This is a genomic window from Methylosinus sp. sav-2 (assembly GCF_004366495.1).
Classification (GTDB): Bacteria; Pseudomonadota; Alphaproteobacteria; order Rhizobiales; family Beijerinckiaceae; genus Methylosinus.
Genome location: NZ_SOEJ01000010.1, coordinates 57672 through 115342 on the forward strand (window position 1 = coordinate 57672; position 57671 = coordinate 115342).

The window sequence follows — 57671 nt, forward strand, 5'->3', positions numbered from 1 at the left end:
TCGGATCTGAAGCCGGAGTCGAAGCCGACGCTGGTCGAAATCGCCAAGCTGCTCGCGGCCCAGCCCGGCTTGAAGCTGATCGTCGCCGGTCACACCGACAATCAGGGGGAATTTGGCTATAATCTCGGCTTGTCCGATCGCCGCGCCAAGGCCGTCGTCGTCGCGTTGACACGCGATCACGGCGTCGATCCCTCGCGGCTCACCCCTTTCGGCGCCGGCATGTCGTCGCCGATTGCCCTCAACAATGATGACGCCGGACGCGCCAAGAACCGTCGCGTCGAACTGGTCGAGCGATAAGGACATGAGAAGCATGAAGAGAATGACATTCGTCACATTGGCGCTGTGCGCCGTCGTTCCGGCGATAGCGCAGGAACGTCTGGAGCCCGGCTTGTGGTCGGTGACGCCATTACTACAGGGGCAGCCGGTCGGCGCCGCCACAGAACGTTGCATCACCGCGGAAGAAGCCAAGAGCGCCAATGGCGATGAAAAAGGAATCGCCGCCGCCCTGAGCGCGGAAAATCGGAAAGGCAAATGCACGATCAAGGATCTGAAACTCGACGGCCCGAGAATCCGCTTCTCCACCGTCTGTCAGGGCATGACCATGGCGTCCGACCTCACTTACGCCAAGACGAGCTATGAAGGGACGATGACGATGTCGGGGCCGGGCGGCGATCAGCAGGTCATCGGGACCAGGGGCCGGCGCATCGGCGCATGTCCTTGACGGGAGGCCTCGGGTTGCGCGCGACGCTTTTCGCTCCACTGGCGATCTGCGTAGGCCTGGTGTCTTTCGGGGCCATCGCCAGCGAGGATGTTCCCTATGAAGCGGGCGTTGACCTGGCGTTCTTTGCCACGCCCGATCTTGTCGATCGCGGTGCGCATGTTGTCATAGACACCTCACCGGGGCGCGCCGCCCAGCACGCGGAAGGCGTGGTTGTGGGCGTCGAACAGCATCTCATGCGTCTGCTGCGGGTAGGCGCGGAGGAAGAATGCGCGGCTGTAGGAGAGCTTGAACTGGGCGACCTGCAACTTGGTCCGCTCGCCCGCGATGATCGCCCAATCCTCCGACCAGTCGAACTGGAACGCCTCGCCGGGCAGAAACGTCAGCGGCACGAACGCGCCGCGCACGCAGGTCTGCTGCTCCCGATGCCGCGCCGCCTTCCACTCGCGCGCGAAGGCCGCCACGCGATTGTAGGAACCGTCGTAGCCGAGGGCGACCAGATCCGCATGCAACTGCTTGACCGTCCGCTTCTGCTTGCGCGATTTTGCGGCCTCCTGACGCAGCATGTGCGCCAGCTTATCGGCGAACGGGTCGAGCCGGCTCGGTCGATCGGGCGTGGCGAACCGCGGCTCGACGCTGTCCGAACGCAGGTATTTGCGCATGGTATTGCGTGACAGCCCCGTGCGTCGCGCAATCTCCCGGATCGAGAACTCCTGCCGATATCGCCAGCGTCGGATGACGCTCAATAACTCCATGTCGATCACTCCCAGGTCCCCCGCGACGGTCGAGGGGGAAAGGTTCGAACATGGGTCAGTTCTCGGTGGAAAAACTCGTGCTGCCTGGGTCAGCTCTCAATGGAAATCAACAGATATTTATGATTACGCGCTCGAGGACCTCAGTTGGACGCCTCCTTATCTCGTGATGGCGGTATTGATGAGCGCCGCAGCGGCATGGATCGCGGTCCGCTGGAGTCTGCATCTATTGCGCGTCATCGCCGCCCAGGCGGCTCGCATCGACATGGACTCTTTGCATCGGTGATTGTCGCTCGCTGGCGTGTCCACGGAGATTGGGCCGCTGGTCGAGGCCGTGAATGGCGCGCTTTCGCGTCTCGACGCCGGTGTCGAGCGGCATCGCCGATTCACCGCCAATGCGGCGCATGAACTTCGCACGCCGGTGACCATCCTCGGCGCGCGTCTCGATGCGCCCGAGGAGCCGAGCTTCAAGACCGATCTGAGGCGCGATCATCGTCGCATTCGTAATATCGTCGAGCAGTTGCTCGTGACTGCGCGGCTCGGCGGGCGAAGGGCGCGCCTCGATGAGACGGTCGATCTCGCCGCTCTGGCGCGTGCGACAATCGCCGACTCGGCCTTGCTCGCGGTGCGATCGAAGCGCCAGACCGTGCTGGAGGCGCCGGATGCGCGCGTTGTCGTGCGGGGCAGTCGCACCGCGCTCGAATCCGTGATCGTCAATCTCACCGATAATGCGCTGCGGGCCGAGCCCGAAGGAGGAACGGTGATATTCCGAATTTTTGACGATGCGTCGATCTGGATTGTGGACCACGGCGATGGCGTGGAAGAGGAGGATCGACGCGCGATTTTCGAGCCATTCTGGAGTAAATCCGACTCCACGCCGGGGGCAGGCCTCGGCTTCGCGATCGCTGAAGAGCTGATTCAGGCGCATTGCTGCCGCATTTGGATGGAGCCCACGGAGGGGGGCGGAGCGACCTTCAAAATATCGTTCGATTCATGCGGCGCTCAGGATGACGAGGCCCGGAACAAAGACGGCGCTCTGAAGATCGTTGGATAGATCAACTACCGGTTTCGACGTTCGGTCGCTCGACGCCGAGAGGATGTCGTGCGTCGTCGTGATCGCCTCTGCCGCTTCCGGCTTTGTGGGCTATCAGGAGGCGCGATGAGCGCCTCGAGGATCGATGCAGCCGGTGGGGCTTGCTCGATCGGGATCTCGCCGACCTCCTGACTGCTAAGTCGGTCGCGGCGGGGATTTTCCGGGCCGCCACGAGAGACGCTGGCGAGTCGCGTCGCAGACGCCTGCCGAGCTCGAGGATTGCGATTGTTTGGAAGCATAACAATTCCATATTTGGCGGCCGATTCGGCATATATTGTTGTTTAATATATGTAAATCGCTATTTATAACTGTTTCAATATAGGCGCCGACGCGATTGACCTTCTATGTAGCAGTTAATACTATAAATATAGTAGCGATATATGAGCAACAAAGGTATATGTCGAAATGCGCAGCCCTCGCTTGCCCCGGACATCAAGTCGGTCTCAAGTAAAAGCACGGCCTGACGGCCGCATGGATGGGGGCAGATTGCTGGGCGCCGCCGCGCTTCTGCTTCTCGGCGCCGATGGCTCCGCACATGCGGAGCCGGGCGTCACGTCTTTGCCTGCTGTTGCAGTCGATGCGCCCAAAGAGAAGCCGCGGCCGGTCGTTCGCCAGAGCGCGGCCGCCGCGCATGTCGGGCGAGCGCGAGCACGTGCTGCGACAACGCCCGCGCAGAGGCGCGCGCCTTCGCCTTCCGTCGGCGCGACGCCATCTGCGGCGCCAGTGCTGTTTCCGGCTCCATCGCAAGCCGAGCTCGGCAATCTGCCGAAGGAATATGCCGGCGGTCAGGCGGCGCGCGGCGCGCGTCTCGGCATGCTCGGCAATCGCGATTTTCTCGACGCGCCCTTCAATGTGACGAGCTACACGTCGAAGCTCATCGAGAATCAGCAGGCGCGCACGCTCTCCGACGTGCTCGAGAATGATCCTTCCGTGCGCTTCACCGTCTCCTCCGGTCAGGTCCGCGAGAATTTCCGTATCCGCGGCTTTTCCGTTCTCGTCAGCGAGACGGCGCTCAACGGACTCTATGGCGTCGCGCCGGACGGCCGCGTGCCGACGGAGTTTCTGGAGCGCGTCGAAGTGCTGAAGGGGCCGGCTGCGCTGTTGAGCGGCATGGCTCCTTATGGCGCCGTCGGCGGATCGATCAATCTCGTCACCAAGCAGGCCGGCGACACGCCTGTGACGAGCGTCACCGCCGATTATACGTCGAACTCGCAATTCGGAACGCATATCGATGTCGGCAGGCGCTTCGGCCAGGACAACGCCTTCGGCGTTCGCTTCAATGGCGCCTATCGCGGCGGTGACACGACGCTCGATTATCAATCGCGCGAACGTGGGCTCGAGGCGCTCGCGCTCGACTATCGCGGCGAGAAGCTGCGCATCGCGCTCGACGCCTATTTCAACCAGGAGATCGCGCGCGGCGGCGTGCCGATGATGGCGAGCTTCACCGGAACCGGCGTCGCCGCCGCGCCGGATTCCAGCAACAATATTTTCCGCGGTCTCTCTGGTCGAATGAACAATTCCGGCGCCATGGGGCGCGTGGAATATGATCTCGCCGACAATGTCACTCTGTTCGCGAGCGCCGGCGCGATCGACGCGCGCTTCAACGGGCTGACGAACTCGACCGTCGCGACCAATGTCAATGTCCTCGGCCGCTACAGCGGAACCTCGATCGATCTGCGCGGCTATACCGACACGATTTCGTTTCAAGGCGGCCTGCGCGCCGACTTCCACACTTTCGAAATCGGCCATCGATTGTCCTTGAGCGCGGCCAATCTCGAATCGAAGATCGGCTCGGCCTTTCAGCGCAGCTCGACTTATGTGTCGAGCATCTACTTCCCCGTCACGCCGCTCATCGCGCGCGATCCGGGAGAAGCGCCGAAGTCGACCGATACGACGCTCTCGAGCATCGCCCTCGCCGACACGCTCTCCGCCTTCGACGATCGGGCGCAGCTCATTCTCGGCCTCCGCGCGCAGCGTGTTCAGACGAAGAGCTATAATACGACGACGGGCGCCGAGACGACCTATTACGACGAGAGCGCGGTGACGCCCGCTTTCGGCCTCATCATCAAACCTCTGCCGATATCCATGTCGCTCTACGCCAATTACATCGAGGGCCTGACCCAGGGCGACCGCGTCACCGACACGGCGGCGGCGAATTATAATCAGATGTTTCCGCCCTATAAATCGCGGCAGATCGAGACGGGCGTCAAATGGGACGCCGGAACGATCGCCAACACGCTGAGCTTCTACGAGATCGAGAAGCCGAGCCTCATCAAGAGCGGCAATGTCTACAATTCGGACGGACGTCAGCGAAACCAAGGCATAGAGTGGAACGTGTTCGGCGAGGTCGTCGAAGGCGTGCGCATTCTCGGCGGCGCGGCCTATACGATCGGCGTGCTCACCAAGACGGCGAATGGCCAGCTCGATGGCAAGACCGCCTATGGCACGCCGAAATGGCAGGTCAATCTCGGCGGCGAATGGGATACGCCCTTCATTCCGGGGCTGACGCTCGAGGGGCGTGTCGTCTATACGAGCGCGCAATTCGTCAACTCCGCCAACACGCAGAAAATTCCCGAATGGGCGCGCCTCGACGCGGGCCTGCGCTATTCGACGCAGCTCTTCGACAAGAAGGTCACCTTCCGCGCCAATGCGAATAATCTGCTCGATCACAATTATTGGGCGGGATCCTATTTCGCGGACGGCATCGTCATATTGAGCTCGCCGCGAACGGTTCTCGTGTCCGCGACCGTCGACTTTTGAGGAGAGAGAAATGCCGGCGGCGATAATCCCTTCATCGGCTCTCGCCCTCGTCGTCGCCGGCGCAGCCTGTCTCTATCTCGCCTCGCCGCGCCAAGCGCTCTTGCGCGCCCGTTGGCGGAAGGCGGGCCTCTTCGCCGCGGCCTTTCTCCTCGCTGCTTGGATGGTCTGGCGGATTCGTCTCGAATCCTCGACCGCCTTCTTCGCGACGCTCGCCGCGCTGATGCCGCTGCTGATCGCGCTGCCGAGCCTCGTCGCGCTGAAAGGAAGGAAATAGGCATGGTCGAGTTTCGCCGCGATTGGCTGAGCAAAAGCATCGCCGGCTCTGTGCTGGGCTTCACATTGGCGGTCGCTCTCGCCGGCCTCTTCGCCGTCGCCGACCCCGGCGGCCTCGAGGCGCGCAACAAATATCAATTCGTCATGTGGCTCGTCGCGCCGATCTGGCTCGGCGTCGCCAGCCTCGTCTTTCTGTTTCGCAGCGGACGCGCTGCGTTTCTGTGGCTCGGCGGCGCCAATCTTCTCGCCTTCGGCGGACTCTATCTCTGTCGGCGGCTTTTGTACTGAGGACGAGACATGCGCGGCGAGATCTTGCGGCTCTACAAGAGCGTTCACACATGGACCGGCATCGTGACCGGCATGCTGCTCTTCGTCTGCTTCTACGCCGGCGCGCTCACCGTCTTCGCGGCGCCGCTCGCTCATTGGGCTTCGCCGCCGACCGGCGGCTCCATTTCGATCGAGGACGCCGATCGCCTCATCGAGAAGACATTGGCGGCGCGGCCCGAGGCGGCCAAAGACTTCACGCTTCGTCTCGCGACGCCGGACCAGCCGGCACGTTTGACTTGGCGCAAGAGCCGCAGCGACGATGTCGTCTGGTCCGCGACGCTCGGCGCGGATGGCGTATTGCGCGTCGAGCGCTCGAACGCTTTTGGCGTCGGCGCCTTTGTGGACACGATTCATCGCACCGCCGGTCTGCCTCTCGATCGCGAGACGGGAACGACAGTGATGGGCGTCGTGAGCGCCGTCTACGCCGTCGCGCTCGTCTCGGGTCTCATCCTGGTTCTCCCCTCGCTAGCCAAGGATTTTCTGGCGCTGCGACTCACCGCGAATCTGAAGCGAATGTGGCTCGATGCGCATAATCTCGTCGGCGTCGCGAGCTTCCCCTTCCATCTCGTCATCGCGCTGACAGCGGTCGTGTTCGGCCTTCACGAGCCGATCTATGACGCTTTGGATCATGTCGTCTATGATGGCAGGCTGCCGACGATCATGCGCTCGACCGGCCCTTTCGGAGGCGCAAAGCGCGACGAGCAGACGGCGCGGATGAAGAAGGTCGCGGAATTGGCCGCGGCCGTCGAATCCGTCTCGCCGCAGTTCTCGCCGATCAGCCTGCATTATCGCGATGCGGATACGCGCGGCGCGCTCGTGCGCGTCGTCGGAGAGGATCCGCGCTTTCTGTCGCGCGGCGGCGGCTTCGCCGTCGTGCGTGGCGCGACAGGAGAGGTCGTCAATGTCGACTATCTTCCCGAGAAGCAGAGCGGCTGGACCGCCGCCGTGTCGCCATTCTTCGCGCTGCATTTCGGCAGCTATGGCGGCGAGCCCGTGCGCTGGGCCTATTTCTTTCTCGGTCTCGCCGGCGCCTTCCTATTCTATTCCGGCAATCTCTTGTGGATCGAATCGCGTCGGCGGACCGCGCGCCGCCATGGGGAGCAGGTCGTGCAGACGACGGCCTCGCGCCTCATGGCGGCGGCGTCGATCGGCGTGTGTTTGGGATGCGTCTGCGCGCTCTCTTTCGCCATCGTCTCCACCAAATGGCTCTATGGCCTTGTCGAGGACGTCGAGGCGTGGCGACATGGGATCTATCACGCCGTCTTCTTCGGCGCTCTCGCCTTCGCGTTTCTGCGCGGCGCGGCGCGCGCTGGAGTCGAGCTGGCCTATGTCGCGGCGGTCGGCGCTCTCTCGCTTCCCCTCACCAGCGCGGTCGCTCTGGCGGCGCCCGGCCTCGGGCCGTGGGCGGCGGCCGATCCGATCAGCGTCGGCGTCGATATCGTCGCTTTGTGCGCAGCGCTCTGCTTTGCGGCTCTGGCGCGCGTGACGGCGCGCCGCGCCGAGCTGGGGCCGATAGACAGCGTCTGGTCGGCGCGACGGCAGGAGCCGGCCCCAGGCGCCGCAATTCCAGTTTCTTCGAGCAGATGCGCCGCTGCGGTCGGCGCTGGTGAAGGAGACGACATCCATGGATGACGCGCAGATCAATCCTTTCGACGATGAGCGGCTGAGCTTCGTCGTTCTCGTCAACGCACGCGCGCAATTCAGCCTGTGGCCCGATTTCTCCGCCGATCCGAAAGGATGGCGCCGTGTCTTCGGTCCGGGAACGCGCCTCCAATGCATGCAATATGTCGACGATCATTGGATCGACATGCGCCCGCGCGCAGAGGCCGGCTGACGCGCCTTTTCGCGCCTGTTTTGCTTCGTGACGTTTCGATTTTCAAAGGACTGATCGTGCTTGCAGACATCGCTCCAGAGCGGCCGCTCGCGGCTGCGCAGACGCTTCCGCTCGTCGCGGCGCAGCCCGGCATATGGATGGCGGAGCAGCTCGCCGCCGCCTCCAACGCTTATGTCGTCGCGCAATATGTCGAGCTGAACGGCAGGCTGGACGTCGCCTGCTTCAGCGCCGCGGTCCGTCTCGGGCTCGCGGAGGCCGATCTCGTCCATGCGCGCTTCGTCGAGACGGAGGAGGGGCCTGCGCAGCTCGTGCCGAACGATGTGCAGGCGGTCGATCTGCCGGAGCCGGAGCTCGTCGATCTGACGGACGAAGCCGATCCGGCCGGCGCCGCGCGGCGGCTGATGCGCGACGATCTGGAGACGCCTCGGACGCTCGCGGGCGAAGCGCCGCTCTACCGGCACATGTTGTTTCGTCTCAGCGCGGAGGGGTCGGCGCCCGGCGGCGCCGAACGCTGGTTCTGGTTTCAGCGCTATCACCATCTTTCGGTGGACGGATATGGCTTCACGGCGATCGCGCGACGCGTGAGCGAAATCTACACCGCGCTGCGTCGCGGGCTGGCTCCTTCGCCTTCGCCTTTCGTTTCCTTCGCCGAGGTGGTGAAGGAATATGCGGCCTATGACGGCTCGCCGGCGCAAGCCGCCGATCGGCGATTTTGGGCGGAGCATGCGCGCGATCTGCCGCAGGCTGTCACTCTGTCGTCGCGGCGCGCGCCGGCGGACGGAAAATTCACGCTCCCATTGCGCGAGCGGATCGTACTCGACGCGCAAACGACCGCGCTTTTGTCCGCGCATGCGACGGCCGGGCGCGTTTCTGTCGGCGTGATGGCGATGGCTGCGGTCGCCCTCTATCTGCGCCGCATGACCGGCGCGGCGCGTCTCTCGGTGGGCGCGCATTTCATGCGGCGCATGGGCTCTGTCGCATTGCATGCTGTGGGGCCGGTGGTGAATGTCCTGCCGCTGCAGATCGCGATAGACGCGGATATGTGCTTCCTCGACGTCGCGGCCGCGCTCGGGCGCGAATTGGACATGGTGCGTCGCCGTCAGCGATATGAGGCCGAGCTGCTGCGGCGGGATCTCGGCTTCCTGGCCTCTGGACGCGCGCTCCATGGGCCGCTGCTGAATTTCAAAATGTTCGACTATCGCCTCGACTTCGCGGGTGTCGAAGGGATCACGCATCAGCTCGCTTCCGGCCCGGTCGAGGATATCGAATTCGACCTCTATCTCGCCGAGCGCGAGCTCATCGTCGATCTCGTCGCCAATGGCGCGCGTTACGGGGAGCGCGAGCTGGAGCTGCATGCGCTGCGACTCGCGCGCTTCGCACGTCGGCTCGCCGAAAGCCCGCAGACTCCGATCGGCGAAATCGCGCTCATGACGGAGAGCGAAACGGCGCTGATCGCGGAGGCCAATGACACGCGGCGCGCCATACCGCCGGCCTCTGTGTGCGACCTCTTGGAAGCGCAGGCCGAACGCACGCCGGACGCGCCCGCATTGATCGATCGCCGACATAGGCTGGCCTATCGCGAGATGCGCGGCCAGGTCGCGCGGCTGGCTCTCGCGCTGGCTGCGGCAGGAGTGGTTCGCGGTGATCGCGTCGCGGTGGCGCTTCCGCGCTCGGTCCATCTGAGTCTGGCGCTGATGGCGGCGCTTGAGGCCGGCGCCGCCTATCTGCCGCTCGACACGAGCTATCCCGACGAGCGCCTCGCTTACATGGTCGAGGATGCGGCGCCGCGGCTCATCGTCACCAATAGCGCGCTGCGAGGGCGCTTCGAGACGATGGCTCCCGTGCTGATCTTCGACGTGCTGGCCGTTATCGAAGCGGATGCCTCGCCTGCGCGCGTCGCGTCGCCGTCGCCAGAAGATGCGGCCTATGTCATCTACACATCCGGCTCGACGGGACGGCCGAAGGGCGTCGTCGTGCCGCATGGGGCGGTGGTCAATCTCCTGCTCTGGCTGCAGCACGAATATCGCCTCACCAGCGACGATGTGGTGCTGCAGAAGACGCCTTGCAGCTTCGACGTCTCGGTCGGCGAATTCTTCTGGCCGCTGACAGCGGGCGCGCGCCTCGTGATGGCGCCGCCGGACGTCGATCGCGATCCGGCGGAACTGCTGCGCGTCATTCGCGAGCATCGCGTCACCACGCTGAATTTCGTGCCCTCGCTGCTCTCCGCCTTTGTGGCGGCCGCGCGCGCGACGCCGGGCGCGGAGGCGGAAAAGACCTCGCTGCGACGCGTCTTCTGCATCGGCGAGCCGCTGTCGCGCGACCTCGCGGAAGCTTTCGAGCGCACCTTCCATGCGCCGCTGCACAATGTCTACGGCCCGACCGAGGCGACAGTGGAGGTCACTTATCAGCCGGCTTTCGGCGCGGCGCTGGCGACGGCGGAAGGCGTTGGCGTGCCGGTCGGACGGCCGCTCTGGAATTGCGGCTTGCGCGTGCTGGACGCGCGGCTGCGTCCGGTCCCGATCGGCGTCGCTGGCGATCTCTATCTGACCGGCGCGCAGCTCGCCCAATATTATTGGCGGCGGCCGTCACTCACCGCGAGCCGTTTCGTCGCCGATCCAGAAGGCGACGGCGAACGAATGTATCGCACCGGCGACATCGCCCGTTGGCTGCCGAGCGGCGTTCTCGATTTTCTCGGCCGCAATGACGATCAGCTCAAAATCCGCGGCCAGCGTATCGAATTGGGCGAGATCGAGAGCGCGCTCCTCGAGCAGCCCGGCGTCGGCAGGGCCGCTGCGGTCGCTCGCCTGTTCGGCTCCGCGGCCGGGGAGGGCGACGCGCGCCAGATCGTCGCCTATGTGACGCCGGATGCGCCGGAAGGCGCGCTCGATCCGGAGGCGCTGCGCGCCGCTCTGGCGCGTCGCCTGCCGGCCTATATGACGCCGGTCGCCATCGTTGTGCTCGAGGCCTTCCCGCTCGGCGCGAGCGGCAAGCTCGATCGCAAGGCGCTGCCCGACCCGTCCGTGGACGCGCCGACGGCTCGCCCGCCGGCGCCCGGACTGGAGACGCTGCTCGCGGAAATATTCGTCGAGGTCCTGCGCCTCGAGACGGTGGGCGCGCAGGATGATTTCTTCTTTCTCGGCGGCGACAGCATTTCCGCCATCGGCCTATGCGCTGCGCTGCGCAAGCGCGGATATATGCTGCGGCCGAGAGACGTCTTCGAGCGGCGGAGCGTCGCCGGAATGGCGGCCGTGCTGCGCCGCGTCGACCAGGACGCGCGGACTCTTCTCGACGACGGCGTCTCTGCAGCGACGGTCGAGGCGCTGCGGGCTCGCCATGGCGCGATAGCGGCCGTGCTGCCGGCGCTGCCGTTGCAAGAGGGGCTGCTGTTCCACGCCCGGCTCGGGGACAGCGCGAGCCGTTACAACGCCGTCTCGCGCTTCGATCTCGACGGGCCGCTCGACGTCGGGCGGTTGCGCGACGCGCTCGAGGCGCTGTTGCGCCGCCATCCGCAGCTCGCAGCGATTTTCGACGTCGAGCAGCAGGGCAGGGCGTTCCAGATTCTGCCGCTCGTCGAGGGGCCGCAGGCGCTGCGCCGCTGGCCTTGGAGCGAGCATCGGCTGGAGGGCTTCAGCGCCCAGGAGCGCACGGCCTCGCTCGATCGGATCGAGCGCGAGGAGCTCGCCCGCGACGTGCTGGCCGAGAGCGGCGGCCGCCGCATGCTGGCGCGCGCTGTGCTGGTTCGGCTGTCGGAAGAGAGCCATGCGCTTCTCGTCGTCTGCCATCATCTCATCGGCGACGGCTGGTCTTCGGGCGTGATGCTGCGCGATCTTCTCGACGCCTACGCCGGCGCCGCGCTCGCGCCGATCCTTCCCGATTATTCGAGCGTCGTCCGCCGCCTCGCCGCCCGCGACCCCGAGCCCGCCCGCGCCGCATGGCGGGAGGCGCTCGCCGGCGCCGCGCCGACCTTGCTGTTCGATCCCGCCGCCGCCTTCGGCGAGACGCGCGAATTGCCGCTCGCTCTGCGGCCCGGCCTGGCGAAGCAGCTGGAGGCGTTCGGACGCCGGCGCGGATCGACCCTCGCCACTCTCCTGCAGGGCGTTTTTGCAGCCTTTCTCGGCGCGATGACGGGGCGCTACGACATCGTTTTCGGCGCGCCGGTCTCCGGCCGCTCGGAGGCGGAGGCCGGGCTCGACGCGCATATCGGGCTCTTCACCAACACGCTGCCCGTGCGCGTGCGTCTGCGGCCCGATCAGCCGCTCGCCCTGCAGCTCACCGAGCTTCAGAGCCGGCAGATCGCCCTCATGGAGCATGACGGGCTCGGCCTCGGCGAGATCCAGCGCCTCGCCGGCGCCTCGACGCTGTTCGACACTCTGCTCGTCGTCGAGAATTATCCGGATGACGCGCGGTTCTACGCCGAGGAATTCGCGGGCCTGCGCCTCGTCGGCGCGCGCAATCGCAGCTATTCGCATTATCCGCTGACGCTGATGGCGCTGCCCGGCCGCGAATTGGAGCTGCGGCTCGAATATCGTGAGGGCGTCGCCGAGCCGGAGCGTCTCGGCCGCCGCATAGTTCGGCTGCTCGAGCAGCTCGTCGATGCGCCGGAGACGCCTCTCGCGTCGCTCGATCTGCTCACGCCGGACGAGCGCGCGACGATCGTCGCCGTCAATGACACGCGCGTCGAGACGCTGGCGGCGACGCTCTGCGGCTTGCTCGAAGAGCAGGCGTGGCGCACGCCCCATGCGCCCGCGCTGATCGACGCCGATCACGAGCTGAGCTATGCGCAGCTCCGTGGGCAGATCGCGCAATTGGCGCGCGGTCTCGCCGCGGCCGGGGTCGGGCGCGGCGATCTCGTCGCGGTCGCTTTGCCGCGCTCGGCGCGGCTCTCCATCGCGCTGATGGCGGCGCAGCAGGCCGGCGCCGCCTATCTGCCGCTCGACACGAGCTATCCGGACGAGCGCCTGCGCTACATGGTAGAGGATGGAGCGCCGCGCCTCATCGTCACGGACGAGGCGTCGCGAAGCCGGTTCGAGGGGCTGGCGCCGCTGCTCGCCTTCGACCGCTTGCCGCAGATCGACGAAGCGGAGGAGGCGGATTTCGTCTCTCCCGCCAAGCCCGATGATCCGGCCTATGTGATCTACACCTCTGGTTCGACAGGCCGACCGAAGGGCGTCGTCGTCTCGCATCGCGCCATCGTCAACCGCCTGCTGTGGATGCAGCACGAATATGGCCTCGGCGCGGGCGACGTCGTGCTGCAGAAGACGCCGTCGAGCTTCGACGTCTCGGTCTGGGAATTCTTCTGGCCGCTGATGGCCGGGGCCGCTCTGGTCATGGCGCCGCCGGAGGCGCATCGCGATCCGGCGGAGATTTTGCGGCTCATCCGCGCGCATCGCGTCACCACGCTGCATTTCGTCCCCTCCATGCTGGCGGCCTTCGTGTCGGCGACCGACGCCGCGCGCGCCGCCGAGGCGGAGAGTCTGCGCCGCGTGTTCTGCAGCGGCGAGGCGCTGTCGCGCGAGCTGGCGGAGGACTTCGAGGCGCTGTTCGGCGCGCCGCTGCACAATCTCTACGGGCCGACCGAGGCCGCCGTGGATGTGACCTATCAGCCGGCCTTCGGCGCGGCCCTCGCGGGCCTCGAGACGACGGGCGTTCCGATCGGCCGACCCGTTTGGAACACGGGCGTGCGCGTGCTCGACTCCTGGCTGCGGGAGACGCCGATCGGCGTCGCCGGCGATCTCTATCTGACCGGCGTCCAGCTCGCCGATGGCTATCTGCGACGGCCGTCGCTGACGGCGAGCCGCTTCGTCGCCGATCCGCAGGCCGTGGGCGAGCGAATGTATCGCACCGGGGATATCGTCCGCCGGCGGCCGGACGGCGCGCTCGATTATCTCGGTCGCGGCGACGATCAGATCAAGATTCGCGGTCAGCGCATCGAGCTCGGCGAGATCGAGAGCGTCCTCGCCGAGCAGCCCGGCGTGGAACAGGCGGCGGTCGTCGCGCGAGCCTCCGCGGCGGGCGGCCTCGCCGGCGCCGATGAGCGGCGGCTCGTCGGCTATGTGGTCGCGGGCGTCGAGATCGACGTCGAGGCGCTGCGCCGCGCTGTGGCGCAGAGGCTTCCGGCGCATATGACGCCGACGGCTATTGTGCGCTTGCCGGAATTTCCGCTCTCCGCCAGCGGCAAGCTCGATCGCAAGGCGCTGCCGGAGCCGGAGGCCGCGCCGCGCCGCGACGGCCGCAAGCCGACGCCCGGCGTCGAGATCGCGCTCGCCGATCTCTTCGCCCGCGCGCTCGGCGTCGACCAGCTCGACGCGGACGATGATTTCTTCGCGCTCGGCGGCCATTCGCTGCTGGCGATGCGCCTCGCCGCGGATATTCAGCGCGAGATGAAGGTCTCTGTTTCCGTCGGCCAGCTGATGGCCGCGCCGAGCGTCGAGAGCCTGGCGCGCGAATTATTCGCGGAGCGGCGCGAGGAGGATCGCCGCGCCGGCTTCGCCGAGACGCTGTGTCTGCGCGCGGGCGAGGGGCCACCGCTCGTCTGCATCCATCCGGCCTCGGGCTTCTCCTGGCAGTTCGGCGTGCTGACGCGCTATCTGCGCAGCGATTGGCCGGTGATCGCGCTGCAATCGCCGCGGCCTTCGGGACCGATCGCCTCCTGCCGTAATATGGAGGAGGTCTGCGACCGGCATCTCGCGACGCTGCGCGAGATTCAGCCGCATGGTCCCTATCGGCTGCTCGGCTATTCGCTCGGCGGCGTCGTGGCGCAGGCCATTGCGGCGCGTCTTTCGGCCGAAGGGGAGGAGATCGCCTTTCTCGGCCTGCTCGACACCTATCCTTCGGAAATCCAGGATTGGAGCAAGCCGCTCGACGCGGCTGGCGAAGAGGAGATCGAGCGCGAGAAGGCGCTGTTCATGGACGCTTCGCAAGAGGCGCTCGATTCGACGCTCGCGCGTGAGAAGGCCGAGATGTTCGGCCATATCATGGCCAATTACGAGGACTCGGTCCGGCTGCTCGCCTCCGCGAGGACCCCTCGCTACGAGGGCGAAGCGACGCTCTTCGTCGCGCTGCGCACTCTGCCGGAGGGCATGGACGTCGAGGAGACCTGGCGGCCCTATGTCGGCGCGCTGAAATTCGTCGCCTTCGATTGTCCGCATACCGAAATCATCTCGCCGCGCATGCTGCGGGAGCTCGGCCCCGCGCTGAACGAGATTCTCGTCGCGATCGACGCGAAGCGAGGTCTCAAATGAGCGCTCTCGCACGCTTCTTCTGCCGATTCTCCAGCGATCGGACCAACATGACCCAACCTCGCATTTTGACCGATTTCAGCCTGCTGCGAGACAATCGCGATTTCCGCGCGGTGTTCGTGGCGCGGACGCTGTCGCTGTTCGCGCTCGGCCTGCTCACCGTCGCGGTTCCCGTGCAGGCGCTGCAGCTGACCGGCTCACCCGCCGCCGCCGGATTCGTCGTCGCTTTCGGCGGCGGTGCGGCCTTCGTCGGCCTCCTCACCGGCGGGGTGCTGGCGGATCGCCACGACCGCCGCAAGCTCATCCTCTTCGCGCGCGGAACCTGCGGCCTCGGCTTTGTCGCGCTCGCCCTCAACGGGCTTGCGGCCGCGCCCTCGCTCGCCGTCATCTATGCGCTCGCGGCCTGGGACGGCTTCTTCAGCGCATTGGGGGTGACGGCGCTGCTCGCCGCGACGCCGGCCATCGTCGGGCGCGAAAATCTCGCGGCCGCCGGCGCGCTCAACATGATCGCCATGCGGCTCGGCGGCGTCGCCTCGCCGGCGCTCGGCGGGCTGCTCATCATATCGGCGGGTGTCGGCTGGACCTACGCCTGCGCCGCGGCCGGCGTGCTGGCGACGCTGGCGCCGCTGCTGCGCCTGCCGCCGCTGCCGCCCAAGTCGCTGCCGTTGATGGGCGCGAGCCCGGAGACGCCGGCGCGCGCGCTGCTGTCGGGCGTGCGCTATCTTTTCGAAAATCGCATCGTCGGCGCCGTGGTCGCGGTGGGAACGCTGGCGAGCCTCGCCGGCGGCGTGCGCGTGCTGTTTCCGGCGCTCGCGAGCGCCTATGGGAACGGCCCGGCCGATGCGGGGCTCATGTATTCCGCCGTTCCGCTCGGCGCGATGCTCGGCGCGACGACGAGCGGCTTCGTCGCGCGCCTCGCGCGTCCAGGCCTCGCTCTGCTCGCCTGCGCCGCGGCCGCATTCGCGGCGCTGGCCGCGCTCGGCGCCGCCGGCGGACTGGTCCCGGCGCTGCTCGTCCTCGTCGTCTACGGCTATCTCGGCTCCATCGTCTCGCTGCTGCAATTCACGCTGGTGCAGAAGAACACGCCGGACCAGCTGCGTGGGCGCGTCAATGGACTCTGGACCGCGCAATTCATCGTCGGCGACGCGCTCGGCGCCCTCCTTCTCGGCCTGCTCGGGGGAATTCTTCCGCCCGCGCCGGCGGTGGGCGCCTTTGGCCTCGCCGCTCTTTTCTCCTTCTTGCCGATGGCGGCGGCCTTTGGCGCGTTGCGCCGATCGCCGGCCGAACCCGCCGCCGAAGGCGTGGCGATCGAAAAGGAAAAGCAGAGCCTCGCGCCCTCCGGCTGAGGCGCGACGCCCAGAACAAAAGAGGGACCGCTTTCTTCCCAAACGCGACGGCGTGCGCCGCCGCGGCCGGGACCGCGCGTCCCGCTCGACCGATTTTCATTCGTCCACAAAGGAGCGTTCCGATGGACGCGATTGTCGCAGAAAGGCCTTCCAGAGAGATTTCGGCGCAGGCTGAAAAGCCGTCGTTTCTGTTCAGCTCGCCCCATTTCGCCATAGAGGCCTATGGCGTTTTCGAGCGAATACGCACGCCCGCGGTCGGCGGCGGGGGCGCAGACAGCGTTCTGCAGGCGGCGGTCGACGCTGCGCTGGCGAGAGCGCGTCGCGCGGGACAGGATCATCCGATCGTCGTCGGCGCGATCCCCTTCGACTCGCGTCAGCCCTCCTTCCTCTTCGCGCCGAAGACGCATCGCATCAGCGCGCCGCGCATGGCGACGAGCGCGCCAGAGGCGAAGGCCAGTGTTCCCGCGCTCTGGTATCGCAGCGTGCCGGGCCAGAGCGGATTCGAGGAGGCCGTCGCCCAGGCCGTCGCCAATTTTCGCGACGGCCATGCGCGCAAGGCGGTGCTGTCGCGCATTCTCGAGATCGAATTCGCCGAGCGCGTCGACGCCGTCGCGATTCTCGAAATTCTGCGGCGCCAGAATCCCGCCGGCTATCATTTCCACGCGCCGCTGCCCGATGGCGGCGTTCTGCTCGGCGCGAGCCCCGAGCTGCTCATCCGCAAGATCGGCGGCTCCATCCGCTCCAATCCATTGGCGGGCTCGGCGAAGCGCGTCGCAGAGCCGGACGAGGACGCGCGCATCGGGCGCCGTCTCCTGCAATCGAGCAAGGACAATTTCGAGCACAGGCTCGTGATCGACGAAATCCGCCGTCTGCTCGAGCCCTTATGCGCCGAGCTGCGCATCCCGGACGAGCCGGCGCTGATGAACACGCCGACCATGTGGCACCTCTCGACCTCCATCTCCGGCGAGCTCGCCGACGGACGTCTCTCCGCGCTGCAGCTCGCGAGCCTGCTGCATCCGACGCCGGCCATATGTGGGTCGCCGACCGCGCAGGCGCGCATGCTGATCGAGCGGCTGGAGCCTTTCGATCGCGGATTCTTCGCCGGAATCGTCGGCTGGTGCGATGAGAGCGGCGACGGCGAATGGGCGATCGCCATTCGTTGCGGCACGGTGAACGAGATGGTCGTGCGCCTGTTCGCCGGAGCGGGGATCGTCGAGGCCTCCGACCCGCGCGCCGAATGGGCGGAGACCGAAGCCAAGCTCACCACCATGCTGCGCGCTTTCGGCGTCGAGCGGGGGATCGCGCAATGAGCGTCGACTTCACTCCCTGGCCCGAAGATCTCGCGCGCCGCTATCGCGAGAAGGGCTATTGGCGCGGCGAGCCTCTGACCGCTCTCCTCGCGAAGCGGCTGGAGATCGCCCCCGACGCCACGGCGATCATCTGCGGCGAGCGCCGCTTCAACTACGCAGAGCTCGACGCCTGGTCGACGAGCCTCGCCATAGGCTTCTCGCGCCAGGGCCTGCGCGCGGGCGACACGGCGCTCGTGCAGCTTCCCAATGTCGCGGAATTCTATGCGGTGCTCTTCGCTCTGCTGAAAATCGGCGTCGCGCCCGTCAATGCGCTGTTCAGTCATAATCGCCTCGAGCTGTCGGCCTATGCGGATCAGATACGCCCCGCGCTGCTCATCGCTTCCGCGCGGCATCCGCTATTCGCCAATGGCGCTTATGTCGAAGCCTTGCAGATCGCCATTCCGGCGCTGCGCGTCGTGCAGATTCTCGGCGAGACGTCTTATGCGGAAAGCCTCGCGCCTTTCGCTGAGCGTCGCTACGCCGTCTCGGCGCGAGAGCTGCGCGGCTCCGCGCCGGGAGAGGTCGCCTTTCTGCAATTGTCGGGCGGCAGCACGGGAGCGCCAAAGCTCATCCCGCGCACGCATGACGATTATTATTACAGCCTGCGCCGCAGCGCGGAGATTTGCGGGCTGACCGAGAAGAGCCGCTATCTCTGCGCGCTGCCGGCGCCGCATAATTTTCCGCTCAGCTCGCCGGGCGCGCTCGGCGTGTTTCACATGGGCGGAACGGTCGTGCTGGCGACGGACCCGAGCCCATCCGTCTGCTTCGATCTCATCCGCCGCCATGGCGTCGACATCGCCGCCGTCGCGCCGCCGATCGCCATGCTCTGGCTGGAGGCCGCGGCCGACGAGGCGCCGCTTTCGAGCCTGCGCCTATTGCAGGTCGGCGGCGCGCGGCTCGGCGAAACGGTCGCACGGCGCATTCCCGCGACGCTCGGCTGCCGCTTGCAGCAAGTGTTCGGCATGGCCGAAGGGCTGGTGAACTATACGCGCCTCGATGATGACGAGGAGACGATCTTCACGACGCAGGGACGGCCTATGTGCGAGGACGATGAGGTGAAGATCGTCGATGCGCAGGGGGCGCCGGTCGGCGTCGGCGAGATCGGCGAATTGCTCACGCGCGGACCCTATACATTCCGCGGCTATCATCGCGCCGCCGAGGAGAACGCGCGCGCCTTCGACGCCGAGGGCTTCTATCGCTCCGGCGATCTCGTGCGCCTGACGGAGACGGGACATATTCAAGTCGTCGGGCGCAAGAAGGATCAGATCAACCGCGGCGGCGAGAAATTCGCGGCGGAGGAGCTCGAGAATCTGCTGCTGACGCACGCCCAAATCGCCGACGCCGCGCTGGTCGCGACGCCCGACGCGCTGATGGGCGAGAAGAGCTGCGCCTGCGTCGTGGCGCGCGGCGACGTGCGGCCGCTCGCATTGCGCAAGCATTTGCGCGCGCTCGGCGTTGCGGAATTCAAGCTGCCGGACCGATTCGAATTTCTCGAGCGGCTGCCGGTCACGGCCGCCGGCAAGATCGACAAGCGCGCCTTGCGCGATCTCGTCTCGAGCAGACCCGCTTCCTGATGCGTGGAGAGGAAACGACAATGGCCATTCCCCGGCTTCCGACCTATTCGCTGCCGCGGCCCGAGGATTTTCCGAAGAACAAGGTCGGCTGGACTTTCGCGCCCGAGCGCGCCGTGCTGCTCATTCACGACATGCAGGATTATTTCCTGCATTTCTTCGGCGAGGAGAGCCCGCTTGTCACGCAGCTCGTCGCCAATGTCGCGGCGCTGCGCGCCTTCTGCAAGTCGCGCAGCGTTCCAATCGTCTACACGGCCCAGCCGATCGATCAGAGCCCGAAGGATCGCGGCCTGCTGAACGATATGTGGGGGCCGGGGCTGAACGCGCATCCGCAGCTGAAGGACATAGCCGCCGCGCTGGCGCCTGAAAGCGACGACACTGTGCTCGTTAAATGGCGTTACAGCGCGTTTCAGCGTTCGCCGCTCGAAGCGATGATGAGAGAGTGGGGGCGCGATCAGCTCGTGATCTGCGGCGTCTACGGGCATATCGGATGCCTGACGACGGCGCTCGATTCCTTCATGCGCGATTTCGAGACCTTCGTCGTCGGCGACGCCATCGCCGATTTCTCGGCGGCAGATCACGACATGACGTTGCGACATGTCGCCGGCCGCTGCGGCGTCGTCGTCTCCGTGGATGCGCTGGTCGATGCGCCCGCGCCGCGCCTCACGCGCGCGCAAGTCGAGGCGCGCGTGCGAACGCTCATCTCGCTCGATGGGGAGGCTTTCGATCCAAACGAGAATCTCATGAATTACGGGCTCGATTCCATTCGCGTCATGACGCTGGTGACAGAGTGGCGCAAGCTCGGCGTCGAGATCGGTTTCGTCGATCTCGCCGATAATCCGACGCTCGACGGCTGGTGGGCGCTGATCGAGCGCAAGCTCGCAGCGGCGTGATCATGCTCGTCACGAAAGGAGGGTCGAGATGAATTCTGCGCGGAGCCCGCAGATGGCTTTCGCCGGCAAGAACGTCTGGGTGACGGGCGCGGGGCGGGGGATCGGCCTTTGCGCTGCGACGACATTCGTCGCGCTCGGCGCGAATGTCGTCGGGCTGGACAAAGCGTTCGCGGAGGCGCGCTATCCCTTTCGCACGCTCGTCGTCGATATCGCCGATCACGCGCAGGCGGAGCGCGCCTGCGCGCATCTGCTGGACGAATCGGGACAGCTGGATGTGCTCGTCAATGCGGCGGGAATTCTGCGCCTCGGCGCCACGGAGGAGGTGAGCCTCGAGGATTGGCGCGCCTCTTTCGACGTCAATGTCTCGGGCGCTTTTCATCTGCTCCGCAATACGATCGCTCAGTTCAAGCGCCAGCGCTCCGGCGCCGTGGTGACGGTCGGCTCCAATGCGGCGCATGTTCCGCGCCTGTCGATGGCGGCCTATTGCGCCTCCAAGGCTGCGCTCGCCAGCCTGACGCATTGCGTCGCGCTGGAGCTGGCGCCCTATGGGGTGCGATGCAATCTCGTCTCTCCCGGCTCGACCGACACGCCCATGCAGCGCGCCATGTGGCGCGCGCCGGACGCCGAGCAACGCGTCATCGCCGGCTCTCCAGAGGCGTTCAAGCTCGGCGTTCCGCTCGGCAAGATCGCGACGCCGCAGGAGATCGCCAATGTCATCGCCTTTCTGGCGTCGGATCTCGCGAGCCATATCGTCATGCAGGACATTGTCGTCGACGGCGGCGCCATACTGACGGCCTAGAGTGTTTTCGAACGAAGTGGGGCGGTTCGCGTGAAGAAAACACGACTGAACAAGGAGATATAGAGTCGCTTCCTCTATCGAGGCGGCCTCGATTCCGCGAAGGCAATTTATGTCTATCGCGTGTCTCGCATGGCCCGACGCTCGCGTCTGTGCGGCCGTCTACTGGTCTGCGCGACGAAATTGCAGGCGACGCCCGCGCCAAAAAGCTCGCGAAACATTTGCGGTCCCTTCTTCCGCGCCGCGCGCCGAATTGGCGTCGAGCGCGGCTGGCGTCAGAAAGCTCGGCGCCTTGCCCTGCTGCAGCCAGCGCCCAGGCTCTTCGCCACCGAAAAGGCCCCTTCGCCTCCCGAACCAGCCGAACAGCCTCTTGCTCGACCCCGAGCGCGCATCGGCGCTGTCATGCCGAGCGGCCGCGTCCGGGCGCAGCTGATGGACGCGGCGCTGGCCCAGCGGCTGTTCGCGGAACCCGGCGCCGAGCCTCGGAGCGGGGCGGTCTATCGAACCGGCGCGAAGCCAGTCCAATCGACAAGCGCAAATTGCGACGCCCGAACTCGATTTTTGCGGGCTGTCCAGCCATGAGACGGGATCGAAACGCCTGGAATCCCGGGGCGCTCGAATCATGTCCGCGCAAGACGGAGGGAAAGCGCGAAACCGGTCTGTGGATAAATTAAGTAATTTTAACTCGACCGTCCCTGTGGTCCTGTCTAGCTTCTGGCGGCGTGTTCAGGGGACGAAGGGCGGGTCGTCGGTGATCGAGTCGAGGATGAATTGGCGATCGACGCGATCGGTCGAGAGCGGCGTCAATGCGCTCTCCCCTCCGAAATGTCGAACGGCGCAGCGCCTGCGACGTCTCGCGGGCGCGGGCGCCGCCGGAGCGTTGATCGCCTCGCTCGCGGGATGCATGGCGGGGCCGGATTATGCGCCGCCGACGGACGTCGCTCCCGTCAAATTCAAAGAGAGCGATCGAAAGAGCACGGCCGCCGGCGCGCGTGAGCGCTGGAAGCCGATCTCGCCGCTCGACATCGCCGATCGCGGCGACTGGTGGCTCGTCTTCCAGGACGAGGATCTCACCAAGCTCGTCGCGCAGGTCGAAATCTCCAATCAGACGGTGGCGGCCGCCGCCGCGGCTTACGATCAGTCGCGTCAGCTCGTGCGGGAAGGCCAGGCCGGCCTCTTTCCGACGGTGACGACCGGCTACACGCCATCGAGAAGCCGCTCCGTCTCGAGCGGCTCGGCCGTCTATTCGAGCAATGTGTCGGTCGCGACCAATCTCGATTGGGAGATCGACGTCTGGGGCCGCATTCGCCGCACTGTGGAGGCCGACGCCGCCGCGGCGCAGGTCAGCGCCGCCGATCTCGCCAATGCGAAGCTTTCTGCGCAAATCCAGCTCGCCGTCGCCTATTTCAGCCTTCGCACTTCCGACGAGCTGCTGGCCTCGATCGAGAGCACGCTCGTGCTGTTTCGGCGCACGCGCGACATTCTGAAGAACCAATATACGATCGGCACCACCTCGCGCGCGGATTTCGTCACCGCCGACAATCAGGTGCTGTCGACCGAGGCGACCGCGATCAATGTCGGATTGCAGCGCGCGCAATATGAGCATGCGATCGCGGTTCTGATCGGGCGTAGCCCGTCGGAACTTTCGATTCGCAAGCGCCGCTGGTCGGGCAAGACGCCGCCCGCCGCGCCCGCGGGCCTGCCCTCGGAGCTGCTGGAGCGCCGACCCGACATCGCTGCGGCGGAGCGGCGGCTGCAGCAGCAAAATGCGCTGATCGGCGTCGCGATCGCCAATTTCTATCCGCGCGTGAGCCTGTCTCCGGCGCTCAATTTCGCGGCCGCCAAGCCCTGGCCGGTGACGGCCGCGCATGAGGCCTGGTCGCTGGCCGGAAGCGCCACGCAGACTTTGTTCGACGGCGGCCTGCTCGACGCGCAGCGCAAGGCGGCCGAAGCGTCCTATCGTCAGGCGGTCGCGACCTATCGTCAGACCGTGCTCACCGCCTTTCAGCAGGTCGAGGACGATCTCGCGTCGATCCGCGCGCTCTCCGCGCAAGTCAAGCGACTGGATAAGGCGGTCGCCGAGGCGCGCGAGGCGGTCGACGTCTATTTCAACCAATATCGGGTCGGCACGGTCGCCTTCACATCGGTCGTCACCGCGCAGGCGACTCTGCTCTCCGGCATCGAATCGGCGTTGACGGCGCGGCAGAATCTGTTCATCGCGACCGTCAATCTGATCGGCGCGCTCGGCGGCGGATGGGACGCCTCGCGTCTGCCCGCCATCGACGCGCTCTCCGCGATCGAGCCGCCGCTCCCGGTTCCCGCGAGCGCGCTTCCGGCCGCATTCGAGACCGCGCAGTCAGCGAGATGAAAATGGACGAGAAAGCCCTTCCCCTCGCGTCCGACGCGGCGCCGTCCGGCAGACGCAAGACCGCGATTCTCGCCGGGTTCGCCGCCTTGCGTCGTTCGCGGATTTTTTATGGCGTAGCGGCACTGCTCGTCGTCGCGGCGTGCTACGCCGCCTATCGTGTAATCGGGACGAAGGAGTCGCCGCCGCCGCGGGCCGCGCGGCGCGCCCTCGGCGGACCGCAGCCGGTCGCCGTGGCCGATGCGGCGCGTCTCGATGTGAAGATCGTTCGCCATGGCCTCCTCGGAACTGTGACGCCGATCGCCAATGTCTCCGTCAAGACGCAGCTCAGCGGCTATCTGACCGACATAGGCTTCAAGGAAGGCCAGCTCGTTCAAAAAGGCGATTTTCTCGCGCAGATCGATCCGCGGCCCTATGAGGCGTCGAAGGCGCAATATGAGGGGCAGCTGCTCCGCGATCAGGGCCTCCTCGATCAGGCGCGCGACGATCTGCGCCGCTATCAATCGCTGAAGAAGCTCGATTCGATCGCACGTCAGCAGGCCGACAATCAGAACTGGGTCGTCAAGCAATATGAAGGCAGCGTCAAAGCCGATCGGGCTCTGGTCGATAATCAGAGCTTGAATTTGACCTATGCGCGCATCGTCTCGCCGATCCGCGGACGCGTCGGCTTGAGGAAGATCGACGCGGGCAGCTATGTGTCGACGGGCGACGCTATCGCCCTCGTCGCGCAGATCGATCCGATTTCGGTGATCTTCGGCGTTCCCGAAGATTATATTCCGGAGATCGCGAGCGCGCAGAAGAAGCGCGGCGCGCTCGAGGTGACAGTCTTCGACCGCTCCGACACCAAGCAGATCGCGGTGGGGCGGCTGCAAACGCTCGACAATTCGATCGATACGACGACCGGAATGGTCAGCGGCCGCGCCGAGCTCGAGAACGCCGATGAAAAGCTCTATCCCAATCAATTCGTCAATGTTCACTTGCTGGTCGATATTCACGAGAAGGCGCTGGTCGTTCCGAAGACGGCGATCCGATCGGGCGCCTCCGGCCTCTTCGTCTATAAGGTGACGGATCAAAATCGCGTCGTGATGCAGCAGATCACGCCGTCCGCCGGCGAGCATTACGACGATTTCGCCGGATACAACAACGGCATGGTCGAGATCGCGCAAGGGCTGACCGAGGGCGAGCGCGTCGTCACCGACGGAGCCGATCGTCTGCGTGACGGCGCGGAGGTCAGGATCGGCGGCGACGGCGGAGCCGCGCCACCGCCAGAGAAGCGCCGTTCCGACCCAGAACGCGCGCGCGAGCGCCGCCCGCCGCGGCCGCCGTCGGAGACGCAGTGAGCGCGCTTCGACGCGCATCCTTTCGGCGAAGCCGGGGCTGAGACATGAATCCCTCGAAGATTTTCATCCTGCGTCCGGTCGCCACGACCCTGCTGATGGCGGCCATCCTGCTCGCGGGATTGTTCGCCTATCGGCAATTGCCGCTTTCCGCTCTGCCGGCCGTCGATTATCCGACGATCCAGGTGCAGACCTTCTATCCGGGCGCGAGTCCGGAGGTGATGACGTCCGCCGTGACCGCGCCGCTCGAGCGGCAGTTCGGCCAGATGCCCGGGCTGAAGCAGATGACCTCGGCGAGCTCCGCCGGCGCCTCGATGATCACATTGCAATTCGATCTCGCCTTGAGCCTCGACGTGGCCGAGCAGCAGGTGCAGGCGGCGATCAACGCCGGCGGCAATCTTCTGCCGCAAGATCTGCCGACGCCGCCGGTCTACGCCAAGATCAATCCGGCCGACGCGCCGATCATGACGCTCGCCGTCACATCGAAGTCGCTGCCGCTGATCGAGGTGGAGGACCTCATCGAGACGAGGCTCGCGCAAAAGCTCTCGCAGCTGCCGGGCGTGGGGCTCGTGGCGATGGGTCATGGCCAGCGTCGCGCGATCCGCGTCAGCTTCAATCCGACTGCGCTCGCCAAATATGGGCTGAACATCGACGATCTGCGCACCGTCATCGCCAACACCAACACCAATGCGCCAAAGGGCGGCTTCGACGGGCCGAAGCAATCCTCGACGATCAACGCCAATGATCAGATCGACGATCCGAAGCAATTCGGCAAGACCGTCATCGCCTTTCGCAACGGCAATCCGGTTCGCCTCTCCGATGTGGCGGAGGTGCGCAATGGTCCAGAGAATGACCGCATCGCGTCCTGGGCCAATTCCACTCCGGCGATCATCCTGGACATCCGCCGCCAGCCGGGCGCCAATGTCATCGAGGTCGTCGAGAACGTCAAAGCCATGCTGCCGCAGCTGCGGGCCTCGCTTCCCGCGGCGATCGACATATCGGTGCTGAGCGACCGCACGACCACGATCCGCGCTTCTGTCGAGGATGTCGAGTTCGAGCTCGTTCTCGCCGTTGCGCTCGTCGTCCTGGTGATCTTCGCCTTTCTGCGCAATCTGCCGGCGACGCTCATTCCGAGCCTGTCGGTCCCCTTGTCGCTCGTCGGCGCCTTCGTCGCCATGTATTTCTTCGGCTTCAGCCTCGACAATCTTTCGCTCATGGCGCTCACCATCTCGACCGGCTTCGTCGTGGACGACGCGATCGTCGTGATCGAGAACATTGCGCGGCACATGGAGGCGGGCGCCACGCCGCTGCAGGCGGCGCTGCGCGGCTCGGCGCAGATCGCCTTCACCATCGTCTCGCTCACTGTCTCGCTCGTCGCTGTGCTGGTCCCTCTGCTGTTCATGGGCGATATCGTCGGGCGGCTCTTTCACGAATTCGCCGTCACGCTGGCCGTGACCATCGTCATCTCCGCCTTCGTCGCTCTCTCGCTCGCGCCGATGCTCTGCGCCAAGCTGCTGCGTCACCGGCCCGACGCGCAACGCAGCCGCTTCGATCGCGCGGCGGAGCGCGCGATCGACGCAATGATCCGCGTCTATGGACGGGGGCTCGACATCGTGCTCGAGCATCAGCCGACGATGCTCGCCGTGACGGTGGGGACGCTGGCGCTCACCTGCCTGCTCTATGTCGTCATACCGAAGGGATTTTTTCCGCCGCAGGACACTGGCGCGATCCAGGCGATTTCCGAAGCCGCGCAGGACATTTCCTTCGCCGGCATGGTCGAGAAGCAACGGGCGCTCGGCGACGTGATCCTCCGCGATCCGGATGTGGAGACCGTCAGCTCCTCGGTCGGCGTCGATGGCGCGAACACGACGCTGAACGCCGGACGCTTCTCTATCTCGCTGAAGCCTCAGCCGCAGCGCAGGGCGAGCGTGACCGAGGTGATCGCGCGGCTCCAGGATGCGGCGTCCCAAATTCCCGGCGTGCAACTCTATATGCAGCCGGTGCAGGATTTGACGATCGATTCGACGGCCAGCAAGGCCGCCTATCATTTCGTGCTCGAGAACGTCGATCTCGCTTCGTTGCGCGAGTGGACGCCCAAGCTCGTCGAGCGGCTGCGCGAGGCGCCCGAGCTCGCCAATGTCGCGAGCGATCTTCAAAGCCGCGGCAAGGCGCTCGACATTCTGATCGACCGCGCCACCGCGGCGCGATTCGGCGTCACCATGGCGGCGGTCGACAATATGCTCTACGACGCCTTCGGCCAGCGCATCGTCTCGACGATCTACATGCAATCGAACCAATATCGCGTCATTCTCGAGCTCGACCCGAAGTTTCATGCGTCGGACGCCGCGCTCGCCGGCCTCTATCTGCCGTCTTCCTCCTCCTCATCGAGCGGTCAGGTGCCACTCACCGCGATCATGCGCCTGCAAGAGCGCGACGGACCGCTCCAGATCACTCATCTCGGGCAATTTCCGGCGACGACGATTTCTTTCGATCTCGCGCCGGGCGTCTCGCTCGGCGCCGCGGTGCGGGCGATCGAGGCGGCGCAGGCGGAGATCGAGCTGCCGGAGAGCTTCACGCTCGCGATGCAGGGCGCCGCAGCGGCTTTCACGGCCTCGTCCACCAATGAGCTGCTGCTGATCCTGGCCGCGATCGTGACCATGTATATCGTTCTCGGCGTTCTCTACGAGAGCTTCGTACATCCGATCACCATTTTGTCGACGCTTCCGTCCGCCAGCGTCGGGGCGCTGCTCGCCTTGATGATCGCTGGCTATGATCTCGACGTCATGGGCGTCATCGGCATTATTCTGCTCATCGGCATCGTGAAGAAGAACGCCATCATGATGATCGACTTCGCGCTCGACGCGCAGCGCGTCGACGGGCTGGCTCCGCGAGAGGCGATCTATCGGGCGTGCCTGCTCCGCTTCCGTCCGATCCTGATGACGACGCTGGCCGCCATGCTCGGCGCCATCCCGCTCATGCTCGGCTCCGGCGTCGGCTCCGAGCTGCGTCAGCCGCTCGGCGTCTCCATCGTCGGCGGCCTGCTCGTGAGCCAGATGCTCACTCTGTTCTCGACGCCGGTCGTCTATCTCTATTTCGATCGGCTGGCGTCTCGTTTCGCGCGGCTCGGCGGCGGAGACGAAGAGCGCGCGCAGGCGGAGGCGACCGAATGAATATTTCGGCGCCTTTCATCGAGCGGCCGATCGCGACCATATTGCTGACGATCGGCTTGACGCTCGCCGGCGCGCTCGCTTTCGTGCGCTTGCCGGTGGCGCCGCTGCCGCAGGTGGACATGCCGACGCTCTCGGTCTCCGCCTCGCTGCCGGGCGCCTCTCCGCAAACGGTCGCGACGAGTCTCGCTGGCCCTTTGGAGCGAAGGCTGGGCGCGATCGCCGATGTGTCCGAGATGACCTCGACGAGCAAGACCGGCCAGACCAGCATCGTGCTGCAATTCGGGCTCGACCGCGACATCAACGGCGCCGCCCGCGACGTTCAGGCGGCGATCAACGCCGCGGCGGCGGATCTTCCCACCGGGATCTCGTCGAACCCCACCTATCGCAAGTTCAACCCCGCCGATGCGCCGATCCTGATTCTCGCCCTTACGTCGAAATCGCTCTCCCGCGCGCAGCTCTATGACGCAGCGAGCAATGTGCTTCAGCAGCGGCTGTCGCAATTTCCCGGCGTCGGACAAGTCGCGATCAACGGCGGCGCTTCGCCGGCCGTGCGTGTCGAGCTCAATCCATCGGCGCTGTTCAAATATGGCGTCGGACTCGAGGATGTGCGAGCGGCTCTCGCTTCCGCCAACGCCAATAGTCCCAAGGGCGATATTATTCGCGGCGGCGCGCGACGGCAGGTCTACACGAATGATCAGGCGACGCGCGCGGATGACTATCTGCCGCTGATCGTCGCCTATCGCAACGGCAATCCCGTGCGCCTCGCCGATCTCGCGGAGGTGACGGATTCGGTCGCCGATGTGCGCAACGCGGCGATCGTGCTGGGCAAGCCTGCGATCGTATTGAGCATTTTCCGCCAGCCGGGGGCGAATATCCTCGAGACGGTCGATCAGATCAAGGCCCAGCTTCCCAAGCTCGCGGCGGCGATGCCGAGCGATGTCGAGATTATTCCGACCTCTGATCGCAGCACGACGATCCGCGCCTCTCTGCGAGACACCGAGCTCACGCTTTTCATCGCCGTCGCGCTCGTCATTGTCGTCGTGTTTCTGTTCATCGGCGAATGGCGCGCCGCGCTGGTGCCGGCCGTCGCCGTGCCAGTGTCGATCGCCGGCGCATTCGGGGCCATGTATCTTCTCGGCTACAGTCTCGACATTCTATCGCTGATGGCTTTGACGATCGCGACGGGCTTCGTCGTCGACGACGCAATCGTCGTGCTCGAGAATATCGAGCGTCATCTCGAGGCGGGCTTGTCGCGGCGCGAGGCCGCGCTGCGCGGCGCGCGCGAGGTCGGCTTCACCGTCCTCTCGATCAGCCTGTCGCTGATCGCGGTCTTTCTGCCCTTGCTGATGATGGGCGGACTGCTCGGACGACTGTTTCGAGAATTTTCGGTCACGCTGTCGATCACGATTCTGGTCTCGCTCGTCGTCTCGTTGACAACGACTCCAATGCTCTGCTCCGTGATATTGCGCGCCGGACCGCGGCGCGACCGCCGTCCGAGCCGACCCTTCGCTCTGATCGCGCGCGGCTATGAGAGAAGCCTTGCCGCGGCTCTGCGTCATCGCGGCCCCGTCATGCTCTCGCTCGTCGCCGCGATCGCGATGACGGTCACTCTATTCGTCATCATTCCGAAAGGCTTTTTTCCGGAGCAGGACACGGGCCGCCTGCAAGGATCGATTCAGGCGGATCAGAGCGCGTCGTTTCAATCCATGAAGGAGAAGCTGGAAGAATTCATCGCAATTATCCAAAATGATCCGGCGGTGGAGGTGGTGGCGGGCAACACGGGGGCGGGCAGCGGAGGCGGGCCGCCCGGCTCCGTGAGCAGCGGTTCGGTCTTCGTCACGCTGAAGAAGCTCGCCGAACGCGACGTGACCTCCGCGCAGGTCACCGAGCGGCTGCGGCCCAAGCTGGGCCAAGTCGCGGGCGCGCGGCTCTTTCTCCAGCCGGTGCAGGATCTGCGCGCCGGCGGGCGGCCCGGCGGCGCGCTTTATCAATATACGCTTTTGGCCGACAGCTCGGCCGAGCTCTCCGAATGGGCGCCGAAGCTGATGCGAGCGCTGCAAGGCAGCAGCGTCGTCGTGGATGTGAATACGGATCAGCAGGAAAACGGCGTCGAGACTTATATCGACATCGACCGGGACACCATGTCTCGGCTCGGCCTCACGCCGGCGCAGATCGACAATACGCTCAATGACGCGTTCGGGCAGCGGCAAGTGTCGACGATCTACAGCGAGATCAACCAATATCGTGTCGTGATGGAGGTCGCGCCGCGCTATTGGCAGGACCCGCAGATTCTGCGCGAGATCTATGTGAGCACGGCGGCCAAGCCGGCGAGCGGCACGGCCTCCTCCGTGCTGCCGGCCGGCTCCGTCACCTCGGCGACGTCATCTGCGACCGCCAATCTTTCGCTCGACTCGGCCCGCAACGCATCGACCAACGCCATCGCCAATTCCGGCCGCAGCGGCGCCTCGAGCGGCTCGGCGGTGAGCACCGCGGTCGAGACAATGACGCCGCTCGTCGCTTTCACGCGCATGAAGCGAGGCGCGACTCCGCTCGCGATCAATCATCAAGGACCTTTCGTCGCGGCGACGATCTCCTTCAATCTCGCGATCGGCGCGTCGCTCAGCGACGCGGTCGCGGAATTCGATCGGGTGAGCGCCGAGATCCGCATGCCTGCGAGCGTGCATCGTGGGATGGAAGGAATCGCTCGCGTTTTTCAATCGTCTCAGAGTGACATGCCTTTACTGATCGTGATGGCGCTGGCGGCGGTCTATATCGTGCTGGGCATGCTCTATGAGAGCTATCTGCATCCGATCACGATCCTTTCGACTCTGCCATCCGCCGGGGTCGGCGCGCTTCTCGCGCTGTTCGCCTTCGGCTCGGAGCTCGATGTCATCGCGCTGATCGGCCTGTTTCTGCTCATCGGCATCGTGAAGAAGAACGCGATCATGATGATCGACTTCGCGCTCGACGCCAAGCGTCAGAGAGGGTGGAGCGATCATGATGCGATCGTCGAGGCCTGCCGCCTGCGGTTCCGTCCGATCATGATGACGACCGCGGCGGCGCTGTTCGGCGCCATTCCGCTGGTGGCGAGCTTCGGCGATGGAGCGGAAATTCGCCGCCCCCTCGGCATCACGATCGTCGGCGGCCTCCTGCTCAGCCAATTGCTGACGCTCTACACGACGCCGGTGCTCTATCTGACGTTCGCCGATCTGCGTGACAGGATCGCGCGTTCGCTGTCGGGGCGCGGAAGGCGAGCTTGACAATGGCGGCTCGTCCGCCGCTTCGTCGGGCGTCGCCGGCGGTCGGCTCTTGCCGTAGGGCGCCTCACTGCGCCTTGGGGAAAAGCAGGCGGAAGGTCGCGCCGCCGTCCGGCGTGTCCTCCACCCAAATGCGGCCGCGCAGCTTTTCCATCAGCTCGCGCGCGATGGCGAGGCCGAGGCCGGAGCCGGGCGTCGTCTCGCTCTTGCGCCAAAACGGCTCGAAAATCGCCTCGCGATCTTCGTTCGGCACGCCTTCCCCGTGATCGATCACGCTGACGACCGCGTCGGCGCCGACAATTCTGAGCACATGGGGCGCCGTCGCGACGGCGCCTGAAACTAGCTGCGCCTTTGGCGATTGCGTCGCGGTTGCGTCACAGAGGGAGTCGGGTCGCCCGATGACCCCTGGCGTCATCCGCAAAAGCCGCTCATCCGAGATCTGGCGTGGTTTCATTCGAATTCATCACGCTTTCGCCGATAATGCATTTAGCTCGAGCGTCGCCGATTGTTGTTTCGGCAAAGCGCCGCATTACGGAGCGAAGCGCCTCAAACAGCGGCAAGCTGTTGCAAATAAATCACAATTTTGGAAAAAATGTCCGCCGTCGTGGACGCCGTCGTCATTTTGGATATATAGAATAAATACATAGGTAGTGCGGGCTGAGGCGAAGGCTGGGGATATGATAATGAATCGAGGAATGCTGGCGCGTCCGCTGACGCCATCGTGGTTATATGGCGTTTCGCTGTTGGCGCTCGCGGCTTCCGCCGTCCCGGCGAAGAGCGAAGAAGCCCTGCCGCCTATCGAGATCGGGGCCGACGCCGCGCCGCGGAGCGACCGGGCCAAGGCCGCGGACGCTCCATTTCGCGCCGCCCGTCCCGGCGATGCGCTGAGCGGTCCGGCCGCCGACAATGCGCCGACGCCGAAGAGCTCGGTGACGATGGAGGGAATCAAGATACTCGGCGGTCCAGCGCAAGCGAGCTCCTATAAAGTGCTCGACATGATGCCGAGCGTGATCGAGGATTCGGCGGATCCCTATGGCCTCTCCTTCAATCGCAGCATCACCGTGCGCGGCGTTTCGGACTTCTTCCTCGCGCGCACCATCAATGGTCTGCCGATCCAGGGCATTGTCGGCGGCGCCGATCTGTTCGATCTCGACGATATCGGCCGCGTCGATCTCTATCGCGGGAGCATTCCCGCCAATCAGGGCTTCGGCTTCTCCAACGCCGCCGGCGTGCTCGATCTCAATTTGCTGCCGCCCAAGGAGAAGCTGAGCGGAACCATCTCGCAGGGCGCGGGCTCGAATGGTTTCCACCGCACCTTCGCGCGCATCGACTCCGGCCGGCTGCCGACGGGAACCTCCTTCTTCGTCTCGGGCTCCATTACCGACGCCGAGAAATGGAAGGGCGACGGCGACGCGCGGCGCAAGAACGTCGCCTTCGGTCTCACGCAACCGCTGGGCGACCAGCTCGAGGTCTCCGTCTATGGCGTGCATAATGATCAGAAGGCGAACGCCTATCTGCCGCTGACCTTTGTCCAGACGCAGAATCTCGCAGCGACCGCCTTCTTCGACTATAATACGGCCTTCACCGGAAAGTCGGGAATCGACGCGAGCTATTATGCTTTCAATCGCACGCGTTACGTCACCAATGCGATATTCGCGGAGATCGCCTATCGCATCGACCCGACGCAATCGATCGTTCTCAAGCCCTATTATTGGCGCAACACAGGATATCAGGAGACGACATCGGGAGCGAGCGTGCGCCTGTGGCCGATTAGCAATTATAATTTGGGCGGCACGATCGAATATAAGAAGCATCTGCCCTGGGACGCGGATTTCGCGCTCGGCTTTTGGAGCCAGTCGGCGGAGCCGGAGCCGCCGCCATTGCATCAGAAGCTCTATACAGTGACCCCGATCGGATCCCTGAATTTCTCGAGCTGGTCGTCGCTCGCGACGAGCGGCACGCATCAATTCTTCAGCCCCTACACGCAATATACGCAGACCTTCGACGCGACGACTGTTTCCGGCGGCGTGCGCCTGCACATAGAAAGCACGCCGCATCTGCAATATTTCAACGCCAAGGGCCTGCCGGACGTCACCTATTCGGACGTTTGGAGCTATCTTCCGACGCCCGACACGAATGGCGTTGCGCCTGCCGTCACCTATTCCGAATGGCTGCCCAATCTCGGCGTGCGGCATCGCCTCTCGGAGGAGTGGAGCGCCAATGCGAGCTATTCGCGCAAGGTCGCCCGCCCGGATTGGGGGCCGCAGGCGAGCTCCTTCCTCGGCGCCGAAGCCGCCTATCTCGCCAAGGGAATCACGCTTGCCTCGCTCATGGGCCGCATTCGGCCGGCGACCGTCGATGCAGTGGACGTCGGCCTGCGCTACGAGACCGGCGATTTGACGATCGCGCCGACCTTCTTCGGCTTCTGGACGCATAAGAAGGAAGTGCTCGTCTATGATCCCGCCGTCGGGCAGAACTATTATCAGAGCAACGCCGCGACGGTCGGCCGCGGCTTCGAGCTCGAGACGAGCTGGAAGGCGACCGACTGGCTGACGCTCACCGGCAGCGCCACAATCGCCTCAGAGACTTATGTGGCGAATATTCAGGCCGGCTCCTCATCCGTGATGCAGATCGGCGGCAAGCAGACGCCCTACACGCCGCGCTATCAGGCCAAGCTCGCGGCGACCTATCATCGCGACGGCTTCGAGATCACGCCTGTCGTTCGGTTCAACAGCACGCGCTATGGTCTCGCGGATAATTCGCAAGCTGTGAGCCCTTACGCCATCGTCGATGTCAACGCCTCCTATGAGTTCGGCACGAAGCTCGGCCTCACGCCGATGACCGTCTCGGCCGGCGTCACCAATCTCTTCGATCATCGCTACATCAGCGCGATCTCGGTGAATGAGACCAATCTGAGCAGCACTTCCTATTATGTCGGCGCGCCGCGGACGATCTTCGCCGGCGTCACGGCGTCTTTCTGAAAGCAATAGCGGAGGCGCGCCCATGTCGTCGCAGCTGGCTCGCATCCTCTGCATCGCTCTGGCGCTTTTGGCGTCGGTCGCGGCTGGCGAATGTCGAACGATCGTCGACATGGATGGGCGAAGCGTGACTCTGCCGGAGAAAGTCGCCCGCATCGTCACGGTGGGACCCGTGCCGGTTCTGAACGGCTTTCTCTTCGCTTTCGGCCGGCAGCAGTCGATCGTGAATGGCCTGCCCCGCGAGCTGGCGCGGAAATATCAATTCATCTTCGCGCCGGACCTCGCAAAAAAGCCGATCCTGCAGAGCTCCTCGAGCGGTCTCGCGGTCGAGGACATCGTCGGGCTGCGGCCCGATCTCGTCCTGACGATGGATCGCAGCGCGACGGATAGGCTCTCGGCGCTCGGACTGCCGGCGGTCTTGCTGAATTGGCGCGAGCCGGAGGACATCAAGGCGCTGATGACGCTGCTGGGGGCTATTCTCGACGAGAAAAAAGCCGCTGAAGACTATGTTCGCTATTTCGACGAGGCGCTGGCGCGGATCCGAACGACGCTCGGCTCCGTCGACGAGTCGAGGCGGCCTCGCGTGCTCTATGTGAACTACCGGCGTCTCACGCAGCCGCATCGAATCGCCGAATGGTGGATTCCGCACGCGGGGGGCCGCAGCGTCACCTCCGATGGACGTTCGGAGGAGAGCGTCACCTTCTCGCTCGAGCAATTGATCGCATGGAATCCGGAAGTGCTGATCGTCGCCGATCGCGGCGAGGCCGAGCTCGTCGCGGCCGAGCCGCGTCTGCGCGACGTTTCGGCCGTGCGAAGCGGCCGCGTGCATGTCGCGCCCGCAGGCGCACACCTCTGGGCGAATCGAACGATCGAGCAGCCGCTCACCGTTCTCTGGGCGGCCTCGATCATTCATCCCGAAAAATTTTCGGGGACCATGCTCGAGAGTGAAATGTCCGCGTTCTACGAGCGATTTTTTCATGTCTCTCTCTCGAAAGAGCAGATCGATGAGATTTTGGCGGGCTCCGCCGGCCGCTGACGGAGAGGGGCGCGGGCTGCTGCTCGTCTCGGCGCTCGCGCTCGGCGCGCTGATTCTCGCTTCCCTCGCGCTCGGCCGCTATCCTCTGTCGCTCGGCGCCGTCGTGGAGACGCTCATCGGCCGTGGCAATGGCTCGGAGAGCGACGCGACGGCGCAGACCATTATTTTCATGGTGCGTCTTCCGCGCATCGCGACCGCGGTCATGGTCGGCGCCGGTCTCTCGATCGCCGGCGCGGCCTATCAGACCGTCTTCCGCAATCCCATGGCCTCGCCTTCGCTGCTGGGCGTCTCGGCCGGCGCCGGCTTCGGCGCCTCGCTCGCGCTGCTGCTTCATCTCCCGACGATCGCCGTGGAGGCGGCGGCTTTCGTCGGCGGCCTCGCCGCGGTCGGCGCGTCCTATCTCGCGGCGAGCCGAGTCAAAAGCCAGTCGCTCATCACGCTGGTCCTATGCGGCATGGTCATGTCGGCTCTGTTTCAGGCGCTGATCTCGCTGGTGAAATATGTCGCCGATCCGGTCGACACGCTCGCCACCATCACCTTCTGGCTGATGGGGAGCCTCGCCAAGGCCAATGGCGCGGATGCGGCGACGGCGGCCGCGCCGGTTGTGCTCGGCGGCGCCGTCCTGTTCGCATTGCGCTGGCGCATCAGCCTTCTCGCGCTCGGCGACCATGAGGCTGCGGCGCTCGGCGCCGATGTGGTGCGGCTACGCATCATTGTGATTCTCTGCGCGACGGCGATGACCGCGGCGACGGTCTGCGTCGCCGGCATCGTCGGATGGGTCGGCCTGCTCGTGCCGCATATCGCGCGCATGCTGTTCGGCATGGAGCCCGGCCGCGTCATGGTCGCGACGGCGACATTGGGCGCGCTCTTCGTGCTCGGCGTCGACGATGTCGCGCGCTCCGCCTCAATTATCGAGATTCCGCTCGGCGTCATGACCGCGGTGATCGGCGCGCCCTTCTTTCTTTTTCTCGTCATTCGCGCCCGCAGCGAGCAATGGTCGTGACGCCCGCGATCGCGATCGACAGTCTTTCGTTCCGCCGCGCGGAGCGGCTCGTGCTCGACGCGATCTCTTTCGCGCTCGATGCCGGCGAGATGCTCGTGCTGCTCGGCCCCAACGGCGCCGGCAAGAGCACGCTCGTTCATTGCCTGCTCGGCCTCGCGGCTCCGCACGCCGGAAGCGTCCGCGTGCTGGGCGAGGATCTCGACCGCCTGGCGAGACGCGAGATCGCCAAGCGCATCGCCTATGTGCCGCAGGCCGGCCACAGCGCCTTCGCCTTCACAGTGGAGCAGATGGTTCTGATGGGCCGCTCCGCGCATATAGAGGGCGCCGGATCGCCCTCGCGCCGCGACCGCGAGGTCGTGCGGCGCGCGCTGGCCGACACGGGCGTCGAGCATTTGGCGAGCAAGCCCTTCACGCAGATTTCCGGCGGCGAGCGGCAGCTCGCGCTGATCGCGCGCGCCCTCGCGCAGGACACGCCGATCATCGTCATGGACGAGCCGACCTCGAGCCTCGATCTCGGAAATCAAGGCCGCGTGCTCGATCTGATGCGTAAGCTCGCAGCCGAAGGCAAGTGCGTCGTCATGACCACGCATCTGCCCGACCAAGCCTTCAATCTGAAGGCGCGCGTCGCGCTCTTGCGCGATGGCCGCTTGATCGCCGAAGGGCGCGCCGAGGCGGTCTGCGATCTCGGCTCGATGAGCCGGCTCTATGGCGCGCCGCTGCTGAGGCTCTCCGACACAGTGGACAGAGGCGTCGTCGGCTACGTGCCGGACCTCTCCTGAAGCGCCGCCTCGACCAGAGGCCGTGCCTCGCGCGCCAGCAGAGCGAGCGATTTCTCGAGCAGAGGCAGAGGCAGAAAGCCGAAGAAGGCGCTCAGCGCATTCACATAGGTGACGCCGAGCTCGTCGTGCAGCGCGAGAAAGGCCCGTGCGCAAGTCTGCGGCGAGCCGGCGATGACCATGTCGCGATAGAAATTCTCGGGCTCGAGATCCGCCTCGGTGACGACGCCTTTGCGATTGAAGAGGCCGAAGCCGCGCAGCCGCGTCGTCAGCCTCTCGATCGTCGGCCACAGCTCTTCCCGCGCGCTTTCGTCGGACTCGCTCACATAGACGAAACGTCCGAAAGGCGCGCGCGTGGGATCGCCGCCGGCTTCGACATAGGCCTTCAGCAGACGACGCTGATTGGCCATGCTGGTGATGCCGTGCAGAATGAGCGAATGTCCTTCGCGCGCCGCCCAGGCCGCGGTCTCATCCGTATAGGTGCCCATATAGATCGGCGGATGCGGATGTTGCACGGGCTTCGGCTCGACGGAGAGCGCGCTTTCGCCGATCGTGATCTTCTCCTCGGTCCAGGCGCGTCGAATGAGCGCGAGATTGTCACGAAACAGCGTGTTCACATTCTCCGCCGGCACGCCATAGGCGTCGAGATATCGGCCATTGCCGCCGCGCGAGACGCCGAAATCGACGCGGCCGTCCGATAGGACATCGAGCGTCGCAATCTCTTCGGCGAGGCGAATGGGATGGTGAAGCGCCAGCAGCAGCACTGAGAAGCCGACGCGCAGGCGCTTTGTGCGGGCGAGGATCGCGGCGGCGAGCGCGATGGGCGAGTGACAGCGCCGCCCCTCGACCTCGATGATGCTGCCTTGGAAATGCTCCTCATTGATCCAGATCGCATCGAAGCCGAGCGCATCGACATGTTCGGCGAGCGCGAGCAATTGCGATGTCGACACGGATTCGAGGCCGCCGCCACAGCCCGAAAGACCAATGCGAAAGCGCTTCGGCGCTCGAACTCTTTCCTCCTGGCTCAATGACGCACCCTCGCTATCGCTATGTCAGCTCGATATATATCGGTGGAGCGGACGCCACAACGGATTTTGCGGACGTTCTCATCCATGGGCGCGGATGTGCTTTTGTTCTTTGTTCGTTCTCAAATATGCGCTACGCTGAAACTCTGTTCGATTCGGCATTGGCGCATGGCGACACTGATCATCACGGAAAAGGCCAGTCAGGCGAAGGATCTTCGCGCGGCTCTCGGCGCGCGCTTCGGGCAAATTCTGCCGGCCGAGGGCCATCTGCTTCGCTTGGCCGAGCCCGAGGAGATCAACCCCGTCTGGAAGCGCTGGTCCTGCGTCGTCCTCAAGCCGGACGGGCTCTATCCGACTCGCGAAGCCTCGCAAGGCAATAAGTCCGCGAAGCTCCGGGCCATAGCGACGGCGCTCTCCGCCTGCGACGATGTGATACTCGCGACCGACTGCGACCGCGAGGGGCAGCTGATCGGCCAGGAAATCCTCGACCATCTCGGCTATCGCGGGCGTGTGCGGCGGGCTCTGTTCACCGCGCAGGACCCGAAGACGCTGCAGCAGGCTTTCGCCCGGCTGAAGCCCAACGCCGACATGCGCCCGCTCTATGAGGCGGCGGTGGCGCGCCAGCAGGCCGATCAGATCTTCAACCTGTCGCTGACGCGGACGGCGACGAAGACATTGCTCTCGCCCGGCGTTCGCGGCGTGATCGGAATCGGCCGGGTCAAGACGCCGACCTTGGCGATCGTCTGTCTTCGCGAACTAGAAATCCGCAATTTCCGGCCCGAGGATTATTTCGAGGTCGTCGCCAGCGCGACCGTCGAAGGCGGCAGCTTTCTGATGCGCCATGCTCCTGCGCCCAAGGCGCGGATCAAGACGCGCGCCGAGGCCGAGACGATCGCCAGAGCCGCCGACGGCCATCAGGGGCCTCTCGGCGTCGCCGTCGATGAAAAGCGGCAGGCGCCGCCGCGTCTCTTCGATCTCCCATCCTTGCAGAAGACCTGCGGCCAGCGCTGGGGATGGACCGCCGACAAGACGCTGTCCGTGGCGCAGGCGCTCTATGATGGCGATGGCAAGAAGCTCATCACCTATCCGCGGGCGGAAGCGCGCTATCTGAGCGAAAATCAGATCGGCGACGCGCCGGCGATCGTCGCCGCGCTGACGCGCCTGCGCGGCTTCGCGCGGCTCGAGATCGCCGCTCCCGTGATCCGGCGCGGCAAGTCAGGCCATTTCTGCGACAAGGCGCTGGAGGGCGTCTCGCATCATGCGGTCGTGCCCAACGTCAATGTTCTCGACGATCTCGAAGTCCGCTTGGCGCGTCTCGACGAGGATGAGAAGCGCCTGTTCGCGCTCATCTGCCGCTCCTATCTGGCCGCCGTCATGCCCGATTACGAATATCGGCAGACCATCGTTACAATGGCGGTTCCGATCGCGGGCCGAAGCGCGGCCGAATTTCGCGCCGTCGGGCGGATTCCGCTGCGGCTCGGCTGGAAGGCGGTCTATCAGGCGATCGAGCCGGACGCCGAGACAGAGGCCGAGCAGACGCTGCCCGCGCTCCGCGACGGCGAGCGCGCGACCCTGTCCGAGCCGCGCGTCGAAGCGAAGAGAACGCAGCCGCCGCCTCGATACAATGAAGGCACGCTCGTCGATGCGATGCAGAATGCATGGCGCTTCGTCGATGATGTCGCGCTTCGCGACCGGCTGAAGGAAGCCAAGGGGATCGGCACGCCCGCGACGCGGGCCGAGATCATCAAGGGATTGAAGCGGCAGAATTTGCTGACGGCCGACGGCAAGCTGGTGCTGCCGACGCCCGCCGGGCTGCAATTGTTCGAGCTGCTGCGCGGCGCCGCGCCCGCGCTGGTCGATCCCGCGACGACGGCTCTGTGGGAGATGCGCCTCGATGAGATTCTCATCGGCAAGGCGGATTATCATGCGGTCATCGATGGCGTCGCCACCGCCGCGCGGGAGCTGATCGAGGCGCTGGTTGAAAAATCGAATGGAAAAGTCGAGCTGACGACGGCGGCGCCGGCCCCTCGATCGGGGCGCCGCCGCCGCAGCGGACCGGCCGATTCTCGCGCCGCGGCGCCAAAGAGCGCGAGTCCGCGGCGTCGTGCGTCGAAGGCGAAATCACCCGCATCGCAGGAGAGCGGCGGCGAAGAGCGCCCCGGTCGCGCCAAAGCGCCGACCGAGAAAATGGTCGCCTATGCGCAAAATCTCTCGCGGACCAAGAAAGTGAAATTGCCCGAAGGCTATCGGCAGGATTTCGACGCCTGCCGCAAGTTTCTCGACGAGCATGCGAGATAGCGCCCGCTTCTTTCGCGTCACCTCGACAGCCGACCTTCGTCGTCGATCGGCGACAGATAGGACGGAGGGGCGTTTCCCCATGACCAGAGCACGAGGTTGAGATCGTCCTCGCGCGTTCCCGGGGCGAAGCTGCGAACCAGCAGCCCGCAATAGCCAGCGCCGATCAGCCGCCGGGCGAAGCTCTGTGTTCTCGCTTCGCCGCTCGCGCGCATCTCGTCGCGCCAAGTCGAAGCCGCGAGAGCGGCGGCGTCCATGCCTTCGCTCGCGAGCGCCGTCGCATCCCGCGTATCGAATATTCGTTCGAGATCGGCGTCGTAGGAGACGAGCGTGGTGGGCTGCAGATTGCCGACCTGATTGGCCTCCCGAATGGCGGTCATGATGGAGAGGCAGCAATACAGCGCGGGAACGCCTTTGGGATTGAAGCGACCGCCATGCAGAGCGGCCCCGTAGCCCGAGAGCGGCTCGCGCGCATAGACCGGATTGAGCGCTCGATAGAGCTTGCCCCTATAGGCGATGGCCGCGCTCAGGCGTGGACGCCTGCGTCGATGGCGTCGATATAATCGAGGACCTCATCGGCCCGGCCGCTCTTGACGAGTTGCATGGCGGTGAAGCCAGAAAAGCCGGCGAGCGGTTCCGAGCGGTACCAGGCATAGGCCAGAAGCGCCGAGCCGAAGCGCGGCTCGACCTTGTTGAGGACCTCGACCATCTCCCGCAGGCGACGCTGCGTCTTATCGGAGCGAAGCCGGCTGGCGCGCTGCACGGCGTCCTTGCCCAGGCCGGCGGTGCGGGCGATCTCCTCGCTCGAGGTGCGAAGCATGTCCGCGATCTTGCGTGGCGCGAAAATCCCATCGTCCGCATATCGAGCCAAGCTCATTGTTCGGCCTCCGCTGGCTGCCGAATATTATGACGCAATATAGCGTCATAATGCGCGGCGTTCAAGGGGCGTGTGTCGCCCCTTCTAGAGGATCGTCGCGTCCTCGTGGAGAATTTGCGGCGCGGCCTTCTCTCGCAGGCCGATATGCGCGAGAAAGCCGTCGACCATATTCTCGGTCGAGAAGCGCGCGGCGACGCGGGGCGCATTGTCGGCGAGCTCGGCATGCAGGGCGTCGTCGGTCAGCAGGCGTTCGAGCTGGCGCGCGAGATCGCCGCTGTCCCAGCATCGAAAGATCAATCCGCCGGCGCGGCCGCCATCGGCCACCACCTCGGCGACGCCGCCATAATCCGGAACGACCGCCGGAGCGCCGAGGCTCATCGCCTCGGCGACGACCAGCCCGAAGGGCTCGCCATTGATGGAGGGGCACACGGCGCACCGACAATGCGCGAAAAGAGCGTCGCGCGTCGCTGTCGACACGGCGCCCGAATGGTGGAGATCAATGCCGAGATGCGTCACAATGTCGTGGATCGCGGTGCGATAGGCGAGGCCCTTCGCCGTTGCGCCGCAGATGACCAGCTGGAAGCGGAGACCGCGGGCGAGAAGGATTTTCGCCGCATAGAGAAGAAGGTCGATGCCCTTCTCGCTCTCTTGGCGGCCGACGAAGGCGAGGATCGGAAGATCGCGCCGCAGACGCGGAAAGCTTTCCGTCAGAATCGAAAAATCGGGAGCCGGCCCTTCCTTCGGCGGCTCGATCCCGCAATAGAGAATTTCGAGACGAGAGCCGTCGAGACGAAGATCGTCGACGAGGCGGGACGCATAATGCCGGCTGAGGACGATCGCCGGCCAGCGCGCGTTTCGCACCGCCTCGTCCACGCGGCGGCGATAAATATCCATCACGCCGCAGGCCTCCGCGAGGCTCGCGAACTCCTCGTCGCCCTGGAACGTCACCAGATAGTCGAACGGCTTGCGCGTGTGCTTTTGCGCCTCTAGCGCCAGCGAGCCGATCGAGCCGAAGCCCATTTTGACATGGGTGACGCCGTCCTGCTCGATGAAGCGCGCGAGCCTCTTCGCCAGAGCGACATCGGTCTGCTCGTAGCAAAACAGCGAGCGGACCAGATTGCGCATGAGATTTTCGACGAAGCCCGGAACGCCTTGGGCGACGGCGCGCCGCAATTTCCGCGGCAGTCGAAAGGCGATGCGCCCGATGATGCGATCCATGAATTCCGAAGGGCGCGAGAATTGATAGCGCGTGCCGTGGCACAACATTCTCTGCTCGACTCCAGCGGCGAGAAGCTCGGGCGTCTCTTCGAGCATCCAATAGACGACGACCTCGTAACCGCGGCGGCGGAGCGCATTGGCGAGCGTGGCGTCATGGACCGTCGAGCCGAGATAGGAGCCGCTTCCTATGGTGACGATCGCGAATTTGGGACGTGACGTCACGGGGCCGACCTTTCCTCGATGAATTATTGAAATCGACCGGGGCGACGCTTCGCTGCGGCGCGCAAACAGGCGACGGACTCGTCGTCCGCTCCGCATCATCATCATTATCGGAAACCAAGATGTGCGCCAAGTCACAGCAGCTTCGTCCAAATATGCGCATGGTCCGGCTCGGCCCGTCGGCTTCGACGTCTCCAGCGGAAGGAATATCGATCTTCGGATCGGCTTCGGCGAGCGTTTTTGCCCTGTGCCGTAAAGGGATGGCGTAGAGCTTGCTTTTGGGGAGACATCGATGAGCGACTGTGCCGGCGACGAGAAACGAGCCGGCGCGATCTGCATCAGGGCGACGCAGATCGAATTGGATCGCAGATCATGAGGTCGGAGGGAGTTTTGCTCTCCGGCTTTTCGAAGCCGTATATTTAAGCATACTGCCCTGTTTCTGGGTGCGGCGCACAAATTTGGTGTTGCTTTCCAGGAAAGCGCAACTATCAGCTTCGATGTTTGAAGAAATAACGCCTTTGCAATGGTGCTTGTTGCGTCCGCGGGCGCGAATGGGTGGGGCTGAGACATGGAGCGAGTAGCGGCTGTTTCTCCCAGTCGATGCAGAAACGCCGAAATTATCGTCGCGGTCAGCAGGGCCGGCGGCTCCGGGCTTCTCGACATTGGAGCGGACGCCGATCACGACGAGCTCCGCGCGACGCTCACGCGCCTTCACGACAAGGCGGCTGCCGGACGATGGGGGCTGCGTTGGGACGCACAGTTCTCGAGCGTGGCGAGCGTCGCGGAGCTCGAGCGACTGGTGGACGGAAGCGTCGATGTTCTCGTCGTCGCCGGGGTCTCGCGTGACGAGGCCGCGGCGATCCGTGCGAGCGCGACGCGATTCGCCCGCTTCGTCGCTCTCGAGGCCTATGATCTCGAAAGCGCGCTGGCGGCGCAGGATGCGGGCTATGACGGCGTCGTCGTCAAGGGCGCGGAGGCCGGCGGCCGGATCGGCAAATCCTCGTCTTTCATACTGTTGCAGGAATTTTCCGGCGCGCTTCGCATCCCCTTCTGGGTCGAGGGCGGCATAGGGCCGTGCAGCGCCGCGGCGGCGGCGCTCGCCGGCGCGGCGGGCGTCGTGCTCGCCGAGCAGCTCTGGCTCACCGAGGAAGGGCCTTATGGGGCGCCGGCTCTCGCCGCTTCATGGAGCCGGTTGGACGGCGGCGAGACGGTCGTCATCGGCGACGGCTCCTCAATGGTGCGGCTTTCGAGCCGGCACGGCAGGGAGAAGCTGCGCGCGCTGGAGCGCGCCGTCGCCGAGGGCGAGGATTGGCGGGCGCTGCTGCGCCGGGCGTCGCAGGGCGAAGACCCTGTTCTGCCATTGGGTCAGGACATCGCCTTCGCGGGCGGATTCGCGCGCCGCTATGGCTCGACCGGGCGCGCCGTCGCCGCGATCGCCGAGACGCTGGCGACTGCCGCGCCGGGCGTCGACGGGCTTTTCGCCGAAGGCTCCGATCTCGCGACCATTCTCGGCGTGCGCTATCCCATCGCCCAGGGGCCGATGACGCGGGTGAGCGATGTCGCGCCTTTCGCGCGCGCCGTGGCGGATGGCGGCGGTCTGCCCTTTCTCGCTCTGTCGGTGCTGCGTGGGCCGCAGGCGCGCGCGCTGCTCACGCAGACGAAGGCGCTCATGGGCGAGACGCCCTGGGGCGTCGGCATGCTGGGCTTTACGCCGCTGGAGCTGCGCCAGGAGCAGATCGAAGCCATTTCCGAAACCAAGCCGCCTTTCGCGATCATCGCCGGCGGACGTCCGAGCCAGGCGCGCGATCTCGAGGCGCTGGGCGTCTCGACCTATCTGCATGTTCCCTCGCCCGGCCTGCTGCAGGGTTTCTTGAAGGAGGGCGCGCGAAAATTCATCTTCGAGGGCGGCGAATGCGGCGGCCATACCGGCCCGCGCACGAGCTTCGTCCTATGGGAATCCGTGATCGAGATTCTTGCCGACGCCAAGATCGACGATCCGCGCTCGGTGCAGATTCTCTTCGCCGGCGGCGTGCATGACGCCCTATCGGCGGCGATGGTCTCCTGCCTCGCTGCGCCGCTCGCGGCGCGCGGCATGAAGATCGGCGTGCTGATGGGCACGGCCTATCTCTTCACCCGCGAGGCGGTGAGCGCCGGCGCGATCCTCGAGGAGTTCCAGAATCGCGCGCTGCGCTGCGAGGAGACGGCGCTTCTGCAATCGGGCGTCGGCCTCTACACGCGCTGCGCCGCGACGCCCTTCTGCGACGAGTTCGACGCGACGCGCCGGCGCCTCATTCGCGAGGGGAAGTCGGACGAGGAGATATTGGTGGCGCTGGAGCTGCTCAATGTCGGCCGTCTGCGCATCGCATCCAAGGGCCTAGCGCATAAGGGCGAGCAGAAGGGTCTCGACGAGACCGGCGGCTATGTCGAGCTGGATGTCGAAGCGCAGCGGCGCGAAGGCCTCTATATGATGGGCGAGGTCGCGCGCCTGCGTCGCGACACGCTCTCGATCGCCGAGTTGCACGAAGAGGTTTCGCAAGGCTCCGCCGAGCTGCTCGCGAAGCGGCGCGCCATGGCCGAGGCGGCGAGCGCGCGCGCCACGAGAGAAAAGGGCGAGGACATCGCCATCGTCGGCATGGCCTGCGTCATGCCCGGCGCGAAGGATGCGCGCGCCTTCTGGCGCAATATCGTCCAATCCGTCTGCATGTTCCGCGAGGTCTCCGAGGATCGCTGGCGTCCGAGCGATTTCTTCGACACGGCCCGCGCGCCGGATCGCGTCTATTCGAAATGGGGCGCCTTCCTCGACGAGATCGCCTTCGATCCGACCGCCTATGGCATTCCACCGGCGAGCCTGCCGTCGATCGAGCCGGTGCAGCTGCTGGCGCTGCATGTCGCGACGCAAGCGCTGGCGGACGCGGGCTTCGATCGCCGGCCTTTCCCCAAGGACCGCACGGCGACGATCTTCGCCAGCGGCGCGATGAACGAGCTCGGAACGCTCTACGTCTTCCGCACGCTGCTCTCGCATTATCTGCCGAAGGTTGCCGGCCTCTCCGAGGAGACGCGCGCGCATATCGTCTCCTCTCTCCATGGAAAGGAGCTGCCGCAATGGACGCCGGACTCTTTCCCCGGCTTTCTGGCCAATGTGGCGGCGGGCCGCGTCTCCAATCGCCTCGATCTGCGCGGCGCCAATTTCACCGTCGATGCGGCCTGCTCCTCCTCGCTCGCCGCGCTCGACGCCGGCATTCGCGAGCTGCAGTCGCATGACGCCGACGTGGCCCTGGTCGGCGGCATAGACGGCGCCAATGGCTGCATGGCCTTCATGTCCTTCGCCCAGACCCATGCGCTGTCGCCGACCGGCGTGTGCCGCCCCTTCTCGGATGCGGCGGACGGCATTGTGCTCGGCGAAGGCGTCGCGGCGATCGTGCTGAAACGCCTCTCCGACGCGGAGCGGGACGGCGATCACATTTATGCTGTGGTCAAGGGCGTCGGCAGCTCGAGCGACGGCCGCAATCGCAGCCTGACCGCGCCGGACAATAGAGGCCAGGCTCTGGCGCTGCAGCGCGCCTATGAGAAAGCCGGCGTCAGTCCGGCGAGCGTCGCGCTCATCGAGGCGCATGGCACCGGCACGGCCGTCGGCGACAAATGCGAGATCAAGTCGATGACCCAGGTGTTCGGCGAGGATGGCGCGGCGCGTCAGTCCTGCGCGGTCGGCTCGGTCAAATCGATGATCGGCCATACCAAGGTGACGGCCGGCCTCGCGGCGATCATCAAAGCGTCCTTGGCGTTGAAACATCGCGTGCTGCCGCCGACGCTCGGCGTCGACAAGCCCAGCTCGCGCGTCGATTTCGCGCAGACGCCCTTCTATGTGAACACAAGCGCAAGGCCATGGCTCGCGCGCTCGCCCGATGAGCCGCGGCGCTGCGGCGTCAGCGCCTTCGGTTTCGGCGGTACCAATTTCCACGCCATTCTCGAGGAATATGACGGCGGCTATCGCGAAAGCGACGTCGAGAATTTCACGCCGCGCGCCGCCGAGATCATCCTGGTGACGCGCGCCGATGGCGCCGAGGTCGAGCGCGCGGCGCAGAGCCTCCTCGAGCGGCTCGTCCATCCAGACCTTCTCGCGCTCGGGCAGCTCGCCTATTCGCTGCATCTCGACGAGCAGGCGATCCGCCTGCCCGCGGGCGAGCCGGTGAGCCGGCTGGCGATCGTCGCGACCTCGGTCGAGGATCTGAAATCGAAGCTCGAATTCTTCCTGCGCCAAGGCAAGGGCAAGCGCACGATCAAAGCGCCGCAAGGGATCTATTTCCACGATCGCGGCGCGGAGGCGCCCGGCGGCGGCGTCTGCATGCTGTTTCCCGGACAAGGCTCGCAGAAGCTGGACATGCTGAGCGATCTCGTCATGTCGCGCCCGTCGAGCTACGGCCTCTTCGAGCACGCTGATCAGGCTCTCGCGGGCGCGCTGCCGCAGCGGCTCTCGCAATATATCTACCCGCTCCCGAGCTTTTCCGAGGAGGAGCGCGAGCGTCGCAAGGCGGAGCTCGACGACACGCGCGTCGCGCAGCCGGCGCTCGGACTCGCCGATCTCACCGCCTATGATCTTCTCGCCAAATTCGGCCTCGCGCCCGATTTCGTCGCCGGCCATTCCTATGGCGAATATGTCGCGCTCTGCGTCGCCGGCGCGATCTCGCGCGACGATCTGCTGCGTCTGTCGCAGATCCGCGGCCTGATTTCGGCCGAGGCCGCCGCGGCGGATGGCGGGACGATGGCCGCCGTCGCCGCCGATGAGGCGCGCGTCGCGCAAGTGATCCATTCGCTCGGCCTCGAGGTCGCGATCGCCAATCTCAACGCGCCCGATCAGACGATCGTCGCAGGCGGCGGCGCGGCGATCGACAAAGCGGTCGAAGCCTTCCGCGAGCAGGGTCTGCGCGCCAAGCGCCTGCCGGTGACGGCGGCCTTTCATTGCGCCGCCATGGCCCCGGCGCAGGCGCGCCTCGCCGCGCAATTGTCGAAAACTGCCTTCACGGCGCCGAAGCTGCCCGTCTACAGCAATACGACCGCCGCTCCCTATCCGAGCGAGGCGCGGGAGATAGAGGCGCTGCTGGCGCGCCATATCGCCGAGCCGTTGCGTTTCGTCGAGGAGATCGAGCGCCTCTACGAGGCCGGCGCGCGCGTCTTCATCGAGGCGGGGCCGGGAATGGTTCTGAGCGGCCTCGTCGATCGCATTCTCGGCAAGCGAGAGCATGTGACGCTCGCCGTCGATGCGCCGGAGCGCCCGGGATGGCTGCAATTCGGCCATTTGCTCGCCCAGGCGATCACGCTCGGCCTGCCGGTGGACTTGGCGCAATGGTTCCGTCATCGCGGCTTCGCGGAGATCGGTCTACCAGCGCTGTTCGAAAAGGCCGAGGCAGCCGCCAATCCGCCGGCCTCCGTTTGGCGCGTCAGCGGCGGCAAGGCGGTCCCTTGGCGCACTCCGGCGCCGACGACGGCCGAGAAAAAGTCGGCGCCCGAGCCAATCCGCATTCCGAGCGAGAAGGCGCCCGCGCCCGTCGCCGTCAATGGCGCGAGCGGACCCCGAAAGCCCATCGAATCGAATGGCGTCGCAGCGACGCCGATCCTGCATCGAAGGAGAGAGTCCGTGAACGACCGCGAGCCGAAATCCGGCGATCCCGCGCCCGTCGCGGCGAGTCCACGAGGCTCGCCGCCGACGATGGCGCGGATGCGCAGCGAGTTGACGCAACTCATCGAATTGCAGCGCGAGCAGCAGGTGACGCTGCAGCGCTTCATCGCCTTGCAGGAACGGCTCCTATCCGCCGAGGCCGGCGCCGACTCTTACTTCGATCAGGCGCTGGAGCAGGCGCCGGAGCCCGCGCGGTTCGAAGCGCCGCAGCGCGCCGAACCCGTCGCGCCGGCGCCGTCCGCGCCGCATCGGCTGCTGACGCCGAGCGTGCCGGTGCCCGTGCTGCCCGAGGCGGTTCTCGCTGCGGTCAATGGAGCGGCCGCCAATGGAGCCGCCATCGTCTCTGCTGCGCCCATCGCCGAGGCGCCGCCGCGCATCAATGGAGCCGCTGCCCCGAAAGCCGAGGGCGCGTCGAGCGAAATGCCGCCGACCGCGCAATTCAGAGCCGAGCTTCTCGCGACGATGATCGAGCGCACCGGCTATTCGGCGGAAATGCTGGATTTCGACGCGCATATGGAGGCCGATCTCGGCGTCGACTCCATCAAGCGGATCGAGATTTTCAATCAGCTCAAGGATCGCTTCCCCTTCATGGAGGGGCAGGACGAAGAGACGATCTTCGACGAGCTCGCCGGCCTCAAGACATTGAACGCCGTCGTCGAATGGTACGACGGCCTGCATGCGCGCCGCGCGGAAACGGAAGGAACCGAACCGGCAAAAAAATCTCAGGCTCCGTCGTCTCTGTCCCCGCTGGGGACGGTGGAGTCCAATAATGAGACAGTGGGTCCGAAGGAAACGCTTCGCTATGTGCTCAGCCCCCTCTCCGCGCCGCGCGCCGCGCGGGCGTCGGAAATGGACGGCTATCCTTATGAGCGCGTGATCCTCATCGTCGGCGAGGCGACGCCGGTCGCCGAGGCGCTCGACGCAGCGCTGAAGGCGCGCGGCTATCAGGTCTGGCGGGCGCTGCCCGGCGACGAGACCGCGACGCTCGCGACGGATGCGATGACGATCGACTTCGCCGATCCCGAAGGGGTGAAGGCGCTCGCGACCCGTCTCGCCGAGGGCCGCCATCGCGTCGGCGCGCTGTTCAACCTCGCCGGGCTCGACGCCGAGGGCGTGGACGATCGGCGCCGGCTCGCTTGCGCGCGCAATCTGTTTCAGCTGCTCAAGACCTTCGAAGGCGATTTGAAGGACAGCGCGGGCCGCGGCGGCGGCTGGCTCGTCAATGTGACCGCGCTCGACGGTCAATTCGGCCTGCGACGACAGCAAAGGTTTTCCGCCGCTGCGGCGGGCTCGCTCGGCGTCGCCAAATCCGCCGCGCAGGAATGGCGGGATTTGCGCGTGCGCTGCATCGATGTCGATCCGCATCTCGCTGCGGACAAGATCGCGCGAGAGCTGATGATCGAGGCCGGCCTGCGCGCCTCGCCACTCGAGATCGGTCTCACCGAGGACGGGCGCTGGACGCTCGATCTCGCCCAGGCGAGCGCCGCGGCGGCCGAGATCGAGAGCCTGCGCCTCGAGCCCGAGGCCGTCGTTCTCGCGACCGGCGGCGCCTATGGCATCACCGCCGATATAGCGAGAGCGGTCGCCTCCGCCTATCGTCCGCGACTCGTCCTCGTCGGACGCAGCCCGGCGCCGGCGGCGGAGCCCGAGGAGACGCGGCGACTTTCCGCGAGCGAGCTGAAAGAGTTTCTGATCGGCAGGCTGCGCGCCGAAAATCCGAAGGTCAAACCCGTCGAGATCGAGCGCGTCTGGAAGCGCATGCTGAAGGATCGCCAGATCCTCGCCAATCTCGAGGCGATGATTTCTGCCGGCGCGCGCGTCGAATATCATTCGCTCGACATCACCGACGCCGACGCTTTCGGCCGGCTCATCGACGATGTCTATGCGCGCTTCGGCCGCATAGACGGCGTGCTGCATGGCGCCGGCGTGCTCGACGATCGCCTCATTCGCGACAAGACGCTCGACTCCTTCGATCGCGTCTTCACGACCAAGGCGACGCCGGCCTTCACGCTGATCGAGAAGCTGCGTCCCGAAGGGCTGCGCTTCCTGCTGTTTTTCTCGTCGATCGCGGGGCGTTTCGGCAACGCCGGCCAGAGCGACTATAGCGCGGCCAATGAGGTGCTGAACAAGCTCGCCTCGCGGCTGAGCCTCGAATGGCCGAAAACGCATGTCGTCGCGATCAATTGGGGGCCGTGGAACGGCGGCATGGTCACTGACGAATTGCGCCGGCTCTACGAGTCCAAGGACATTCGCACGCTCGAGATCGAGCAGGGGCGGCAGGAATGCCTGGACGAGCTGGCGCGCGGCGCAACCGGAAATCCGGAGATCGTCGTCGCGGCGAGCATGCAGAAAATAGCGCAATTGGCGCTGCGCCAGTAAGGCGTCGAAGCGGGCGGGTCGAAGAGGGGGTTGAGAAATGTCTTTTGCACTTACCGAGCGCTTGACGCGCGCCAGCGTTAAAAATGCTTGTTGTCTCACCGATTTCGTTCCGGTGCGCATGGCCGATCCGACGCCGCAGGGGCTGACGCTGGAGCTCAGCGCCTATGGATTCGCGCGCGCCTTCTGCTCGCGCAACGGCCTTACCGACAAAGAGGCGTTTTTCGCCAAGCATCAGGAGATCAGGCAGAAATTCTCGAACTACGGCCTGTCTCCCGCTGTCGTGAAAGCGCGACAGCTCGTCTTTTTTCCGCGCCTCAAGGACATCGTCTTCGCCGACGGGGAATTCTCCGTCAACGAGCCGGAAGAAGAATATATGCGGCTCTTCGACAATTACCGCGATCTCAATCCGAAGGATTTGAAGGCGCGGCACGAGAGCTACGCCCACGTCGCGGATGATTGCCTCGAGAAAATGTACGCCGACGCTTTCGAGGCGCCGGACGATCTCATCCATGTCACCTGCTCGGGCTATCTCGCGCCGAGCCCGGTCGAGCGCATGACCGCGAAAAAGGGCTGGCTGCGCACGACGGTCACGCACAGCTATCATATGGGCTGCTACGGCGCCTTTCCGGCCATACGCATGGCGCATGGCTTTCTCGCCTCCTCCCATATGGGCGTCACGCCGCCCAAGGAGCGCGTCGATATCGTGCATACGGAGATTCTCTCCGCGCATCGCGACGCCGAGGAGCTCACCGCGCAGAACATCATCACCATGACGCTGTTCGCGGACGGCTTCATCAAATACTCCGCCGTCACCGAGGATTATCTGAGGAACCAAGGTCTCTCCGGCCTCAAAGTGCTCGCTTATAACGAGCATCTCCTTCCCGACTCCGCCGACGACATGACCTGGGTGCCGGGTCCGACGCGCTTCCATATGAGCCTGTCGATCATGGTGCCGGTGGTCATCAAGGCCGCGGTCAAAGGCTTTGTCGAGGATCTTCTGCATCGCGCCGGGCTCGATTTCGAGCGCGAGCGCAGCCGGCTCTATTTCGCCATTCATCCGGGCGGACCCAAGATCGTCGAGCATATCCAGTCGGAGCTGAAGCTCGACGACGATCAGGTGGCGATGAGCAAGAATGTGTTCTTCGAGAATGGCAATATGTCCTCGGCCACCGTGCCGCATATTCTGAAGGCGATCGTCGAGGAGCGCTCCATTCCCACCGGCGCGCATGTCGTGGCGCTGGGCTTCGGCCCCGGTCTCACCGCGACCGGCCTCGTGCTCGAGAAGATCTGAGCGCGGATCGCATGGACGCCGTGCTCGAAGCGCAGGATCGGACAGTGTCGAGGCGCCGCGGCGCGCTGCCTTTCGTCGGACGCGTCATCGCCGCGACGCCCGGCGAGAGCGTCCTCGTCGAGCGCATCCTGCATCTCGACGAGGACCTCTATCTCGCCGACCACGCCTTTGTTCACGCGCCCGGCGTCAAGCCGCTCTCGGCCTGCCTGCCCGTGCTGCCGATGATGATGAGCATAGAGGTGATGGCGGAGGTCGCCGCCTGTGTCGTTCCGGGACAGGGGCTCATCGGCGTCGAGGAGATCAAGGCGACGAGATGGATCGATCTCGTCGATGTCGAGGCCACGATTCTGACGATCGAAGCCCGTCTCGACCGCTACGACCCGCAGCGCGAGGCCACTTTCGTGCGCGCGGCCATTCGCGCGGAAGGTCAGAGCGGGCCGTCGGTCGAGGCGACTCTGCTGTTCGGCCGCCATTATCTGCTGGAGCTGTTCCCGGATTTCGGCGCGCTCGACGCGGGAACGGCGCTCAGGGTCGACGCCGCGAGCCTCTACGCCGAGCGGCATTTGTTCCATGGCCCGGCCTTCCGCTGCCTCTTCGGCGAGGTTTTCGTCGAGGATCGGCGCATCGCCGGCCATTTGCGCATCCCCTCGCCAGCCGGCCTGTTTCGCTCCACAGCGGAGCTTCAGCTGCTGCTGCAGCCCTGCGTGCTGGACGCCATCTGCCAAATGGTCGGCGTCTATGCGATGCAGCGCGATCGCTATGCTTTTCCCGTGGGGCTCGGCAAGCTCGAGCTCTACCGGCCGACGCCGCCCGCGGGAACGCTCGTCCCCGTGCGCATCGAGCTTCGGAAAACGGACGGCAAGACCATTCACGCCGATGTCGAGGCGGAGGATGGCGAAGGCGGCGTCTGGATGCGCATCGCGGATCTGCGCTGCTGGAAATTCCAATGGGAGCGGCGTCTCGTCGATTACCGCCGCGCGCCCGGACAATTTCTGCTCGGCCGCCCCGCGCCGGTCGGCGACACGGCCGACGGCCCGCTGGTCCTCCACCTCGCCGAGCCCGATCTCGGCAAATTCGATCCGCGAATGCTCGCGCGCGATTGCCTCGGCCTCGAGGAGGCCGCCGTCTATGAGAGTCACGCCCGTTTTCCGGCGCGCCAGCGCCAATGGCTGCTCGGCCGCGCGGTCGCCAAGGATTGCGCCCGGCGCTGGATCAGCAACCGTACGGGGGCCGAAATGGCGCATCCGGCCGCGATCCTCGTCCGATCCGATCCGGCCGGCCGCCCCTATGTCGCCGGCGCGGACGGGCGCGAGGCCCTGCCCCATGTCAGCATCGCCCATTGCGAAGATCGGGCGATCGCCGCCGCCCATAGCGGGCGCGTCGGCGTCGACATAGAGCGGATCGCCGATCGGGACGACGGATTTCTCGCCGCCGTCGCCGGCCCTGACGAGCGCGAGAAGGTGAAGGCGCTCGGAGCGGCCCGCCGCGCCGAATGGATCACCCGGCTCTGGGGAGCGAAGGAGGCGGTGGGAAAGCTGCTCGGCTCCGGCGTCGACGGAAGGCTGAAATCGCTCGAAGCGGTCGATTTTTCGCCAGACGGGAGCGTTCGAATCCAGGATCGGGAAACCATGTTCGCCTATGCTGTCGAGACTATAGAAAGCGATGGCTTTATAATAGCTTGTGCGACGGAGGACGCCCCTCTTCCGCCCCGAGGCGAGGAATGCGCCTCGGCTTGAGTATTTTCCGAGGGCGCCGCAATGTCCCCTAGGGGCGGCTGGCGGCGAGGTGGAAAGGGTCGATGTGTCCGGCGATACCCTATTTGCGTTGAAAAGTCGGGCTGAGAGCGTCTCGGCCGCCGCGTCGAAAGGCGCGCGCATGACTTTGCTCATCGCATGGCGAAATCTCGTCCACGACCGCATCCGCTTCGCGATCACCCTCACCGGCATCGCATTCTCGACGATATTGATGGGCATTCAGCTCGGCATGCTGCTGAATTTCGTCCATACGATCTCGACCGTCGTCGATCACGCGGGCGCCGATCTCTGGATCACGGCGGAAGGCGTGCCCAGCGTCGATCTCGCGACGCCTCTGCAGGAGCGGCGGCGCTTTCAGGCGATGTCGGTGGAGGGGGTCGCGGCGGCCGAGCCCTATATGCTCCACTTCGGCTTTTTGAAGCGCCCGGACGGCGTTCGGCAGATTGTCATCGTCATCGGCATCGATCCTGACGCGACGATGGGCCTGCCCTTCGCCATGGTCGAGGGGCCGAGCGCGAAAGAGGCGCTGGCGGAGCCGGACGGCGCGGTGATCGATCGCCTCTACGCCGATAAGCTCGGCATTCGCACGCTCGGCGAGACGGTCGAGATCAACAGCCACAGAATTCGCGTGGTCGGCTTCACGGACGGCATAAGGACCTTCACCCAGGCGCCTTATGTCTTCATGTCGCTGGCCAAGGCGCGATCCTTCTTCTATGCGCCGGACAATGACATCGCCTATGTGCTGGTGCGCGTCGCCGAGGGCCATAAGCCCGAGGCCGTGGCCGAGGCGCTCGCCGCGCGCATGTCGGAGGTCGAGGTGCTGACGGCGGGACAGCTCGCCTGGCGCAGCCAATATTATTGGCTCGTGACCACGGGCGCTGGCATCACGCTGGTCAGCTCGACTCTGCTGGCGCTGCTCGTCGGCGTCGTCATCGTCGCGCAGACGCTCTACGCCAGCACGATGGATCGCCTGCCGGAATACGCCGTCATTCGCGCCATGGGCGGCCCGCGCTCCTATCTCTATCGCATCATCGTGCAGCAGGCCGTGCTCGGCGGCGTGTTCGGCGCGGCGATCGGACTCGCTGTCATTGCGGTCGTCGTCGTCTTCACCCGCCATCTCAGCTCCGCGCCGGAGGTTCCGCTCTGGCTCGCCTTCGGAATCGTCGTGGCGACGATGCTGATGTGCGTCGCCGCCTCGATCGGCTCGATCGGCAAGGTGATGACGGTCGATCCGGTGAAGGTGTTCCGATGATGCAGCCCATTTTGAGCGCGCGCGGCCTCGTTCACAATTTCGGCGAAGGGCCGAGCGCCGTCCAGGTTCTGAAGAATATCGACATCGATATTCTTCCGGGCGAGGTCCTGCTTCTCGTGGGTCCCTCCGGCAGCGGCAAGACGACGCTCGTCCATATACTCGGCCATCTGCTGCGCCCGACCGCCGGCAAGATCACCATATGCGGCAAATCCACCGAGACTTTGGACGAAGATCGGCTGGCGGAGCTGCGCCTTCAACATTTCGGCTTCATCTTTCAGGCGCATAATCTGTTCCCGATGCTGACGGCGACGGAGAATGTGATGGTCGCGCTCGATCTCATGGGCGTCGAGAAGGATGTCGCGCGCGTCCGGGCGCATGAGCTGCTCGGCAGCGTCGGCCTCGGTCATCGCATCGACGCCTTTCCGTCGGAGCTCAGCATCGGACAGAAGCAGCGCGTGGCGATCGCGCGCGCGCTCGCCGCCGATCCGGAGATACTCATCGCCGACGAGCCGACGGCGGCGCTCGATTCCGAGAATGGTCTGAAGGCGATGGAGCTTCTGCAGGCGCTCGCGCGCAACAGCCGCCGCGCGGTCGTCATCGTCACGCATGACTTTCGTATTTTTCAGTTCGCGAATCGCGTCTTGCATCTGGAGGACGGCCGCATCGTCGATAAGCCTCCAGAGTCGTCCCATTCCTTCGGCGCAGGGAGCGCGTCATGAAACTCGATCGGCCGTCGCCGGCCATTCTTCTTCTCGTCGGCCTCGCCGCCGTATCGTCCACGATGAGCGGCCGCGCGGAGCAGGCGCTTTCCTCGAGCACCAAGCTCGTCTCGCAACATCGGGTCGCCGCCGCGCCCGGCGTCGTCGAGCCCAACAGCAAGGAGCGCGAGATCTCCGCGCAGATCGTCGGCGTGATCAAGGAATTCAAGGTCGACGAGAATGACGAGGTGACGGCGGGGCAAGTCATCGCCGTCATCGACAACGCCGAGCAGAGCGCGCGCGTCGCCTCCGCTCAGGCGCAGCTCGCGCTCCGTCAGGCCGAGCTCGACCGCATTCTGCATGGCGCGCGCGCCGAGGAGCTGCGCGAGGCCGAGGCCGCTCTCTCGGAAGCCGACGCCGGGCTCAAATATGCGCGTCGCGACTATGAGCGTCGGCAGCCGCTGGCCAAGCGGGGCGTCTCGCCGCAGGCGATGCTCGATCAGGCGAAGGCCAATCTCGACGCCAGCGAGGCGCGCCGCACCGTCGCCGCCCAGCGACTCGCGCAATTGCAGACGGGCGCCCGCTCCGAGGACGTCGACGCCGCGCGCGCGCGGCTGCGGCTCGCCGATGCGGAGCTGGCCTCGGCGAAGGCGATCTTCGACAAGACCTTCATTCGTTCGCCGGTGGCGGGAACCGTCTTGCGCCGCACCCATGAGGTGGGCGAGACCGTCACCAATGTGCCGCCGACGACGGTCGCCATCGTCGGCGATCTGCGCGGCCTCAAAGTGCGCGCCGAGGTGGACGAGACCGACATCGGCAAGGTGACGCCGGATCAGCGCGTCGAAGTGGTCAGCGACGCCTATCCCGGTCGCAAGTTCCAGGGCCGCGTGAGCTGGGTGTCGTCCCGAATGGGCTCGAAGATCGTGCAGACCGGACGTCCCGGCGACCGCATCGATACAAAGGTCCTGCAGGTGCTCGTCGATCTCGACGACGAGGCCAAGCTGCCCGTCGGGCTCAGAGTGGACGCCTATCTCTTCGGGGAGCTCGTCGCCGCCAAGCCCGTCCATTGAGGAAAGCCGTCCCATTGAGGCGCCGGCCCTTGGCAGGACAATCTCGGCAGGTCCTTCAGGGCGTATCCACGCCGAAGAACTTGCCGCGCACTTTCTCGAAGTGCTCCTCGGCGTCGTAATGCTCGACGTCCAAATTCAACGCCGCCCGGTTCAGCCTGCCGATCGAGGCCAGCGCCGCATAGGAGGCGACGACGACGTCATGCTGTGAGACGACGACATTCACCCGCGCATGAAGCAGGCTCTGCTGCGCGTTGAGAACGTCGAGCGTCGTGCGCAGGCCGACCTTCGCCTCCTCGCGCACGCCGTTGAGCGCCAGTTCCGCCGCCTTCACCGTGGCGTGGTCGGATTTCATCTGCAGCTTGGCGGCCTCCAGCGAGGCGTAGCTGCCGACGACATTGGCGCGTGCGTCGCCCATCTGCATGTCGACGCCGAAGCGGGCCTGGCCCACCTGCTCCTTCGCTTGGCGCACCGAGGCGAAATCCGCGCCGCCCTGATAGAGCGGAACGCGGAAGTTCACATTGACGCCGTAGCTGAATTGCCGCCATCCGGGCAGGCCCAGGAAGAAGTCGTTCTGCTGCGAGAGCTGGCCGCTCACCGAGGCGGATGGAAGAAGATCCGCTTCCGCGGCATGGACGGCGAATTGCGCCGCATCGACCTGATGATGCGCCGCCTCCACGCCGGGGTGACCGCCCGTGGCGATGACGACGGCGTCCTCGACGCTGCGCGGCAGCAGCTTTTCCACCGAGCCCGCGGGCTGAAGCCGCTTGGGCTCCTCGCCGACGATGCGATGATAGCTGGCCGCGCTCCTCTTCAGCCGCGCTTGCGCGCCATAGAGATCGGAGCGCGCCTGCGACAAAGCCGCTTCCGCCTGGGCGACGTCGGTCTCGGTCAGATAGCCGGCGGCCGCGCTCTCCCGCGTGTTGGCGAGCTGCAGCTCCAGCACGCGAATATTGTTCTGACGCAGCGACAAGATCGCCGTGTCGCGCAGCACATCCATATAAGCGGTCGCGGCGTTCTGAAGGACCGCCTGCTCGATCAGCCGCAGAT

General features: G+C 65.6%; 35 protein-coding genes and 2 pseudogenes (2 of these 37 cut by a window edge). 28 read left to right on the plus strand and 9 right to left on the minus strand.

Annotated features, from left to right (window positions below; translation table 11 throughout):
- Both EDE12_RS15825 and EDE12_RS15830 read left to right on the plus strand, forming a co-directional pair.
- Nucleotides 1-297 carry the 3' portion of an OmpA family protein gene (locus EDE12_RS15825; RefSeq protein ID WP_051592332.1) on the plus strand. The gene continues 669 nt to the left of window position 1, outside the view, so 297 of the gene's 966 nt are visible here — the last part of the coding sequence; its start codon lies off the left edge, out of view; its stop codon occupies nucleotides 295-297.
- Nucleotides 298-310: 13 nt separating this feature from the next.
- Nucleotides 311-721 (plus strand): DUF3617 family protein, encoded by a 411-nt coding sequence (locus EDE12_RS15830; protein WP_024882226.1) that lies wholly within the window; start codon nucleotides 311-313, stop codon nucleotides 719-721.
- A 98-nt stretch (nucleotides 722-819) separates the two neighbouring features.
- On the opposite strand, the pseudogene istA reads toward EDE12_RS15830, so the two are convergent.
- Both istA and EDE12_RS22275 read right to left on the minus strand, forming a co-directional pair.
- A pseudogene (gene istA / locus EDE12_RS15835) lies at nucleotides 820-1473 on the minus strand (IS21 family transposase); the annotation flags it as partial.
- 223 nt (nucleotides 1474-1696) lie between these two features.
- Nucleotides 1697-2398 (minus strand): hypothetical protein, encoded by a 702-nt coding sequence (locus tag EDE12_RS22275; protein ID WP_245511938.1) that lies wholly within the window; start codon nucleotides 2396-2398, stop codon nucleotides 1697-1699.
- A 651-nt stretch (nucleotides 2399-3049) separates the two neighbouring features.
- Between EDE12_RS22275 and EDE12_RS15850 the strand changes: the two genes are divergently transcribed.
- The 15 genes from EDE12_RS15850 (at nucleotide 3050) to EDE12_RS15920 (ending at nucleotide 31082) form a co-directional block, all read left to right on the plus strand.
- On the plus strand, nucleotides 3050-5323 hold the full coding sequence (locus tag EDE12_RS15850) for a TonB-dependent siderophore receptor (RefSeq protein WP_245275696.1): 2274 nt from the start codon (nucleotides 3050-3052) through the stop codon (nucleotides 5321-5323).
- 10 nt (nucleotides 5324-5333) lie between these two features.
- A complete protein-coding gene (locus tag EDE12_RS15855; protein ID WP_026597792.1) occupies nucleotides 5334-5597 on the plus strand; it encodes a hypothetical protein in 264 nt (87 codons plus the stop codon).
- A gap of 2 nt (nucleotides 5598-5599) precedes the next feature.
- Nucleotides 5600-5884: a hypothetical protein gene (locus tag EDE12_RS15860; RefSeq protein ID WP_026597791.1), complete on the plus strand. Its 285-nt coding sequence runs from the start codon at nucleotides 5600-5602 to the stop codon at nucleotides 5882-5884.
- Nucleotides 5885-5893: 9 nt separating this feature from the next.
- On the plus strand, nucleotides 5894-7555 hold the full coding sequence (locus EDE12_RS15865; RefSeq protein ID WP_084768343.1) for a PepSY-associated TM helix domain-containing protein: 1662 nt from the start codon (nucleotides 5894-5896) through the stop codon (nucleotides 7553-7555).
- On the plus strand, nucleotides 7548-7757 hold the full coding sequence (locus EDE12_RS15870; RefSeq protein WP_026597790.1) for an MbtH family protein: 210 nt from the start codon (nucleotides 7548-7550) through the stop codon (nucleotides 7755-7757). Before EDE12_RS15865 ends, EDE12_RS15870 begins: the two co-directional genes overlap by 8 nt.
- A 56-nt stretch (nucleotides 7758-7813) precedes the next feature.
- Nucleotides 7814-14998 carry a non-ribosomal peptide synthetase gene (locus EDE12_RS15875; RefSeq protein WP_245275695.1) on the plus strand — a complete coding sequence of 2395 codons (7185 nt, stop codon included), beginning with the start codon at nucleotides 7814-7816 and terminating at the stop codon, nucleotides 14996-14998.
- Nucleotides 14999-15045: 47 nt separating this feature from the next.
- Nucleotides 15046-16341, plus strand: a complete 1296-nt coding sequence (gene entS, locus EDE12_RS15880; RefSeq protein WP_024882218.1) for an enterobactin transporter EntS — start codon at nucleotides 15046-15048, stop codon at nucleotides 16339-16341.
- Nucleotides 16342-16463: 122 nt separating this feature from the next.
- The gene (locus EDE12_RS15885; protein ID WP_024882217.1) at nucleotides 16464-17651 is read left to right on the plus strand and encodes an isochorismate synthase; all 1188 of its coding nucleotides are present in this window, start codon (nucleotides 16464-16466) and stop codon (nucleotides 17649-17651) included.
- A complete protein-coding gene (locus EDE12_RS15890; RefSeq protein ID WP_026597788.1) occupies nucleotides 17648-19264 on the plus strand; it encodes a (2,3-dihydroxybenzoyl)adenylate synthase in 1617 nt (538 codons plus the stop codon). Before EDE12_RS15885 ends, EDE12_RS15890 begins: the two co-directional genes overlap by 4 nt.
- Before the next feature lie 20 nt (nucleotides 19265-19284).
- The gene (locus tag EDE12_RS15895) at nucleotides 19285-20154 is read left to right on the plus strand and encodes an isochorismatase family protein (RefSeq protein WP_026597787.1); all 870 of its coding nucleotides are present in this window, start codon (nucleotides 19285-19287) and stop codon (nucleotides 20152-20154) included.
- Between the two features lie 28 nt (nucleotides 20155-20182).
- Complete coding sequence (gene dhbA, locus EDE12_RS15900; RefSeq protein ID WP_245275694.1) at nucleotides 20183-20953, plus strand: 2,3-dihydro-2,3-dihydroxybenzoate dehydrogenase; 771 nt, start codon at nucleotides 20183-20185, stop codon at nucleotides 20951-20953.
- Nucleotides 20954-21716: 763 nt separating this feature from the next.
- The gene (locus tag EDE12_RS15905) at nucleotides 21717-23318 is read left to right on the plus strand and encodes an efflux transporter outer membrane subunit (RefSeq protein WP_051592329.1); all 1602 of its coding nucleotides are present in this window, start codon (nucleotides 21717-21719) and stop codon (nucleotides 23316-23318) included.
- Between the two features lie 2 nt (nucleotides 23319-23320).
- Nucleotides 23321-24655 (plus strand): efflux RND transporter periplasmic adaptor subunit, encoded by a 1335-nt coding sequence (locus tag EDE12_RS15910; protein WP_026597784.1) that lies wholly within the window; start codon nucleotides 23321-23323, stop codon nucleotides 24653-24655.
- Between the two features lie 44 nt (nucleotides 24656-24699).
- Nucleotides 24700-27822, plus strand: coding sequence for a multidrug efflux RND transporter permease subunit (locus tag EDE12_RS15915; RefSeq protein WP_024882210.1), 3123 nt, complete (start codon nucleotides 24700-24702; stop codon nucleotides 27820-27822).
- Nucleotides 27819-31082 (plus strand): efflux RND transporter permease subunit, encoded by a 3264-nt coding sequence (locus tag EDE12_RS15920; protein ID WP_026597783.1) that lies wholly within the window; start codon nucleotides 27819-27821, stop codon nucleotides 31080-31082. Before EDE12_RS15915 ends, EDE12_RS15920 begins: the two co-directional genes overlap by 4 nt.
- A 64-nt stretch (nucleotides 31083-31146) precedes the next feature.
- Here the strand turns inward: EDE12_RS15920 and EDE12_RS22280 are convergent.
- Nucleotides 31147-31389, minus strand: a pseudogene (locus EDE12_RS22280) (ATP-binding protein); the annotation flags it as partial.
- A gap of 367 nt (nucleotides 31390-31756) precedes the next feature.
- Between EDE12_RS22280 and EDE12_RS15930 the strand changes: the two are divergent.
- Genes EDE12_RS15930 through EDE12_RS15945 form a run of 4 tightly spaced genes read left to right on the plus strand, consistent with a single transcriptional unit; the run spans nucleotide 31757 to nucleotide 36875 of the window.
- Complete coding sequence (locus tag EDE12_RS15930; RefSeq protein ID WP_084768334.1) at nucleotides 31757-34060, plus strand: TonB-dependent receptor; 2304 nt, start codon at nucleotides 31757-31759, stop codon at nucleotides 34058-34060.
- A 22-nt stretch (nucleotides 34061-34082) separates the two neighbouring features.
- Complete coding sequence (locus EDE12_RS15935) at nucleotides 34083-35093, plus strand: ABC transporter substrate-binding protein (protein ID WP_026597781.1); 1011 nt, start codon at nucleotides 34083-34085, stop codon at nucleotides 35091-35093.
- On the plus strand, nucleotides 35062-36096 hold the full coding sequence (locus EDE12_RS15940; protein WP_026597780.1) for an iron ABC transporter permease: 1035 nt from the start codon (nucleotides 35062-35064) through the stop codon (nucleotides 36094-36096). The genes EDE12_RS15935 and EDE12_RS15940 overlap by 32 nt, the downstream gene beginning before the upstream one ends.
- On the plus strand, nucleotides 36093-36875 hold the full coding sequence (locus tag EDE12_RS15945; RefSeq protein WP_166671866.1) for an ABC transporter ATP-binding protein: 783 nt from the start codon (nucleotides 36093-36095) through the stop codon (nucleotides 36873-36875). The genes EDE12_RS15940 and EDE12_RS15945 overlap by 4 nt, the downstream gene beginning before the upstream one ends.
- On the opposite strand, the gene EDE12_RS15950 is transcribed toward EDE12_RS15945, so the two are convergent.
- Nucleotides 36854-37822: an LLM class flavin-dependent oxidoreductase gene (locus EDE12_RS15950; RefSeq protein WP_245275693.1), complete on the minus strand. Its 969-nt coding sequence runs from the start codon at nucleotides 37820-37822 to the stop codon at nucleotides 36854-36856. The genes EDE12_RS15945 and EDE12_RS15950 overlap by 22 nt on opposite strands.
- Nucleotides 37823-38065: 243 nt before the next feature.
- Here EDE12_RS15950 and EDE12_RS15955 point away from each other — a divergent pair, with 243 nt between their 5' ends.
- The gene (locus tag EDE12_RS15955; protein WP_026597778.1) at nucleotides 38066-40195 is read left to right on the plus strand and encodes a DNA topoisomerase; all 2130 of its coding nucleotides are present in this window, start codon (nucleotides 38066-38068) and stop codon (nucleotides 40193-40195) included.
- A gap of 17 nt (nucleotides 40196-40212) precedes the next feature.
- Here the strand turns inward: EDE12_RS15955 and EDE12_RS15960 are convergent, their stop codons facing one another.
- The 4 genes from EDE12_RS15960 to EDE12_RS21900 form a co-directional block, all read right to left on the minus strand.
- Nucleotides 40213-40710, minus strand: a complete 498-nt coding sequence (locus EDE12_RS15960) for an RES domain-containing protein (RefSeq protein WP_026597777.1) — start codon at nucleotides 40708-40710, stop codon at nucleotides 40213-40215.
- Between the two features lie 8 nt (nucleotides 40711-40718).
- Nucleotides 40719-41069 carry an antitoxin Xre/MbcA/ParS toxin-binding domain-containing protein gene (locus EDE12_RS15965; RefSeq protein WP_026597776.1) on the minus strand — a complete coding sequence of 117 codons (351 nt, stop codon included), beginning with the start codon at nucleotides 41067-41069 and terminating at the stop codon, nucleotides 40719-40721.
- Nucleotides 41070-41153: 84 nt separating this feature from the next.
- Nucleotides 41154-42509, minus strand: a complete 1356-nt coding sequence (locus tag EDE12_RS15970; RefSeq protein WP_026597775.1) for a glycosyltransferase family 4 protein — start codon at nucleotides 42507-42509, stop codon at nucleotides 41154-41156.
- Between the two features lie 367 nt (nucleotides 42510-42876).
- A complete protein-coding gene (locus EDE12_RS21900) occupies nucleotides 42877-43188 on the minus strand; it encodes a hypothetical protein (RefSeq protein WP_166671862.1) in 312 nt (103 codons plus the stop codon).
- Between the two features lie 87 nt (nucleotides 43189-43275).
- Between EDE12_RS21900 and EDE12_RS15975 the strand changes: the two genes are divergently transcribed.
- The 6 genes from EDE12_RS15975 to EDE12_RS16000 all read left to right on the plus strand — a co-directional run bounded on the left by EDE12_RS15975 (nucleotide 43276) and on the right by EDE12_RS16000 (nucleotide 56624).
- Nucleotides 43276-50559, plus strand: a complete 7284-nt coding sequence (locus EDE12_RS15975; RefSeq protein ID WP_245511939.1) for a type I polyketide synthase — start codon at nucleotides 43276-43278, stop codon at nucleotides 50557-50559.
- Nucleotides 50560-50596: 37 nt separating this feature from the next.
- Nucleotides 50597-51850 carry a 3-oxoacyl-[acyl-carrier-protein] synthase III C-terminal domain-containing protein gene (locus EDE12_RS15980; protein WP_051592327.1) on the plus strand — a complete coding sequence of 418 codons (1254 nt, stop codon included), beginning with the start codon at nucleotides 50597-50599 and terminating at the stop codon, nucleotides 51848-51850.
- 11 nt (nucleotides 51851-51861) lie between these two features.
- Nucleotides 51862-53586: a polyketide synthase dehydratase domain-containing protein gene (locus EDE12_RS15985; protein WP_024882196.1), complete on the plus strand. Its 1725-nt coding sequence runs from the start codon at nucleotides 51862-51864 to the stop codon at nucleotides 53584-53586.
- A gap of 139 nt (nucleotides 53587-53725) precedes the next feature.
- Nucleotides 53726-54856: an ABC transporter permease gene (locus tag EDE12_RS15990; protein ID WP_024882195.1), complete on the plus strand. Its 1131-nt coding sequence runs from the start codon at nucleotides 53726-53728 to the stop codon at nucleotides 54854-54856.
- Nucleotides 54853-55575, plus strand: a complete 723-nt coding sequence (locus EDE12_RS15995) for an ABC transporter ATP-binding protein (RefSeq protein ID WP_024882194.1) — start codon at nucleotides 54853-54855, stop codon at nucleotides 55573-55575. Before EDE12_RS15990 ends, EDE12_RS15995 begins: the two co-directional genes overlap by 4 nt.
- Entirely contained in the window at nucleotides 55572-56624 is a 1053-nt protein-coding gene (locus EDE12_RS16000; protein ID WP_026597772.1) for an efflux RND transporter periplasmic adaptor subunit, read from the plus strand. Before EDE12_RS15995 ends, EDE12_RS16000 begins: the two co-directional genes overlap by 4 nt.
- Before the next feature lie 55 nt (nucleotides 56625-56679).
- On the opposite strand, the gene EDE12_RS16005 is transcribed toward EDE12_RS16000, so the two are convergent.
- A protein-coding gene (locus EDE12_RS16005) for a TolC family outer membrane protein (RefSeq protein ID WP_026597771.1) crosses the window boundary here: on the minus strand, nucleotides 56680-57671 show its 3' portion. 406 nt of this gene lie beyond the right edge of the window; 992 of the gene's 1398 nt are visible here — the last part of the coding sequence; its start codon lies beyond the right edge, outside the window — the gene reads right to left on this strand; the stop codon is at nucleotides 56680-56682.

Excerpts from the sequence above, each read along its gene's own strand:
- EDE12_RS15985 (WP_024882196.1), top strand. The coding sequence starts at position 51,862 with ATGGACGCCGTGCTCGAAGCGCAGGATCGGACAGTGTCGAGGCGCCGC.
- EDE12_RS15905 (WP_051592329.1), top strand. The coding sequence starts at position 21,717 with ATGAATTGGCGATCGACGCGATCGGTCGAGAGCGGCGTCAATGCGCTC.
- EDE12_RS15965 (WP_026597776.1), bottom strand. The coding sequence starts at position 41,069 with ATGAGCTTGGCTCGATATGCGGACGATGGGATTTTCGCGCCACGCAAG.
- EDE12_RS15885 (WP_024882217.1), top strand. The coding sequence starts at position 16,464 with ATGGACGCGATTGTCGCAGAAAGGCCTTCCAGAGAGATTTCGGCGCAG.
- EDE12_RS15955 (WP_026597778.1), top strand. The coding sequence starts at position 38,066 with ATGGCGACACTGATCATCACGGAAAAGGCCAGTCAGGCGAAGGATCTT.
- EDE12_RS15940 (WP_026597780.1), top strand. The coding sequence starts at position 35,062 with ATGAGATTTTGGCGGGCTCCGCCGGCCGCTGACGGAGAGGGGCGCGGG.
- EDE12_RS15870 (WP_026597790.1), top strand. The coding sequence starts at position 7,548 with ATGGATGACGCGCAGATCAATCCTTTCGACGATGAGCGGCTGAGCTTC.
- EDE12_RS15860 (WP_026597791.1), top strand. The coding sequence starts at position 5,600 with ATGGTCGAGTTTCGCCGCGATTGGCTGAGCAAAAGCATCGCCGGCTCT.
- EDE12_RS15915 (WP_024882210.1), top strand. The coding sequence starts at position 24,700 with ATGAATCCCTCGAAGATTTTCATCCTGCGTCCGGTCGCCACGACCCTG.
- EDE12_RS15980 (WP_051592327.1), top strand. The coding sequence starts at position 50,597 with ATGTCTTTTGCACTTACCGAGCGCTTGACGCGCGCCAGCGTTAAAAAT.
- EDE12_RS15855 (WP_026597792.1), top strand. The coding sequence starts at position 5,334 with ATGCCGGCGGCGATAATCCCTTCATCGGCTCTCGCCCTCGTCGTCGCC.
- EDE12_RS15995 (WP_024882194.1), top strand. The coding sequence starts at position 54,853 with ATGATGCAGCCCATTTTGAGCGCGCGCGGCCTCGTTCACAATTTCGGC.
- EDE12_RS15890 (WP_026597788.1), top strand. The coding sequence starts at position 17,648 with ATGAGCGTCGACTTCACTCCCTGGCCCGAAGATCTCGCGCGCCGCTAT.
- entS (WP_024882218.1), top strand. The coding sequence starts at position 15,046 with ATGACCCAACCTCGCATTTTGACCGATTTCAGCCTGCTGCGAGACAAT.
- EDE12_RS15895 (WP_026597787.1), top strand. The coding sequence starts at position 19,285 with ATGGCCATTCCCCGGCTTCCGACCTATTCGCTGCCGCGGCCCGAGGAT.
- EDE12_RS15935 (WP_026597781.1), top strand. The coding sequence starts at position 34,083 with ATGTCGTCGCAGCTGGCTCGCATCCTCTGCATCGCTCTGGCGCTTTTG.
- EDE12_RS15920 (WP_026597783.1), top strand. The coding sequence starts at position 27,819 with ATGAATATTTCGGCGCCTTTCATCGAGCGGCCGATCGCGACCATATTG.
- EDE12_RS16000 (WP_026597772.1), top strand. The coding sequence starts at position 55,572 with ATGAAACTCGATCGGCCGTCGCCGGCCATTCTTCTTCTCGTCGGCCTC.
- EDE12_RS15930 (WP_084768334.1), top strand. The coding sequence starts at position 31,757 with ATGATAATGAATCGAGGAATGCTGGCGCGTCCGCTGACGCCATCGTGG.
- EDE12_RS15865 (WP_084768343.1), top strand. The coding sequence starts at position 5,894 with ATGCGCGGCGAGATCTTGCGGCTCTACAAGAGCGTTCACACATGGACC.
- EDE12_RS15990 (WP_024882195.1), top strand. The coding sequence starts at position 53,726 with ATGACTTTGCTCATCGCATGGCGAAATCTCGTCCACGACCGCATCCGC.
- EDE12_RS15830 (WP_024882226.1), top strand. The coding sequence starts at position 311 with ATGAAGAGAATGACATTCGTCACATTGGCGCTGTGCGCCGTCGTTCCG.
- dhbA (WP_245275694.1), top strand. The coding sequence starts at position 20,183 with ATGAATTCTGCGCGGAGCCCGCAGATGGCTTTCGCCGGCAAGAACGTC.
- EDE12_RS22275 (WP_245511938.1), bottom strand. The coding sequence starts at position 2,398 with ATGCGCCTGAATCAGCTCTTCAGCGATCGCGAAGCCGAGGCCTGCCCC.
- EDE12_RS15910 (WP_026597784.1), top strand. The coding sequence starts at position 23,321 with ATGGACGAGAAAGCCCTTCCCCTCGCGTCCGACGCGGCGCCGTCCGGC.